The sequence below is a fragment of the Pelagicoccus sp. SDUM812003 genome (assembly GCF_031127815.1).
Classification (GTDB): domain Bacteria; phylum Verrucomicrobiota; class Verrucomicrobiia; order Opitutales; family Opitutaceae; genus Pelagicoccus.
In genome coordinates, this window is the sequence record NZ_JARXHY010000002.1 from 403,701 (window position 1) to 461,371 (window position 57,671).

The window sequence follows — 57,671 nt, forward strand, 5'->3', positions numbered from 1 at the left end:
AAGGGACGCGAGGAGCGGATCGGATCTGGAAACAGCCCGTTGGCTCCGAGCTGGATCGATTTGACCGATGGAGCGTACTCGTAGCCCAACCACTCCCAGTACTCCTCCAAAACGATTGAGCTGTGGGCGGAAACCGCGAACACCCCATCGAATCGGCTGAGCATCTTCATGTAGCTCGGATGACGCTGCACGCTGTGCGGCCAGGTGAATTCCGGATGGCGCAGCGGGATAGCGTCATGAAAAATCGCATACGAACGGCAGCGTTCCGAACCTAGAAACGCCTCGATGCCAGGACGCTCGAAGTCGCTGAAAAGTTCGGCCGTGAGAAAGACGTCCTCCGGTTCGATGGAAAACTTGGAACCGTAGCTGGGAGCTTTGAAGGTCTGCTTGCGATCGCTCCACACCACCTCCACCAGACGGTCCCCTAAGGCGTTCTTCAACTCCTCCTTCAAACAGTTCGAAACGCGAAGCACTCCCGAATAATGCGACTGCTTGCAGGTCTTGGTTACGTCGAATAGGATTTTCCCGGTCATGTCGTATGGTGTATTGCTGATTGCCTTGATTCGAAACGTGCGACATTTGCCGGAAGTCTCAAGCGGCCGCTTCGAAAAATCACTCAATATTCAGGACCCGCGACAGCTCTTGCAGCAAGCGAGCGGAATTGCGCTTCGCTACGAACTCGCGCTCGACCCAGTCGCGAGCCGATCGCGCCAGTCTATCCCTTAGGGTCCGGTCCACCTGAAGTCGCCGGCACGCCGCTACCCAGCCTTCCGGTTCCGTCACGGGACGGAGCAAACCCGTTCTCTCGTTAGCGATCGCCTCCACCACCCCGGATACGGGCGAAGCGATGACGATCGCCCCTGACGCCATGGCCTCGGGAATCACGTTGGGCAAGCCGTCCCGATCTCCGCTGGCGGCTACCACGCCTGTATGAAACAACAGGTCAGCCCACTCCAACTGACGCATCACCTCCGCCTCGCCAACGCGACCCATCAGAAACACCCGCCCACCGAGTCCCGATTGCTCGATCCAGCCGCGAAGCGAATCCTCCAGCGGACCGTCCCCGATGATGCGCGCCTCGAAGTCGACTCCCGCATCGAGCAAGGCGCGATAGATCGCCACCTGATAGGGAAAGCCCTTTTTCTCCACCAGACGCGCCACGCAGACGATTCGCAACTGAGGCCAGCTAAGGCGCGGCTTTTCGAATGCCGGCAATCGATTCAGGCCTCTTCGTATCAGACGAGCTTTCGCCGGGTCGCATAGCCTGCGTATCCGCTTCCTCGCTACATCGGTGGAGGTGTGCACAAGCGCCGCTCTGGCCAGTTTTTCCTCCAACAGCCAGTCGCCTCCGTGTTCAAAAACGTCATACGCATGCGCACCCGTGGAAAACGGCAGCCCCGTCAGCTCCGCCAGCAGCATCCCGTACGCAGCTGGCCCTCCCGACCAGACGCAGTGGACGCAATCGTAGTTCCGTTTCGACATCGTCCTCGCATCGACCAAAGCCGCGCCGAAGCCGAGCAGGTTCTCGAAGAGATTGAGCAAGGACGCGGGCTGGCAGGCGTTCAATCGCGTCATCAACCGAACCAGCTCTCGCGGCTTCCGAATCCCCCACCAGGGGAGCCATATGAAAAGCGTAAGCAGCGACCACTTGGAGAAGAGACGCACAGGATGCCCCTCGAAGTCGGCTGAGCCCTTGTGCAGCGAGAGGATATCCAACTCCGCGCCAATCTCCAGCAGGGCCCTGACCTCCCGCTGCAGGAAGGTCTCGGAGAACACGGGAAAGCTTGTCGTTACATAGAGGATACGCATCGGGTCCGGACGAAACGGATCAAACTACGCCACCATCACTCGCCGACAACTTTTAAAACCGGGCGTTCCTGGGCGCCAGTTCCTTCGCGAGCCAACTCCACCAAGAGGCGCACCGTATCCCGCGGATCGTCCATGAAGCGCATTTTTGAAAAACGCTTCTTGAGGTCCCTGAACTTGTCAGGAGAGCGATACCAATCTCCAAGCAGCTTCTCCAGATCCTGCGTTTTGGCGATCATCTCCGCGGCGTCGTCCTGCAGAAAGTACTTCACCGTCAGCTTCTCCTGCGGCATCACGCCGCCAAATCCGTTGAACACGATGGGGCATTCGAAATGCAGAGCCTCCGCGCAGGTGGTGGTGCCGCCGCGCGTGATGACGAAATCAGCCGCCTGCATATAGAGATGGATTTCATTGGTGTAGCCAGTGATGTTGCAGCGAAAGTCGGGATTCTCATGACTCCAGCGCGTCACCTGAAGAAATACCTTCTGATTGCGACCGCAGACCACTACCGCCTGGTATTGGTCGGCATGACGCTTCAAAACCTCCAGGATGGCGATGTGATTGTTCGCTCCCGCCCCACCGGTGGTGAGAAATACGATCTTGCGATCCGAACGCAGTCCCAGACGCTCGGTGATAAACCGGTGGCGTTCGATGGGCGAAAGCGTCTCCCGATACACGCGCGGCATCAGAAACTGTCCCCTCACTTCGATGCGTGACGGGTCGAGCTTCAGCGCCTTCACCGCGAAATCGCGGGCTGTCGCGGTGCGAGAGATGTAGAGATCGACCGTAGGCTCCACCCAATTGCGACTGTATCCATACCCGCCGGAAAACTCCGAGCAATAGGTGGCGCAGCGCACGTGTTTCCCTAGAATCCTTCGGGCTTCCTGAAAGTAGCCGCGATTGAGGCAATCGTGCACGCTGAACACCAGGTGCGGGCGGTAGCTTTCGATCACCTCGGTATAGTAGCGACGACCGAGCGTGACACGCGTCTTGTTCAAAAAGCTCATCCCCTCCACCAGCAGGTAGTAGGGATGGTGCAGCCAAGGAGCGTGCCGCTGGATGAAATTATAGAAATGGACCCCGAATCGGGCCACGCGGGAGGAGTCCTCCAGCATGCTCTCCACGCGCACATCGACTTCCCATCCGTAGAGCTCGCGCACCCAGCGCCGAAAAGCCGTCGCCCGAGCATCGTGCCCCCCACCGGTGCTTGATGTTAAAACGAGTATTCTGATTCCCGACACGACTAGCTTCTCTCTACGTTATAATACCGGAGGTTGGATGCGCGTTTCACTGATGACGAGACGAATTTTCCAAAAAGTGAAGCGAACGCGCACTGAAATAGGCTGCCCGCTCGAACCAAACCTGACCTGTTCCCTTTCAAGGCTTTCAGCAGCTTTCGGGCCGCCAGATCCGCGGGCGGCGCGGTGTCGACATGTTTCTCCATCGCTTTCCAAACCGTATCCACAAAGCCCCCACCACCAAGGCGATCCACGTGATCGTTGAAACGTGTATTCAGATCTCCAAGACGGAGCTCGAGCACTCGAGCCACTTCGGGGTCGAGCTCGTTGAATAGGGAGTCCGTGAAGCCTGCCAATCCCGCCTTCGCAGCGTTGTAGCCGCTCATGAATGGGATTGGATACTCCACCGCCAGAGAAGTCACATTCACCAGAGCGCCCGGATTCTCGCGAGACCATCCCTCCAGAGCCAAATGACAAAGCTTCATGGGAGCCAGCAGCATCAGTTTCACCTGCGCCTCCCAATGACAAAACGCCACGGTCTCGAAAGCGCCCAACGCGCCCGATCCCGCGTTGTTGACCACGATCGACAGCCCTCGTCCAGACAAGTCCGCCGCCCTCCAATCTCGCTCCAGCGACTCCGGCGAGGACGCATCCATCTTCACAGGAACCACGCCCTCCGGCCAGTCAACGCCATCGGGATCGCGCGACGTGCCAAAAACCTGGATACCTTCCCTCGCAAAGGCCTTTGCGATCTCTCGACCGACGCCTCGACTGGCGCCCGTGACCAATGCCTTCTGTCCCGCTAGTATCATCCGCCGTGCATCAGCTCGCCAGCAGCTCCCTAGCATGGGTCTGGGCGGACTTGGCTTGCCGATCGCCCAACATGCGAGCGAGCTCCTGCACCCGTTCCTCGCTATCGTTCTTCAGCTGGCTTATCCTCACCGCGGCCCGCTTGCCGCTCTGATCCTTTTCCACCAAGTAGTGCTGCCTGCCCAAGGCGGCGACCTGCGGCAGGTGCGTGATGCAAATCACCTGATGGTTGTCGCCAATGCCCTTGAGCTTCTGCCCCACGATGCGCCCGATCTCTCCTCCTACGTTGGCGTCGACTTCGTCGAAAACCAGCACCGGCACGCTGTCCACGTCTGCTAGAATCGTCTTCAGCGCCAGCATCACCCGGGCGAGCTCGCCACTGGAGGCGACCTGCGTCAAGGCTTTGAGCGGTTCGCCAACGTTGGGCGAAAACAGCAGATCCGGCAGGCTGTCACCGTAGCTTTTCAAGCCGTTTTGCTCCAGCATCTGGATACCGCAACGCCCTTTCTTAAATCCCAGCTCCAGCAGCATCTTCTCCGCCTTTTTCGCCAAGGCCTGACCGGACTTCAGTCTCTTCTGCGTCAGCCGGCTTGCCAGCCCCTTGAGCTCCGATTCGAGCTTGTCCGCCTCCGCGTGCAAGCGCTGCAACGAGCCCTCGATATCGCCCTGCGACTCCAGACGCCGCGCCATCTCATCGCGAGCCGCCAGCACGCTCGCAACGGAACGGCCGTACTTGCGGCGAGCGTCCTGCCAGTCGTTCATGCGTTGCAGCACCTCCGAGGCGTATTCAGGTTCGAATGACAAGGAGGCGCCGACCTGCTCGTAGTCCGAGCCCAGCTCCTGCGTCTCGATCACCAGGCTGTTCAAGCGTTCCGCCAATTCCGAAAGGCTCGGGTCCAGCTCCGCCGCCTGCTCCGCAGCTCGCACCAACGAGGAAAGCTGGTTCAAGACGCCCTCGTCCCCGCTCAAGCCGTTCCCCAGCTCGCTCGCCAGCTCAAGCAGTTCCTGGGCGCTGGAAACGCGATTGAAATCCTGCTCCAGCTGCTCCATCGACTCTTCCGAAAGCTCCAGCCGATCGATCTGCTCGATCTGAGCGCGAATGAAATCGATCTGATCCGGGGCGAGTTGCGATTCGCCCCGCAACGATTCGATTTCCTCCAGGGCGCCGCGCCATTGGAGGTGCTTCTCCCGGTAGGCCTCCGCCTCCGCTTCCAAACCGCCATAGAGATCGATCAGCTCCAACTGACACTCGCTCTTGAGCAGACGCTGCGGCTCGCCCGGACCGTGAAAGTCGATCCAACGCTCGCCGAGCTCCTGCAGATTGGAAAGCGTGGCCAAACTGCCATTTATGGAAATGCGCGAAGGCTTGGAAACATGAAGCGAACGCTTCAGTACCAGCATGCCCTCCTCGCAAAGCGGCAGATCCATGGCCCTGAGCATTTCGTCGATGGGACCGCTGTCTTCGAACCAAAGTGCCGCCTCTACCTCGCATTGCTCGCTGCCGGATCGAATGGCCGACTTGTCCGTTCGAGCCCCGGAAAGCAGGCTCAAGGCCCCTAAAAAGACGCTCTTGCCAGCGCCCGTTTCACCGGTGACCACCGTAAACCCCGACTCGAATTCGATCGAAGCGGACTCGAGCAAAGCCAAATTGGAAATCTTCAGGTACTGCAACATCGCGGACAGGATAAAGGGAACCCTAGGAAATTGACCGTCCTACCCCTGAAAATCACGCCCGAAATTAAGCGAAATTTGTTCTTGCCCCGAAAATGGAGATTACACATGTTCCAGCCCTTCAAATTTCCGACGCCTAGCATCGGAAACGACCGGGGGATTAGCTCAGTTGGTTAGAGCGCTACCTTGACATGGTAGAGGTCCCGAGTTCGAGTCTCGGATCTCCCACCATTCCAAACCGAAGGACAAACCGCCTTCGGTATTTTTTTGCGCTTGGACGACTGGTCAGACCAGGGACGCGAACATACCGAGAGTTAGCCCTTCCCACTTCGTCCACGAACGTCGAGACGAAGATGGACTCCTGCAGATTTCGCTTCGACACTGGCGAACCAACGCAAAAAGGCGCCAGATTCCGCTTCTGTTGATAGCCTAGCAATCCGCGCATCACCTCCAAGCGCGTCCTGAAGCGACAGTATCCTTCGGGTCTCGGGTGGTTGTTCTGGAGAACCTCTAAAGCTTAGGTATTTTGGCAAACAGCGCCACCGCCTGACTGCGAGAGTGCACTTGAAGCTTTTCGTAGATGCGGCGAATGTGCGTATTCACCGTTTGATACGTGATACCGAGATTATCGGCGATCTCCTTGTACAGAAACCCCTGCGCCAACAACATCAGCACCTCGTTCTCTCGCTTGGTGAGCTCGTCCGCCGGATTTCGTTCGGACTGGGGACGACGCAGCGACTGAACAACTTTTCTCGCAATATTCGTCGTCATGGGCGATCCGCCCGCATGCACTTCAGCGATAGAATCGAGAATGGCCTCAGGGGGCGTATCCTTTAGCAGGTAGCCCGTAGCCCCGACGGCAAGAGCATCGAAAATGTGGTCAGAGTCTTCATAGACCGTCAACATGACAAACTGGGTATCGGGAATCTTCTGCTTGAGCTCCTTAACGCAATCTATCCCACTTTGCCCCGGCATATTGATGTCTACCAGAGCAACATCCGGAGGAATCTTTGGCAGCCGAGCCATGGCGCTCTCCGCATCGGAGTAGCTTCCTACACAGGCGAATCCATCGGAACTCTCGATCCAGTTAGCGAGTATTTCGCGAAGCTCGCTATCATCGTCTACGACGGCAACGGTGATCACAGTAGGCTCGCGGTTAGAAGTAGGGGCTGGGGTCATTTGCTTGTTTACTCGAATCTGTGGCGGCACGAAGTGACTGACGGATCAAGAAACACGATACTGTCCACATTTTACCATTTGGCAAGATAGCTTCCTCGTCTAGCCGACGCTGGAAACTCCTAATCCGAGCATCGCGTGGGAGCGATGCTCGGCTTACGATTTTTACTAATGAACTAAGAATGTTTTAAGCTGCTAACGCTAAACATTTCGGGACTTCGAGCAGCGACCGCCATCCGATGTCCTGAGGGAGAAACAATAGGGAAAAACAACCGTCTCGCCTATCGCGAAAACTTGTGACCTCGAAAGCGTGTTTTCGAAGGGGCCGATTAAGTCTCCGAACCATCGATGGTCCAAGCCTGATCGGCACCATTGCGGAGACGGATTTGCTGATCCGCCGCTCAGGTACCGAGTTTTCGCGATGCTTCGGCCTACATTTAGTCTGGCGACTAAAGGTGTACGTTCGAACCATAATGGACCCTAAAGCATTACCTTGCGTCACCCTTCCATCCTGACGCGGCGCTACACGAATCATCTCATGTATCGCCCGATCGGATACTAGAAAAACAAACTAGGACCTCACATGAAACCCTGTTGGAAAATCAACACCCTTTCCCTTCTCGCTGCCCTCTTCGCCGCCGCGCCACTCAGCGCCTCCATACCCAGCGACGCCGAGCCGTCCGTCATCGTGGACACCTCCGTCGAACCGGTCGCTTCTGGCAAGTTTGAACCCACCTGGGAATCGCTCGCTCAATACGAAGTGCCCGAATGGTTTCGCGACGCCAAGTTCGGCATATGGGCCCATTGGGGACCGCAATGCGAGCCGGAGCGCGGCGACTGGTACGCCCGAAACATGTATTGCCAAGACCACTGGCAATACGATGAACACCTCGAGCAATACGGACACCCCTCCACTTTCGGCTTCAAGGATATCATCAACGAGTGGAAGGCCGAAAACTGGGACCCGGACAAGCTCATGGAGCTCTACCAGCGGGTGGGCGCCAAATACTTCTTCGCCCTCGCGAACCATCACGACAATCTCGACCTCTGGAACTCCAAGTACCAGCCCTGGAACTCCGTCAACATGGGCCCGAAGAAGGACCTCATCGCGGGTTGGGCCACCGCCGCTCGCGAACATGGCATGAAATTCGGCGTCAGCGTGCACGCCGCTCACGCTTGGGGATGGTATGAGACCGCTCAAGGAGCCGACCAAACCGGTCCGCTCGCCGGCGTGCCCTACGACGGCGATCTCACCAAGGAGGACGGCAAGGGAACCTGGTGGGAGGGCTATGACCCTCAGGACCTCTACGAGCAGCGCCATGAACCCGCCCCCGGTTTCGAAGAGCCCACCAGCATTTGGGGACGCTGGGAATGGGGCAACGGCCTCACCCCGCCCGACCAGGACTTCTGCGACCGATTCTACAACCGAACCGTCGACCTGATAGACAGCTATCATCCGGACCTCATCTACTTCGACGACACCGCACTCCCGCTCTGGCCCGTCAGCGACGCCGGTCTCAAGCTAGCCGCTCACTTCTACAATCGCAGAAACCAATGGCGCGGCGACGATGGAGTCCTCTTTGGCAAAGTCCTCGATCCGGACCAGCGCCAATGCATGGTGTGGGACATCGAGCGTGGCCGCAGCCACAAGATCGAGCCCGAGCCCTGGCAGAGCGGCACTTGCCTAGGCGACTGGCACTACAACAAAGGCGTGTACGAAAACAACGGATACAAGTCTGCCCGAACAATCGTGCATACTTTGGTCGATGTGGTGAGCAAAAACGGCAACCTGCTCCTGAGCGTTCCGCTGCGCGGCGACGGCGCCCCCGACGACGCCGAGATCGCCATCCTCGAAGGCATTGCCGCTTGGATGCAGATAAACCAAGAAGCGATTCACGGAACGCGTCCCTGGAAGGTCATGGGCGAAGGCCCCCAGATGGAGGCAACCGAAGCCGACGACCGCCCGAAGTTCAACGAGGACAAAGTGAAGCCCTTCACCGCCGAGGATGTGCGATTCACCACCAAAGGCGACACCCTGTACGCCACTCTCATGTCCGTGCCCAGCGTAGACATAAGCATCGAGTCGCTTGGGACCGCCGCGGGGCTCTACGATGGCGAGATCGGCCACGTCACCCTCCTCGGCAGCGATGAAGAACTCGCCTGGTCGCAGACCAGCAGAGCCCTCGTAATCGAAGCGCCAAAGAAGGTTCCCAGCGATATCGCAATCGTATTCAAAATATCACCACGCGACTAGCTTTTCGTGGATTGTTTGCCCTCTAATGAGCAACTCCCCTTTCGGATACACTCCGGCATCGCTTCCCCATACTCGTCTCAAGCTCTCCCTTGAAACGGCATGAAAACACATTTCCAGTCTATCCGTCCCCTCGCTCTCAGCCTCACCCTCGCCGCTTCCGCCCTGACGCAGGCAAAAGAGATCTCCCTGGCCTCGCCTGATGGTCGATTGCTCGTCGTCGTGAGCGACACCGACGGCTTGAAATACCGCGTCGAGATGGACGGCCAGCCGCTGCTCGCCGAGTCCCAGCTCGGTCTCGCATTCGCCGACGGCCTCACCATCGGCTCGACCTCCCAAATCACCGGCACCCGCCGCCAAAGCCACAACGGCTTCTGGGAAAACCGCTACGGAGCAAGCCGTGTCGTTCCGGACAACTGGTGCGAACTGAAGCTCGAATTTACCGAAACCAACGACAGCACAGACCGTCCCTTCGGCCTCACCGTCCGCGCCTACGACAACGGTGTAGCCTTCCGCTACGACCTACCGGAGAGCTTCTCCGACAGCGAGTTCATCCTCAACCAGGAGCTCACCGAGTTCCGTTTCCCCGCCGACTACCGCTGCTGGGCCGGTGGCGAACATTCGTCCGCCGAGAACCAGTATCCAGAGACCACTCTGAGCGCCATCCCCACCCAAAACAACAAGGGCGGCCCCTACCATGGCGTATTGCCGCTGCTGGTCGAGACACCCTCTGCCTACGTCGCCATCGCCGAGTCCGACCTTCTCGACTGGGCCGGCATGCTGATTTCCGGCACCGGCGAAACCGCTGCCAAAGTCACGCTCGCCCAACGCCACGACGGCCGCGGGGCCGTCGTCGGCCCAGGCCCGATGCAAAGCCCCTGGCGCGCACTCCTCGTCGCCCGCAACGCCTCCGAGCTGCTGACCAACGATCTCGTCGCCACGCTTGCCACCCCCTCACGCGTCGACGACGAGTCCTGGAACAAGCCCGGCGTCTCAGCCTGGGACACTTGGTGGACCGGCGTGAATCCCACCCAGCCGGAAAACACCGGCGTCTACTCCCGCGGCGACAACCGCTCGCACAAGGAGTACATCGATTTCGCCGCCGAGATGGGTTTCCGCTACCAGCTCATGGACTGGTTTTGGTACGAGCACATGACCATCTGGGACAAGGGACTGAACTCGGAGCCAAACGCCGCTTCCGGCGACTTCACCCAGGAGCTCCCTCATATCGACGTACCCGAGCTCGTCTCCTACGCCAGCGAGCGCGACGTCGACCTCTGGATCTGGGCCCACTCGCTCGACATCAAAACCTTCGGCATGGAACGCGCCCTCGAACACTTCGCCGACCTCGGCGTTGTCGGCATCAAGGTGGACTTCTTCGGCAGCGATTCACAGGAAACCGTGCAGTGGATCGTGGAGCTGCTCGAGCGCTCCGCCCGCCACCACCTGATGGTCGACCTCCAAGGCGTTTACAAGCCAACCGGACTCGCCCGCACCTATCCCAACTATCTCACCCAGGAAGGCGTATTGGGGAATGAATACAACAAGCTCGGCGGCAACCAATGCGATCCGCTCCACACCATCACCCTACCTTTCACCCGCGGCCTGCTTGGCCCGATGGACTTCACGCCCGGCGGCTTCCTCAATCGCACCCCGCCCGAGTTCGAAATCACCCACCCCGCTCAGGTCATGGGCTCCCGAGCTCGTCAACTGGCCATGACAGTCATCTACCTAAGCCCATTTCAGGTCCTCTGCGACAGCCCCGCCAACTACCGGGATCAACCAGGCGTCGACTTCTTTCGCGACTTGCCCACCGTCTGGGACGAGACCGTCATCCTCTCCGCCGAAGTCGCCGGACACGTCGTCATCGCCCGCCGCTCCGGCAGCCAGTGGCGTCTCGCCGCCATGAACGGCGAAGAGCCAATGACCCTCAAGGTGCCCTTGACCTTCCTAGGCGAAGGCGAGTGGTCGCTCAAAGCCTTCGCCGACAAGCCCGAATCGGGAGAGCAGCCTGAATCGATTTCGGAATCCACCCGAACCGTTGAAGCGATCGACACACTGACCCTCTCCCTGTCACCAGCCGGTGGATACGCCTCCATCCTAACCCAACCGTAACGAATATGCCCACCGATTTCTCAGATTAACTCAGATAAGAAACACACACTGGATCTGCGCCTATTTGCGATATCTGTGGGCCAAACTCCTCTGCATCCCCCCTCCTTAACCTTTCAAGACACCGACAATCATGAGAATCCCAATACGCACCCTCGCAGCCGCTCTCTGCGCCAGCGCAGCCCTCGCGCATGCTGACGTAATACCGGCTTCCCTCTTCCGCGACCATGCCGTGCTGCAGCAAGGCATGCCCATCCCCGTCTGGGGCGCCGCAGACGATGGCGAAAAGGTCTCCGTCACCCTCGACGGAAAAACCGTTTCGACCGTTGCCAAAGACGGCAAGTGGAGCGTCAAACTCGACCCGATGACTGCCGGTGGTCCCTACACCCTCACCATCAAGGGCAACAACGAGATCACGCTTTCCGACATCCTCATCGGCGAAGTCTGGGTCTGCAGCGGCCAATCCAACATGGAACGCCAGCTGGGCCTACGCGATTGGCAGCAGCCAATCAAGAACTGGGAAGCCGAGGCCGCTTCCGCCAATTTTCCTCAAATCCGCCACTTCGGCACCGCCCAAACCCTCGCCCTCGAACCACAGGAATTCGTCGATGGCGAGTGGCTCGTCTGCTCGCCCGAAACCGCCCCTCAGTTCACCGCGGTCGGCTTCTTCTTCGGTCGCGCCTTGCATCAAGCCCGCGGCGTACCCATAGGGCTGATACACAGTTCCTGGGGTGGCACGCCTGCCGAAGCTTGGACCAGCCCCGATGGCATTAAGCGCCTTCCTCAGCTCGCCGACACGATCAAACGCCTCGAGTGGATCCAAAAGGATCCCGAAGCCGCCCGGGCGGAATACCATCGCGACCTCGAGCGCTGGTTCGCGGAAAACGACTCCGGCACCGCCGCCAAGCCCGCTTGGAATGGCGAGTCGCTCGACACGGAAACATGGTCAACCATGAACCTGCCCGTCATGTGGGAAAACGCCGGCCTGCCCAACTACAATGGCATCGTCTGGTTCCGCCGCGAAATCGACGTCCCTGCCGCATGGACCGACCAAGAGGTCGACCTTCACCTCGGCGCCATCGACGACGTCGACACCACCTGGGTCAACGGTCGCTTTGTCGGCGGAGACACCACTTGGAACAAGTCGCGCGTCTACCGCATACCCGCAGATACACTGAAAGCCGGTCGCAACTCCATTGCCGTTCGCGTGCTCGACACCGGAGGAGGCGGCGGCATCTGGGGCGGCGATGCCATGCAGCTCGTTCGTTCCGACGATCCCTCCCAGGCGATCGCCCTCGACGGCGAGTGGCGCTACCGCACCTCAGAGCTTTCGCAGAACGCCCCTTATCCTCCCACCGATCCTTCGATGGGTTCCGGCACCCCGACCGTGCTTCACAACGGTATGATCGCTCCCCTGCAGCCCTACGCCATTCGCGGCACCATCTGGTACCAAGGCGAAGCCAACGCCCCCCAATCCGACTTCTATCGCGAGCTCTTTCCCAACATGGTGGAAGACTGGCGCCGCGGTTGGGACCAAGGCGACTTCCCCTTCCTCTACGTACAGATCGCTCCCTTCAAGGAGATGCCGCCGGAAATCCGCGAAGCTCAGCGCCTCTCGCTGGATCGCATCCCCAATTCCGCCATGGCCGTCACCCTCGACGTCGGCGACGCCGACGACATCCATCCGACCGACAAGCGTCCGGTCGGCGAACGCCTCGCCCTCGCTGCCCGCGCCCTCGCCTATGGAGAAAAACTGGAATACTCCGGACCGCTCTACCAGTCGTTCAAAGCCAAAGGCAAACGCGCCGTGCTTCGCTTCAGTCACCTCGGAGGCGGACTCGTAGCCAAGAACGGCCCGCTGATCGGCTTCACCATCGCCGGACCCGACAACGTCTTCCACCCGGCCCAAGCTAAGATCGTAGGCAAGACCGTTGTAGTCACCTCAGACGAAGTCTCCGCTCCCACCGCTGTCCGCTACGCCTGGGCCAACGTCCCCGAAGGAAACCTCTACAACGAAGCCGGCCTCCCCGCCTCCCCCTTCGCCACCGACTCGGAATAGCGCGACGTAGGTTACAAGCAACCCAAGCTATACAGAAATGAAACTGAGCGCTCTCGCCATTCTCATTGGAACCCTCCTCCTCGCCATCGCGTCGAGCGGCAACGCCCAGACGCTCTACGTCGGTGCTAACTATCACCCTCACGACGACAAGCGCAGAGATAAGATCCGGAGCGACATCCAGCTCATGAAGGACGCTGGCTTCACCATCGTCCGCATGGGCCACCTCGCCTGGGACAGCTACGAACCGGCGGACGGCCAGTTCGACTTCGAATGGTTTGATTTCGTCATGAACGAAATGGCAAAAGCCGAGATTAAAGTCATCCTCGACATTCCCATCCGCCCCGCGCCCATTTGGCTTCACCACAAACACCCTTCCATCAGCCTCGTGGACCAGAACGGGAATACGAAGTACCCAAACCACCGATACATGGAGGACGCCGGAGATCCGGCATTTCAGAAGTACGCCCTGCGCTTCACGGACGCGCTCACCAAACGCTATGGCGTGCACCCCGCTCTGCTCGCCTTCGGGATCGACAACGAATCAGGCGACGGCCCGATCTCCTACTCAGAAGGAGTCAGACAAAGATTCATCGCATGGACGAAAAACAAGTACCCCGATCTCGATGCCTTGAACGAAGCCTGGGCCACGCAACGCTGGTCTCAACGGATCAACGACTACCAAGCGATCGGGCTTCCGGTAGAGGTCCAGCCCAACGACGTGCCCGAGAAGATGCTCGATTTCCGGCGTTTCATTTCCGACGAGATCAACCAGTTGCTCATCGACGTCATGGATATCGCCCATGCCAACGCGCCTCAGGCCCTGGCTACCACCAATGCCTGGTACTACAGCCCGCTAAAGTATATCGACTACTCGGAAATCGCCTATTCCGGCAAGATGACGCGCCACGGCAACGGCTTCTATGCCGGCAACTCGCTGATCCAAAACGGCGGCATCCTCCACGCCGCATTTGGCATCGCTCGTATCCAGTTCGAGAGTACAAACCCGTTCTGGTGCGTCGAGTTCACCACGCACAGCGCCGTGCCGAACGCCATCCGAAAGTCCGCCTACACCTCCCTCATGCTCGGCAACCAGATGGTCTGCGGTTGGACCTGGCAAAGCCTCTGGGGCGGCCGAGAGCAATACCTCGAGGGCATGCTCGACTGGGATGGCGTCCCGAATCGCAAGTACTACGAATACAAACAGATCGCCGCCGAGTTCAAAAAGATCGAAAAGTACCTCCCCTACCAGCCAAAGGCCGAGATCGGCCTCGCCTTCTCCTTTCCCAGCCAAATCGCCAGCGCCCACTACTCGGAGCGTCACGACGGTCAACTATACGCCTGCTTCGAAACGCTCTTTAAGCGAAATATCGACTCGCGAGTCCTCGATATCAACAAGAGCCAGCTCGATTACAAACTGTTGATGGTTCCCGGAGTCGCCGTCATGGACGAGGCCACCGCCTCGAAGATCCGCGACTACGTCCAAGCGGGCGGCACCGTCGTCATGACCAGCGACTCCGCTTTCGTGAACGAACACGGTCAAGTCTTCGCCACGACTCGCCCAGGCATGCTGAGCGACGTATTCGGAATTCGGATCGGAAACCACGAAGAGACCGAGCTGCTCAACGAGATCTCTCCTGAGAACAAGTCAGGCAAGCAAATCGAGCTGCGCTACAAGAATGCCGCCTTCAACGCAAATACGCCACGCTTCGACGTCATCGATCTGCGAGGAGCTAAGGTACTCGCGTCCATCACCAGCCTCCACCATGACTACCCGATCATCACCTCCCACAGCTACGGCAAAGGCAGAGCCATCTACGTCGGCACTGCTGCCAACGGAGCGCTGTTGGAACCGCTTTTGGACGATCTCATATCCGAGCTTGGAATCAAAAGAGGTCCCAAGGTTCCGGAGGGCGTCTTGGCCCGCCGAGTGGACGAGCAGCACACCCTCTACCTAAACATCAGCAACGAAGCAAAAAAGATCCAAACCGGAGCCAAGGCCAAAAGCCTCCTCTTCGACAAAACCTACACCAGCAGCTTCACCCTCGAGCCAAACGAGCCGGAGTTCATCGAAACCTACTAGACACGATTCGGCACGGCCCCTGATAGCGGGTCATTCGAACAACCACCAACTAGGACCGCGAGGTACGCGAAGCAACGTCACCTAAACGTTGCGACCTTCGCGTTCTTTGCGGTTTCAATCCAATCATCCATTTCATGAATACAAAACGATCCGTTCCCTTCTTCACTCGAATCGCCCTCGCAAGCGCGGCCCTATCCCTCGCCTCGCTGGCCCAAGCAGGCGACTCTTGCCACACTTCCTGCGAAGCCGTAACCTTCCGAGCTCCCCAGAGCTGGACCTCCACCGAGCCGATGGTCTTCCCCATCCCCGATGCCACACACCCGATCGTGTCCGTCAAGGATCCGACGATCGTGCGCCACGACGACCGCTGGCACCTGATCGCCACCACCGCCGATACCAGCGGAGCCTGGGGCATGGCCTACTTCAGCTTCGAGACCTGGGCCGAGGCGGCCAACGCCAAGCCCTACTACTTCGATCAGAATCCTCACTTCGGCGGCTACAACTGCGCCCCCATGGCCTTCTATTTCGAGCCGCAAAAGAAGTGGTACCTGATCTTCCAATCGCCGCAGCCGCGCTACTCCACCACCGACGACATCACCAATCCCGATAGCTGGACCGCCCCGCAGGACTTCTTCGAGGGCACGCCTAAGAGCGTCGTCGAAGGCTGGCTCGATTACTGGATCATCTGCGACGACACCCACGCGTATATGTTTTTCCCCGACGACCACGGCCGCTTCTACCGCAGCCGCACCACAATCGAAAACTTCCCCAACGGCTTCGATGATCCCGTCGTCATCCTGCAGGAAGACAATCCCGGCGACCTCTTCGAAGGCAGCAGCGTCTACCGTCTCAAAGGAATGGATACCTACCTCTGCCTCGTCGAATGCGTCGCCCCAGGAAACCTCCGCTATTTCCGGGCCTTCACCGCCAACTCGCTTGACGGAGACTGGACGCCCATGCCAGACACCGACAACTGGGATAAGTCCTTCGCCGGCCCGACCAACGTCGTCACGGCCAGCGGAGATCCACTCTGGACCTCCCACATCAGCCACGGCGAAATGCTGCGCGAAGGCTACGACCAAAATCTGGTCCTCGATCCGCAGAACATGATCTTCCTCTACCAAGGCATGGACCGTCACTCGCAGGAAAAGGAGTATTCACAACTTCCCTACCGGCTCGCCCTCATCCGCGCCAACAAGCCGCTGCAAACCAATCAGGAAAGCTGCTGCCCGCGCGACTAGTTTGGCGTACGCTAACTTCCTTTCTTAATTGAAGTAGGAATGAAAAACGTCCCCGGAAGTGGCGTTCCAATCTTTTGATTGTCGAAAGGGTGGAGCGGGACCTCCGGGCACGCTCTTTATTCGGTAGAGTCCAGAGATGACACCTCTCTCGCTTGTCCCCCTCCCGAAAGGTGGAGGCCAAGCTGCCCAACGACCATACCCTCGAATTCGGTCTGCCTTGTGCGATTTGCGCCGCAAGTCAATCCACAGCAGGTAGCGAAAAGTAGAAGGTGGCTCCGCGATCGAGCCCTCCCTCCGCCCAGACGCGCCCCCCATGTCGACTGATGATCCGGTGTACATTCGCTAAGCCGATCCCCGTCCCTTCAAACTCGTCGGCCTGATGCAGGCGTTGAAACACGCCGAAAAGCTTGTCGACATACTCCATATCAAAGCCGACACCGTTATCGCGGACAAAGACTACTTTCTCTCCACTGTTCTCGTAGCCGCCGATTTCGATCTTCGCCACCTCACGCGACCGAGTAAACTTGATGGCATTTCCAACAAGGTTCTCCAAAACGGCCTGCATCAACGTACTATCCGCGGATACCTCCGGCAGATCGAGGATTTTCCATTCGACCGTTCGCCCCGAGGTCTCCTGTTCAAACGCCCGAACAATGCTCTCGATCTTGGCTTTCAAATCAATCCGCCTTTTGGACAGCGCCTGCCGCCCCGTACGGGAAAAAGCAAGCAGATCATCGATCAACAAGCCCATGCGCTTCGCCGAATCCCGAATGGTCACCATATAGTGGATACTTTTCTCATCCAAGCTGCCTGCGTTTCGCTCCTGGAGCATTTCCATGAACCCATCAATATGACGCAGCGGTGCTCTCAAGTCATGCGAGACGGAATAGGAAAAGCCCTCCAGATCTTTGTTGGCCGACTCCAGAGCAACCGCGCGTTCCTGTAAATCCCGGTTGAGCCTTTTGATCTGTTCTTCAGCGCGTTTACGACCCGTGATGTCTTCTCCAGAACTGAGCCGGCCACTAACATTTCCGGCATCATCCCGAAGCAACACATTCTGCCAAGCGATCAACCGCTCGTCACCCTGCCGCGTCACGATCTTGCTCTCGAAATACTCGGACTGCTCAACTTCGCCGACCATCTGACCGCAAAAGTGATCGACGACCTCCGAACGAACGCTCTCGGGAACAAAGGTCTCAAACCAATCTTCGCCAATGACTCCCTCTGCGGTCACCCCTAGAACGTCACAGCCTTTCTGATTAATAAGCGTGACCTTTCGGTCGGCATCAATAGCGACCATGATAACGCCCGCAATATCCAAGTACTGCTGCGACTTGTTCCGTTCAAGCTCCAGCGATGTTAGCATCACCTGCAGCTCTTCCGTCTGCCCTTGCAGTTTCCGATTGGCGATCTGATTCGCTTTATAACTTCGGTAGATTATATAAGACAAACCGAGGACCAGCAAAACGACAACGATCAGAAAATACTGAATATGCTTTTGTATAGCAATCGTCGCCCCCTGTTCTTCGAGCACCCGACTTTGTTGAACAATCGAATCCTTCTGCCGCTCGATGACTTCTTTTTGCTCCAATAAAACAGCCTTCCGATTCTCAATCTCTCCTTGTTGACGCTCCAGATCGTTCCGGCTCTGCTCCAACAACTCCCCTTGACGGACCAATGTCTCCTGCTGCGTCCTTACGCTATTCGACAAACGCTCAAGCTCCCGCTGCTCCTCCTCGATCTGCGTTCGCTGCTCAAAGATTTCACGGTTCTGTCGACTGATCTGCAACTGCTTTTTCTCGATTTCCTCATGAGCCGCGGCGACCTGAGCATTGAGGGAATCCAAATCTCGCTGCAGCGCCTCGACTTCCCCTTCTTTGATACGCAGCGACTCGTTGAGCGTATCCAGATTTTCCTGCAACGCCTTCACTTCATCTTCCTTTTTGCGCAAGCTGTCCTGCGACTCTCGATAGAGTTCAGCCACATCGATTTCCGTTCCCCCAAGCAGCACCATATCCGGCAAGACCTTCAACCCCTGATTGATGATATTCGCCTTGTTGATTTCAAACTTCACCGTCTGATCCTCGTCCTCGATCAAATTGATCATCACGGACCTCTGATCATCGAACCCGTCGCTAACCAGCAACTTGCCCTTGTCTTGAATACGATCAAACACAGGCGCGGTTAAATCCTTCAATCCGCGAGTGATGAAAATCAAATGAACGTCATCGGGAACAACAACCGATTCAGAGAGAGTGACCTCGATCGGCCTGCCTTTCAGCTCCCTCGACGCGGCCATCGCTTTCATTTCACGATTGATGCCCGAGTCATCGCTAATCACCAAAAAGTTGAATTTCGATATCCGATCTTCGCCTGGCCACTCAATGTTTTTGGCAAAACTCAATACATAAGCGACCGTGACGACCTCACGCTCCAACTGAGCCGCATACAGTTCTAGGGAGAAAAGAAGGAAACAAAATGTAACGACGAAAGTACGGACAAACCGGGAGCGAACTGAGAGAGGAGATGGCATGCTGGTTTACATAAAACGATCGCATATTGCATTGCTGCGCGACGGGAAGCGCCCCCAAGACGAACTACGAAGAAAAGAGCCACAACGAATCCTCATCCTAAAACTCATATTTGAATCCGACTCCATATTCCGCCCCGTTGGCCAGCGTCGATCCATAATGGGCCGTCATCGGAACAACAGGGCTGTTATTCAATAGGTTTCTCGCGTAGAGCTGCAACTCAAGATCCTTGCCAAACGCTTCACGAAAAGTGATTGCCGCATCGACAAAGTGCTCTGCTCCATAACGCCCGAAAACCGGAACGCCTCCCGTGCTGTTGGGTACCTGCACAGCCCATGCGTCATCCCAGCCGCGATAGTGCAAATTGATCGCGCAGTACTCTACCGGAAAAAATTCGAGACCCACATTCCACATATGCAGTGGCACGCCCGTCAAACGTCGATCTGGTATCGCGATGCTGTTGCCGTCCTCCACGATATGGTAGGCCCTCCCTTGCCCTGTCACCCCAGTAAGACTATCGAACTTGCTCAAGGCGTAGCTGTAGTTTCCATACAAGCTCCATCGTTCTGCAAACTCCCAAGTCCAATCGAACTCAATCCCTTTGCTGTGCAATTCGCCAAAGTTGTCCTCCCGCGTCCACAATTCATGTCCGTCCAAAAGCTGTCCCGTATTATACAAAGGACCGATCGATATATAATTATCCAATCTTTGATAGAAGAACCCGAGGTTCGCCTGCACCGTGTCTTCGGTGTAGGAAAACTGCAGATCATGCGACTGGGTCAGCTGCGGTTCTTCCGGACCGAGCACAATGATCCCAGAATCTTGGACAATGTAATTATCCCGAGCGCTTTGGCTCCGATTTAGGGTAGTCCCCACGATCCCCGTATTGTACGCGTACTTGATCGACCACTGCTTCGATGCCTTATGAATAACAGCGGCTCGGCCCAGAAAATAGTCACCTTTCTGGCGCAAGTCATCGTGCTGAAAACGCCCACCCACGATGAACCTCCAATCGTCAATTCCTCGATACGTGAAATCGCCAAACACGCCATAGTTCCGCTCATCACCACTGATCGATGCGGGAACAATCAACCCGCTGGAACCCGCCGTAAGCTGCCGCCCATCGAAATCGCGGTCCGTCAATTGAAGCCCCGCTTTCAAAACGTAATCTTCCGGATGATACGTCAAAATAGAGCTCAGCCCCAACTCGTCGTAAATCTGCGTCCACGCAATACTGATCGACCCATCAGTCTGCCTACGCCAAAACGCTTCGTCGATCTCGTTGATATGAATCGTCGTCTCCCAAGTCAGGTCCACGGCAAGCTCCGGTGAATAACCCAGCTCGATAAAGTCGAATCCATAATCTCGATACTCGTTTTCAATCGTCGGCCCTACATTGCGATAGTACCCCTTGTGCTCGAACAGCCGGGCGTTCAGCGAAAAGTCGCGCCAATGCCCCTTCGCTTGCACTTCATACGTCGGTCGATGCTGATCGTGCCGTACCCTGTAGCGCTCCTGAACGACCACCTGATCGTCGGTGTAGACGTTGTAGACCGGCAGACTGTTCCCGTCCGATTCAGTGTAGGTGGCGGAGATCATCAAGTCGCCCTCGTCAAACTGAGTGCCGTAGAGAAGATTCGTAACGCGCCGTTTCATATCGAACTCATAGTCCAGATTAATCCTTACGATCTGCTCCCCTTTCTCCGCCAATTCAGCGCCATCATAGGTGATGATATTAATAATCCCCGAAGCGGCATCCCCACCCCACAAGGTCGATCCCGGCGCTCGGATGATTTCGATTTGCTTCACTTGGTAGAGAAGCGGCAACAGATGCGTATTGCCGATCCCCTCACCCGCCTGGCTATTGATATTGTGCCCATCGACGAGCAGCAGAACATTGTTAACCGGGTCTTGAGTGTAGCCTCGAATTGCTATCAGGGAAAAGTTCCGGTCCCATTGGTTAAAGAAGCCTGGGACGCGATCCAGCACATCGCGCAAAGTTTTCAGCCCCTGAGCTTTGATACTAGCAGCCGTTATTACACTCATAACGGCCGGAGCCTCCTCGAGCGACGTAAAGTCGCGGCTGGCGGTGTACACCTTGAGTTGCCCCAGCTGAGCCAACGAGAGTTCGTATGGATCCACCTCTTCAGCGCTTCCCTCAAGCGGAAGGCTCGCCACTACGACGAACCTGATGATTGAACGTAGGAAACAAGTACCATTCATTCGATTACCCCTCGCCTTTATTTGTCTTTCATTGGGTTAAGCTAACCTATCAAGCAATGCATCCTCGCCTCGGGTTCACAGCTGTTGATTTCAATTGCATCTAGAGAACTCATCGCGTCCGCCAGCTATCAGAGAGGATATGCGCCCCACCACCATAGGCAACCAAGGTAGCCTTAATTTTCCTAGATCGGCTCTAGAACCACGCCCTCGCAAAAGCGGTCGCGAATTCTCGCGATAGGCAGCCAAGCTCACATTCAGGTACTCTACGTAGTGCATCACGTCCCCTACTCCCCTGCGGGACGTTTCGGCACCCCAAACTTCCACGTCTCCCACACCGCCTCGCTCACCCCCTTTTCAACATGCATTCTTTTACCCATATTCGAGCGGCGATCAGTCTGCTCCTAATCGCATTCGCCGCTTGTGCTTACGCAGACAATAGAAGCCTGCTCCTCGAACCGTCGTTCTCCCATATCAGTTTATCTCCCGACGGTCTCCACATCGCGGCGGTCGAGAAGACCCTCGGTGGCAAACAATTCCAATCCATCGTTGGTTCCTCAGCGGGAGAGACGAGCAACGGTGGCGGACAGAAAATCATCATCCTCAACAACGAGACACACGCGACCGACATCTTCCCTGTCAGCAATGGGAAAAGTGGAGACGCGAACATTCTCGATCTCAAGTGGATCTCCCATGACCGCCTCGCCATAGTCGCGGAGGCAGACAATGGCATCAATCGTCTCCACACCTTCAAGCTCGGCGACAAGTCCCCCACCCGACGCGCCAAGAACGGTAGGCGGAATATTCTTTCCACCATTGCCGGAACCACGCGATTCCTTGTATTGGAAAACCCATACGACGAAAATGAAAACAAGTGGACCGTCCTGGAATACGACGCGGCCACGGAGGACGCGCCCAAGACGATCTACCAGGCGGAGGCTAAGTACTTCGAATGCTTCACCGATGCCAATGGCGCGATTCGCCTCGTCAAGAAAGACGACCCGGATGGCGGGTACCTCGCCTACTACAGCATCAATCCCGAGACCGGCAAGGAAACCAAACTCAAAAACCTCTACCACTGGATCAAAGTGCTCGGCATCGAAGGAACTACGGGCAAAGCCATCGTATCCGGAATTATCAATACAAAGTTCCCTTCCATCTACGTCTACGACCTCGAACAGGACAAAACCCTCCAAGTCCTCGCCGACCAAGACCAATACTCGATCGATCGCTACGGCGAGACGCGCTTCGATCCCTACACCGGCAAGGTCGTCGGACTTTTCCTCGACACCGTCGCTCGCGTTTCCTTTTGGACCGACAACGAAATAGCGAAGGTCCAGGCAACACTGGACGAAAAGCTTCCCGGCTCCGTGAATCGCATCCAATCATGGGATGCGAAGAGAGAGAAGTTTCTCGTTTTCCGCTACATACCAAGCCTCCCGACGCAAGTCCTCTACGCTGATTTGAAAGCGGACAAAATCGACCTCGCCTTCGTCAACGGAGGACGCGTAAAGCCCGAAGACCTAGGTCCGACCCGGCTTGTGGAGATCCCCAACCGAGACGGCAACAAACTCTCCGCCATCCTCACCGTTCCCTCCGCAAAGACCTCCGACAAAAAGCCGCTCCTGATTTGGCTTCGCTCGGGAATCTGGTCCGACTTGGATCGGGCGGAATGGAACCCTGAAGCGAACTACTTTGCCTCCGAGGGCTTCGTTGTATTAAGAATCAACTACAGCGGCAGCGAGGGAATGCTCGGCCCGCTAAAGGTCGATACCAATACCAGGGCAGGCGTCGCCAAGCTCTTCGAAGACATCGAAGACTCCGCGCAAGCGCTCATCGACACCGGCCTCGTCGATCCTAAAAAAGTCTGCATCGGCGGCGAAGGTCCCGGAGCCTGGGCCGCAGCCTACGCCCCCATCGCTACTCCCGGCTTCTACAAAGCCGCCATCTGCCTTGGAGGCGTCTACGATCTCAAGGAATACAGAAAAAACGAAGCATCCCGCGGCGGCGTGAACCTCGGCTTCGCAAACGAGGGCAGCCCCCTCTCCGATTCCGAGCTCGCCGTGTTCTCGCCCACCCTCAGCGCTTCGGACTACGACCTCACGATCTTTCTCGGCTACGGAAAATACAGCGACAGCGCCCACAAAAGCCAGGCGACCGATTTCCAAAAGGCGGCCAAAAAAGCCGGCGCCACCGTGAAGCTTCATTCAGACGACTGGTGGGGCGCCTTCGCCTCCGGCCACAAACGCATCGAAGCATTTTCGCGAGGCGCGATCGCCCTCCGCCAAGCAGTCAAGTGACCCCAATCCCCCCTCCAACATGAGTAAGGAGCACCCTGATATCAAAAGAGGGGAAGCCTAGACTCCGCGCAGACGGGATTGACCCCTGTAGCTATTTTTCGCGATAGGCCTCATGCTGACTTTCGGCTACTGTACCGGCCGCAGCCAACCGCTGCGTGCCGCTTCGGCGTGGCCACATCACAACCCCAGTCATTCACTCCAGATCTCCCCTACAACCATCCCAAATGAGGATTCTTTCTTTTAGCCCCCTTCCCCCTCGACTTGCCTTCGGTCTGCTCGCTTTATCAGCCTTGGCCTCAGCTAGCGTTTCCCAAGCTGCTTCGCAACGCGAACGTTCCTTCGATGCAGACTGGCAATTCCTGCGCAGCGACGCGCTCGGCGCTGAAGCGCCGGACTTCGACGACTCCGCCTGGCGAACCATCGACGTCCCCCACGACTGGAGCATCGAGGACCTCCCTCAGCTGAGCGAATCAACCGTCGGTCCCTTCGACCCAAGCCTCAGCGAAGGCGGCGCCTACACTGGCCACGTCCTCGGCGGCATCGGCTGGTACCGCAAGGGCTTCGTCCTCAACGAAGCAGACAGCGGGAAGCTTGTCTCCATCCGCTTCGACGGGGTCTACATGAACGCCGATGTCTGGATAAACGGATACCACCTCGGCAGCCACCCGTACGGCTACACTAGCTTCGAGTTCGATCTGACGCCCCACCTCAAGCCCGCAGGCCAGCAAAACGTCATCGCCGTGCGCGTTCGCAACGAAGGCGAAAACAGCCGCTGGTACTCCGGCTCTGGTATCTATCGTCATTGCTGGCTTGTCGTCAGAAATCCAATACACGTCCCCACCTGGGGCGCGTTTGTGACGACGCCCGAAGTTTCGACAAAGCAGGCCACGGTCAACATCGCGACCGAAGTACGCAACGACACCGACGCGGCCGCCTCCATCCAAGTCCGCGCCCGCATCCACGACGCCCAAGGCAAAGTCGTCAAAACAACCTCCCGCCGCCTAAAACTTCCCGCCAAGGAATTCACGTCTGTCGAGCAGACGCTTTCCCTCCACACGCCCAAGCTCTGGACCCCCGAATCACCCACGCTCTACACTGCCGAGATCGAGATCGCCGCCACCGACGGCAGCCTCCTCGACCAAACCACGTCCACCTTCGGCATCCGCTCCATCGAGGTGGATGCGGAGAACGGCTTCCGCCTCAACGGTCAGCCCATCCTGCTCAAGGGCTGCAACGTTCACCACGACAACGGTCCGCTGGGCGCCGCCGCCATCGACCGAGCGGAAGAACGTCGCGTCGAACTCCTCAAGGCCAACGGCTTCAACGCCATCCGCTGCAGCCACAACCCGCCTTCCCCCGCCTTCCTCGACGCCTGCGACCGACTCGGCATGCTCGTTATCGATGAGGCCTTCGACTGCTGGAACGTCGGCAAGAAGGACCAGGACTATCATCTCTCCTTCAAGGGCTGGGCCCAGCGCGACATCGCCTCCATGGTCCGCCGCGACCGCAATCACCCGTCCGTCGTCATCTGGTCCATTGGCAACGAGATCCCCGAGCAGTTCCGTGACGAGGCAACCGCCCAGATGCTGCGCGAAGCCACCCTCTCCCACGACAGCACCCGCCCCATCACCCTTGCGGTATGCTCCGATTGGGGCGAGGTCATCAAAAACTGGGACACGCTCTCCGACGTCGCCTTCAAGCACCTCGATATCGGCGGATACAACTACCTTCCCGAAAAATACGAGTCCGACCACGCCCGCCATCCGGATCGAGTCATCCTGGGCACCGAGTCGTATCCAAGATTCCTCTACGACTATTGGTCTCTCGTGGAAAAGCATCCTTATGTCATCGGCGACTTCGTCTGGACCGCCATGGACTACTTTGGCGAATCCGGCATCGGCCACACCTGGCCGGAAGGTGAACCCTGGGAATTCCTCCAGCCGTGGCCTTGGTACAACGCTTGGTGCGGCGACCTCGACGTTTGTGGTTTCAAGAAACCCCAGTCCTACTACCGCGACGTCGTCTGGGGCCGAAGCCAGATCGAGATGGCCGTGCATGCGCCACTCGAAGAAGGCGTCGGCGAACAGGTCAGCGGCTGGGGCTGGCCCAACGAATCCCGCAGCTGGAATTGGTCAGGGCAGGAGGGCAAACCGATGGACGTGACCGTGTATTCACGCTGCGAGCACGTACGCCTCGAGCTCAACGGCAAGCTGATCGATGAAAAACCGGTCTCCGGCGAAACGAAACTCACCGTCCACTTCGAAGTCCCCTACCAACCCGGCGAGCTGCGCGCCATCGGCCTCATCGAGGGCAAGCCTGTCGCCGACACCGTCCTTCGCACCACCGGCGCTCCCGCCGCCATCCGCCTCGTGCCCGACCGCGCGGCCATCCGCGCCGATCGCAACGACCTCTCCTACGTCACCGTCGAGATCGTCGACGCCAACGGCAATCGCGTCCCCGACGCGTTTCTGCCGGTACACTTCACCGTCACCGGCGCCGGCGAGCTCGCCGCCACCGGCAGCGCCGCGCCCGACGACGCCACCAGCTTCCACATTCCCGTCCGCAAAACCTACCAAGGCCGCTGTCTCGTCATCCTCCGTCCGCAGGGCGCCCTCGGACAAATCACCCTCTCTGCCTCAGCCGACGGTCTAGAGACCGCCACTACTGTCATTGAAACCCAATGACACCGATCTTCATCATGGATAGATATTCCCAAACTAAATCGAATCGTATTTTCAAAGCGCTCACACTCGCGCTTGGCCTAGCCGCCGCTCCCTTGGCTAGCCACGCTGCGAACCCTTTTCTCCCGGGCTATGAGTATATTCCCGACGGCGAACCGCGCGTCTTCGGCGACCGTCTCTACCTCTACGGCTCGCACGACAAGGCGGGCTCCGAGCGCTTTTGCGACACCATCCTCAAGGTCTGGTCTGCGCCGCTCGACAACCTCAACGAATGGACCGACCACGGCATCGCCCTCAGCACTCGCGATGTCGACGGGCACAAGGATGACATCCCGTATTCAGATAATGAATTCTACGCCCCCGACCTCGTCGAAAAGGACGGCAAGTACTACCTCTTCGCCCAAATCGTCGGCTCTCCTTGTTCGGTAGCGGTGAGCGATTCGCCAGCGGGACCCTTCGAGGTTATTTCCCAAATCAAGGCGCCTCCCGGCTCGCCCAACGATTTCGGCGGCTGGTCCCAATACTTCGATCCGGGCGTCCTGATCGATGACGATGGCAAGGTCTATCTCTACTTCGGCTACGGCAAGTCCTGCATGGTGCAGCTCAACCCGGACAACATGACGGAGGTCCTCCCGGGAACCTACCAGGAGTTCGTGATCCCCGAAGGGTCGCCCTACGATTACCAGGAAGGGCCTTCCCCCCGAAAGATCAACGGGACTTACTACCTGGTCTACGCGAGAGGAGGCGACCTCGCCTACGCCACCAGTGATACTCCAACCGGTCCGTTCGCCTATCGCGGCGTCATCGTTAGCCAGCGCGTCGATGCCCACGGTGGCAACATCCACGGCGGCCTCGCCAAGCTAAACGGCCAGTGGCACATCTTCTACCACCGCATGACCAACAACACGGTCTACTCCCGCCGCGCCTGTACGGAACGCGTATCCATCGAAGCAGACGGATCCATCAAGCTGGTCGAGCAAACCTCACTCGGTTTCGAAGAAAGCCTCGATCCTTATAAGCGCACCCAAGCCGACATCGCCTGCGTCTTCCGAGGCGGCAGCTACGTCACCGAATGGGACAAAGCCACCCGCCCCATCCTCGGTAACAAAAACGGCTGCGTCGTCGGCTACAAGTACTTCGACTTCGGCACGCCGCTGCCCAGCCAGCAGACCACTTTCACCATCCAGTATCGCGACGGCTCAGCTCCCGGAAGCATCGAACTCTGGATCGGCGACCCAGCTGCCGATGGCGAGAAAATCGCTTCCGTATCCGTCGATGCCCGACAACTCGAAGAAAGCCTCTGGCGGGAAACAACCATCCCCGTACCCAACATTTCAGGACGCCATGCCATTTATCTGAAATTCGCCTCCGATACACAGGGCAAATCGGTCGCGGATCTGCGTTCTTTCATTTTCACACGCGATACGCGATAATCGTCGAGCTCGCCCTCTCCTCGAGTCACCGCAATAGCCATGATCAACCCCCAATCAAACAAATTCGGAAGGAAGATGCGTCGGAGTCGCTCGCTACGATCATCCATCGCGACGCTCCTTATAGGCGTCGGGTGTTTTACCAGCTCTGTATCAGCCGCCACCACGCCTCCCGCTCCCTACGAGATCGGTACCTGGCGCGGGTTTCGCGACAGCGCCGTTTCCTACACCTTCGACGACAATTCCCCGAAGCAGTTCTCGGTGGCCCAGCCCATGTTCGACGAGCGAGGCCTTTCGGCGACCTTCTTCTGCATCGTGGGCAATCTCTCCGATTCCCAATGGTCAGTGATCGAAAACGCCTCGGAGAGCGGACACGAGATCGCCAGCCACTCCATGACCCATCCCAACCTTGCGGATCTTGACGAAGAAACGGTGGATTTCGAACTGGGAGATGCGAAGGCCCTCATCGAGCAGCACACGGGACAAAAATGCGTCAGCCACGCCTATCCCTACTGTGCAGTCCCCAATGAATCGATCACCTCGAAATACTATCAATTCGCCCGCAGCTGCAACGGCTCACTCGTCCCTAGCTCTCCCTCGAATTTCATGCGAATCGGGGCCCTAGGTCCCGACGACGGCATGATTTCCGGGGCCGACAATGCGGCCGATTCCGGCAGCTGGCTGGTCTGGCTGCTCCATGGCATCGACGACGATCCCGCCTGCTGCCCCATCAGCTCCCAGGAGCTGGAAGCAAGCTTGGACCACGTGACAGCCGATCCCAGCAAATGGTGGGTCGAAACCTTCGGCAATGTTTCCCGCTATATCCAAGAAAGGGATACATCTACGCTATCAGTCGTCTCGGAGGAAGCGAACAGCATCACGCTGCAGCTGACTCATGAGCTGGACAACGAAGTCTTCAACTATCCCCTTTCCCTGCGTCGCCCGTTGCCGAGCGGGTGGGCCGACGCCTCGGTTACGCAAAACGGCTCCGAGGTACCCAGCGAAATCGTCGACGGCAAACTCATGTTCGACGTCGTGCCCAACGGCGGCGACATCCTCATCACCAAAGAAAGAGATCCTGCCAAACTCACCCACATCGACGCCGATGATCCAAAGATCGAATACGTCGGCCGCTTCGACAAAACCGATCCCGCCGCGCCGGGGTTCGACTGGTCGTATAGCACGATTCGGGCGAAGTTCGAGGGCGCCTACTGCGCCGTCAAGCTGGACGGCCCGAATAAGTATTTCGACGTCTTCATCGATAGTTCGAAAGTTGATCCCATCCTCAGCGCTTCCGGCGGGCTCGAGACCTTCGTATTGGCCAAGAACTTGAGCGACGCCGATCACACCATCGTCATACGCCGCAGGGCAGAAGCGAACGCGGGAAAAAACGTCTTTCACGGCTTCGTCCTCGACGAAAACAAGACCATGGTCGAGCCGGATCCCGCCCCCAGCCGCAAGATCGCGTTCATTGGGGATTCATACACCTGCGGCTACGGCGTCGAAGCCGCCTTCGACTCGGACTTCGACTACGCCACCGAAAACGCGGGCCTCACATACGCGGCTCAATTGGCCACCCACTACCAAGCGGACAGCATGTTCACCTCCTGGTCCGGCAAGGGCATGGCGCGAAACTATGGCGATACGAATCAAACCTCCCCCGATCCGCTGCCCTCCGTCTACGCACGAACCTGCGGTTCTGTAGAGAATGACAACTACGGTTTCGCTTGGCAGCCAGACGTGGTGGTCATCGCTCTGGGAATAAACGATTTTTCCACCACGCCCCATCCCTCGCAAGAACAGTATGCAGGCGGATATGGCGACTTCATCGAAACCCTACGCAGCCACTACCCCGACGCCCACATCATCTGCACCTACCTGTCCAGCATGGATGCCGTCGCCGCCGACTACATTGCAGCCGCGGTGGAGGCCTCGGGCGACAGCAAAGTACATTTTGCCGACGTGCGCTACAACCTCGAGGCGCCAGCCGACTTCGGCACCCACTACCATCCAAACATCGTCGGTCAGACCAAAATCGCCGACGCCTTCATCCCCGTTTTCGACAGCATCATGGGAACGACCTGGGGAGGCATGACCAATCCCGGCGCTACTCCGAACGTCGAATCCATAAGCGTCCACGATTCCTATCTCACTCTGCGGGTCAACGGCCGGACTTGCCCCAACTATCAGGTCGAAACCTCGACAAACCTCACAGACTGGGAACCAGTATACACCGCCCAATCGCCAATCATGCCCTTCACCTGGACAGATACCGTCCAAGCCGACTTACCCCAAATCTTCTACCGCGTGAAAGCCGGACCCCAACTCGACGAATAGACAAAAGATTTTAACCGCAGAGGACGCCGAGATCGCAGAGATTTAGGTATAAATGGACTCGTCTAAAAAGCAGTGGAAACGTAACACTAAAACTCCAACTACCCTCTCCGATCCGTCATCAGACGCTTGCAAGAGCGGTCATCAGAGCCGCTTAGTACTCAAAACACTCGCGTCCATGTTTCTTCGCTTCGCTCATCAAGTGTCGTCACTTCGTTCCTCGGTACGCGTTTAAACAAATTTCCCATCATCATGAAAAGACTCCGCGATCTCAGCGTTCTCTGCGGTTCATAAAACGACTAGCATATTAACATAATGAATACGAAAACTGCTACCCTACTTACCCTGCTCTGCTGTTCGTTCGCCACCACTCAGGCCGAAGAGCTAGACCTACCTGAAATCGCCGACGGCCCCTTCGAACCGACCTGGGAGTCCCTCTCCCAATACCAGGACGCCCCCGAGTGGTACCAAGACGCCAAGTTCGGCATCTGGGCCCACTGGGGACCGCAATGCGAGCCCGAGCACGGCGACTGGTACGCGCGCGGCATGTACGAGGAGGACGGCGGGCACTACAAGTATCACGTCGAAAAATACGGCCATCCCTACGTGTTCGGCTTCAAGGACGTCATCAACGAATGGAAGGCGGAGCGCTTCGATCCGGACGCCCTAGTGAAGTTCTACAAGGACAACGGGGCCAAGATCTTCATGGCCCTGGCCAACCACCACGACAACCTCGACCTCTACGACTCCAAATACCAGCCGTGGAACTCCGTAGCCGTCGGCCCGAAGAAAGACCTTATCGGCGGATGGTCGAAGGCCGCCAGAAAACACGGCCTGCGCTTCGCCGTCAGCGTCCACGCCTCGCATACCTGGATGTGGTACGAGCCTGCCCAAACTCCCGACAAGTCAGGTCCCTACGCCGGCGTCCCCTACGACGTCACGCTCACCAAAGCCGACGGCAAGGGCAAATGGTGGGAAGGCCTCGATCCTCAAGACCTCTACGCCCAAGACCACACCCCAGGCAGCTACCAGTGGGAGTGGGACGCATCCCAAGGCAGCAGCGTGCCTGACGCCGCCTACATGGAGAAATTCTTCAAGCGCACCAAGCAGCTCTGGGACGACTACCAGCCAGACCAGATCTACTTCGACGACACCGTGCTTCCCTTCCACGGAGCCACCGACGAAATCGGTCTCAAGCTCGCCGCTCACTTCTACAACACCCGCCTCGACGAGAATGGCCGCACACAGACCGTCATGAACGGCAAGAAGCTCTCCGAAGACCAGCGAACGGCCCTCGTCTACGACATCGAGCGCGGCAAAGCCCACGACATTCTGCCCCAAACCTGGCAGACCGACACCTGCATCGGCTCCTGGCACTACGACCGGGGCATCTACGAGCGCAACGACTACAAGTCCGCCGCCTCCGTCGTGCGCATGCTGACCGACATCGTCAGCAAAAACGGCATCCTCATGCTCAGCGTGCCCCTTCGCGGCGATGGCCAACCCGACGAGCTCGAAATCGAAATCGTCAAAGAGATCGGCGCTTGGCTCAAGGTGAACGGCGAAGCCATCTACGCCACCCGTCCCTGGAAGATCTACGGCGAAGGCCCCTCCACTCAGTTCTCGGAAAAAGGTCATTTCGACGGCCAAAAGGACGTTTCCGACAAACCCTTCACCGCCGAGGACATCCGCTTCACCCGCTCCAAGGACGGCAAGACGCTCTACGCCATCGTCCTGGAAATTCCCGAAGACGGCAAAGTCACCGTCAAGTCGCTCGCCTCCGGCTCGGAGCAGTATCCCGGCAAGATCCGCAGCGTCCGCCTCGTCGGCGGCGGCAAGCTGAAATTCACCCGCGACGCCGACGGCCTGCACGTGTCATTGCCCGACAACTACGGCGGCAAGATCGCTCTCGCCCTGAAGATCCGGTAGCTGAAGCTCCATTGCCTCGACTAACCGCAGAGAACGCTGAGGACGCAGAGTTCAAAACCTGAATTTCCTCCGCGATCTCCGCGCCCTCTGCGGTTTATCAATCGCCTATTTTAAACCGTCACATTTCCCACATCCTTTTCTCTCCCCACTAAGAAACTTCGGAACGATAGCATGCTCAAATCGCAAAGGTATTGAATCGACCCTGTTTGATCCTTTGGCTCGACCCATGCAGTATCAGAGACTAGCAGGAACCGCCTGAATTAGTGCTTATAAGCACCCAACTTATTCAAAGCTTGCATTAGGTGCTTAAAAGCACCTTGATAAATCTTGCGAAAAAAGAAATGTTCGAACGTCCCCGAAAAGCTTCGGAAGGGATCCGCCTTCAAATAATAGACGCTCTCAAGGATCCACGCCGAAGGTTTCTTGATTTGAATTCGTCTTCTCGACGATTTCTCGATCTCTGGGGGATCACAGCAGATGGCTTTTTCGCAGACCTTGCCAGTGGTCTCTCTGTAGATCGCTTGTTTCTAAAACCAAAGACGTTTCCAAACCAAGCCCAACGCTACCAATGCGTTCTCTGCTATCCAGAGGAAGCTGACTCTCCAAAGCTAGATGTTCATGTGACGCTTTCCCCCAGAGGTGCGCCACTGACAGTGAAAGTGGCCATACACGAGAGCAATACGGCACAGACCTTGCCGAGGATCTACCCCTACACGACCGACGATGAAGACCGAGAAGAAAAATGAAACCAGTTCCGAGGAGCTTGCTTGTTTTGAATGCGAAACAGGGCGGCTCCGCACAGTTTATGAAGATTACCAAACATCTCTGCCCTCAGGTGCCGAGGTGACGGTGCCCAACGTTCCTATGCTCCGTTGCAATTGCTGCGGAGACACCGTGATCGACGATGACGGCAACCAAAAGATCGACGCTTGGCTCAACAAGGTAACGAATGCGATCACGCCCAATGAAGTAAAAACCTTTCTCACCAAGTACGGCCTGACACAACGCGAAGCCTCAAGTATCACGGGCCTCGGAGAGAAGAACATTTCCCGCTGGCTATCGGGGCACTCTCGCCCATCCGATTCGGTGAGCAATTTTCTGAGACTCTTGATTGCGGACGAACCTGCCTTCGAGCGACTGAGGCAGAAGCGCTTTGACGATGGCGAACCGGCAACGCCCTATCCCACGATTGAGAGACAGCCAAACGCCGAGGAGAAAAAGGTGCTGCAGCAGGTCGACTTCCCAAAGCTCGCTGAACTCGGCGTCGTGAATCCGACTAGAAGCCCTCAAGAGCGCCGGACCGAAGTTTGCCGCTGGGCAAAGTGTGGAGACCTGCTTGAATTTGGCCAACGAATGGCCGAGCGAATGGAGCCGATGGCCGCCTTTAAGGACACGAAGCAGAAGGCCAATCCGATCAGCGGCGGACTGTGGGCTTGGCTAGGCGAATTGGCTGCTGATCGGGTGGAAACGGGAAACTATGATCGCGAGAAGCTTAGCGAAACGATAAAGCGACTACGCAATCTGACGACACAACCGCTGCCAACGGCCGTTCGGAACGTTCAGTCCGAACTGGCGAAAGCAGGTGTAGCGCTCGTTTTCATTCCCATCATGAAGGAGTCGGCATTCCGCGGCTGCACTCGCTTGGTAACCCGTGACAAGGCGGTGATCATCCATGGATTGAAATACCGAACCCTATCTCAGTTCTGGATCATCCTCTTTCATGAGATTGCCCATCTGATGATGCATATTGACGAGCCTGGACAAGTTTTCCCCGACTACGACGAGCCTTCATCCGACCCCAAGGAAATGCAGGCGGACGAATGGGCATTCGAAAAACTCGCACCGCGAGTCAAGGAGTTGGAGTGGATCGCGAAAAGGCCGAGCCCGACCGTATGGGACCTTAAGGAATACGCCGATAGGCTTTCTGTACACCCAGCAATTGCCGCGGAAATCTTGAATCGTAGAGCGAACAAAGAAATTCTCCCCTTCGCCTATCTAAGGAAGGAGAAGCTTTTCCCGCATTTGTCGAATGATGAAGCAAAAGCCTTGATGGGGACTTCGCAATTTTAGCTTGGCCCTCGATCGAGGGCCTTAAGAGTGGGGTCAAACGTCGGAAGTAAAATTCGCTCGACGTCGTTTAGGGGTAGTCGACGACTTCGACGTTAGCTGGACCTTCTTTTGTCCAAGAAAAGCAAATACAGTATTGTCGGCTGACGCGTATCGAATGCTGTCCTCCGCGGTCTCCGCTGAGACCTTCGAGGTGGTTGGCCGGAGGCACGGGAGTAGAATATATATCCTGTCCCTTTACAATTTCCCAGTAGGCCAAACTCGTCATAAACCGATTCCGAGCAAAGCGACGTGAGGAACGGGAGTGACCAAACAAGTACGCAAAGTCAGGAAAGTTCGCTCAACCTTGATCCCGGCGTCTTCGGCGTCCTTAGCGGTTAAGAAAAAGCCGGCATTTTCAAGACTCCCGAAGATATCAAACGCGCGAACAGCAGGCGAAAGAAAGGGGTCGGACTGTGCTTATTGACCTAGGTGTTTCATTGAAGGTGGGATAAGACCCATTCAAAAAACCACCGAAACCGCTGACGATCTCCGCGAACGCAGCACAAAGTCGTCGTCCAATACGGGAGGACGCTCTCCGAATTATGCCAGCGAGGCCGACCTCGCGAGTTTTCGGGACAAGCAATACCCTTCACCTGTTTCCAAGCCTCAGCCAAGCTTAACACAACCCATGTTATTCCCCCCTCTCCTTAAACAACTCGCTGGAGTTCCTACTTCAGAGGACGACCTCGCCCCACCCGACCAATACAAGGCCCGCTGGAGCGGGACCCCCCAACCATGAAACTCCTCCCAACCGCCCTGCTCCTTCTCATCCCGGCTGCCATCTGGGCCCAAGGGTCGTCGGCCCCCACCCCTGACTGGGAAAACCCGTCGGTCGTGGGAATCAACAAGCAGGCGTACCACGCCACGCTCACGCTTCCCTCCGAGCAACCCACCCGCCACGATATCGTTTCCCTCGACGGGAAATGGAAATTCCACTGGGCGAAGGATCCCGCCTCCCGCCCCACGGATTTCTACCAAACCGATTTCGACGTATCCGCTTGGGCTGACATCGTCGTCCCGGGGAACTGGCAGATGCAGGGCTACGGAAAGCCGATCTACACCAATATCGCGTATCCATTCGCCAAGGACTTGCCGCGGGTCACCTCCGAACCGCCTGCTGACTTTTTCAGCCACCAAAACCGCAATCCCGTCGGCTCCTACGTCACGACCTTCGCCGTAGCGCCCGAGATGGCGGGCAAGCGGCTCTTCCTCCACTTCGGTGGCGTCAAGTCCGCCATGTACCTGTGGGTGAACGGCGAAAAAGTCGGCTACAGCCAAAACTCCATGTCGCCCGCAGAATTCGACATAACAGATTTCGTGCAGGCCGGGCAAAACCGCCTCGCGGTCGAAGTCTACCGCTGGTCGGACGGCAGTTATCTCGAGGATCAGGACATGTGGCGCCTCAGCGGCATCTTCCGCTCGGTGCAACTTTGGGTCCGTCCCGAAACTCATATTCAGGACTACACGCTCACCGCCTCCCCGTCCGACGATTTCCAAACCGCCGACTTCACGGCCCAATTCGATCTTCGCAACCTCTCGGCACAGACATCAGACAATCTATCCGTGTCAGTGCAGCTCACCGGCAAGGACGCCGCTGGGCGCCCCATCGAGAAGCAGCTTCAGTCCGAAGTTTCCCCCTTGGCCGCTGACTCCACCAGCACCATCACGCTAACGACAGAACTAGAAACCCCACGCCTCTGGTCGGCGGAAAAGCCCTACCTCTACGACGTCGCGATCACGCTAAGCCAGGGAGGAGTCCCGCTGGAATCGTTCCGCTATCATGTCGGCGTACGCCGTATAGAAATCGCGGGAGAAGTGTTCCTCATCAACGGCCAACCCGTTAAGCTCAAGGGCGTCAACCGGCACGAGCACCACCCCCGCACAGGACGCTTCGTCGACGCCGCCACCATGGAAAAGGACATCCAGCTGATCAAGCGGGCAAACATCAACTTCCTGCGCACCGCCCACTACCCGAACGCTCCGCTGCTCTACGAGCTCTGCGACCGCTACGGAATCTACGTCATGAGCGATGCCAACCAGGAAAGCCACGCTTACGGCATCGGCAACAAGGAGCTCGGCGACAGCCCCGACTGGACAGCCGCTCATGTGGACCGGGCCGTTTCGCTGGTGCAGCGAGACAAAAACCACCCGTGCGTCATCCTCTGGTCGCTAGGGAACGAAGGCGGACGCGGACGCAATTTCCAGGCCATGGCCGACGCCGTCCGCTCCCTGGACAAGTCGCGCCCGATCTTTTGCGATTCGGACGACTCCGTATCCGCCATCCATGACGATAGCTACATCTCGCCCGAACGCCTCAAAGAAGTCGCAGAAGAAACCACAGACCGGCCTGTATCCATGCGTGAATACGCACACGCCATGGGCAATTCGGTCGGAAACCTCCGCGAATACTGGGACGTCATCGAAGCGGACGACAGCATCGTCGGCGCTGCCATTTGGGATTGGGTCGACCAAGGCATCGCGAAGAAGATCGACGGCTCCGCCCTCGCATACGGAGCGAACCCTTCCGCCCTGCAGTTGCAGGACGACGAGTTCTGGGCCTACGGCGGAGACTTCGGAGACAGCCCCAACGACGGCGCCTTCTGCATCAACGGCCTGATCGCCGCGGACCGCACCCCGCACCCCCACTACTACGAGGTCCAAAAGGTGTATCAGTACATCGACTACGAGTTAACGGACAACAACCGCGTCCGCCTCACCAACAAATACGATTTCACCGAACTCGACGAATTCGACTACCGGTACGAATGGCTGCTCGATGGACGCGTAGTCGAAGCCGGCCCACTCCGCCTCTCCGGTCAAAACGAGCTAACGATCCCTTCCGCCCCTGCGGCCAACGGAGAGCTTTGCCTAAACGTCTACGCCAGTCTCCGCACTCTGACGCTCTGGGCCGAAAAAGGCTACGCCGTGGCCAAGGAGCAGTTCGTGATTGAAAAAACGGATACGCAACCGCTCGCCGCTACCGGCGACAGCGTGGAACTGCAGGAAGCGCCTGACTCCTGGAAGGTCACCGCCGGCGCCAGCGCTTTCGAAATCGACAAGGCCACCGGTGCCTTGGTCAGCTGGAAGGTCGACGGTCAGGAGCTTCTCAACGGCGTCCTGGAACCCTACTTCTGGAAGCCGGCCAACGACAACCAGCTGCGAAACGGCTACCAGGAACGCCTTGGTCCTTGGAAAACCGCCGCTCAAGATCGAGTCGTCCACAGCATCTCCGCCACCCGAAGAGACGGTCTCGCCATCATCGAGGCAAACATGTCCCTGCCGGTCGGCGCCTCCTACCGCTTGACCTATACGATCAACGGAGACGGGAAGATCCAGGTCGAAGCCGCGTATCAGCCGAACAATGACGCAATTCCCTTGATCCCCAAGTTCGGCATGCGACTGCGTCTGCCACCGGAAATGAACCAAGTGCAATGGTACGGCCGAGGCCCCTTCGAAAACTACCCGGATCGGAAGTCAGCCGCTTTCCTCGGATGCTACGCCTTGGATCTGGACCAATTCGTCACCGACTACGTCGCCCCTCAGGATAACGCGAACCGCTGCGATGTCCGCTGGTTTTCTTTGAGTGGAGGCGGACAGCCCACCATCAAGATCACCGGCCTGCAGCCGCTCAATATCCGCGTCTGGCCCTACGGCGAAGAGGACCTAGAAGGCAAACGGCATCCCCATGAAGTCCCCACCGGCAAGTTCGTCAACGTGAACATCGACCTCAACATCCACGGAGTCGGCGGCAACGATTCCTGGGGCGCCCGCACCCTGGATCAATACACCAACGACGGCAACCACCCCTATCGCTACAGCTTCATTCTCGAGCAGCGCAAGTAACCTTCATGAAGAACCAGCAGACCCATACCCCGACCGTCAGAATAGCCGGAATGCGACCACGTTCGCGTCCTAATCGAATAGAGGTAGGGTCCGACCGCCGGGCGGACCGCATTGCAAGATCCCCCCTCAACGGCACGCCCGGCGGTCGAACCCTATCTGGTTTCACTTTTAGTCGCTCACTCTGTAGAAGTATATTGGCAACGCTCTCAACCGCGCTTTTCGCATGCAGCGGCGCCACGCTCGCCCAGGAAAACGCCGGACAAGACATGCCGGAAGAAGCCCGGGCCAACTTCGCCCGACCCATCGTGCTCGAAGCCGACGACGTCCGCCTCTTCCCCGAACCACCCGCCAACTACCGCGACCTTCCGGAAAGCGGACTACGCGGAACGCTCGAGCGCATCACCTATCATTCCGGCGTCACCGGCACCGACCGCTCCGCCAACGTGTATCTGCCGCCCAACTATTCACCCGACCAAAAGTATCCCGTCCTCTACCTCCTGCACGGCATCGGGGGCAACGAGTATGAATGGATCGGATACGTCAAGGGCCACGCCATTCTCGACAATCTCATCGCCGACGACAAGGCCGTCCCCATGATCGCAGTCTTCCCCAACGGTCGGGCCATGCCCAATGACGAGCCGCCCGAAAATCCCTTCAACCCGGAAGCGGTAGCCGCCTTCGCAGCCTTTGAAGGCGACCTGCTCGACTACCTCGTGCCCGCCATCGACGCTCGGTACTCGACGATCGCCGACGCCGATCACCGCGCCCTCGCCGGGCTCTCCATGGGAGGTGGACAGACCTTCAACATCGGGCTCAGCCACCTCGACACCTTCAGCTGGATCGCCCCCTTCTCCGCCGCGCCCAACACCCAGCCGCTCGAAGAGCTCGTAGACAATCCGGAGAGTGTATCCAAAAACCTGAACCTGCTCTATATCTCCTGCGGCAATCGGGACGGGCTCATCAACAATTCCCAGCAAGCCCACCGCTTCCTGAGGGACCACGGCATTCCCCACATCTGGAATGTCGACGACCACGGTCACGACGGCGAAACCTGGGGCAGCAACTTATACCACTTCGCCCAGCGGACATTCTAAGCACAGTAGATTCGAGACCATTTTCGCTAGGTAAGTCGCTGAGGTAGGGCGGGACCGCCGGGCACGCCGCTCACGTAACCCAACTACAAACACGCCTGCGCAAACGAAGTCACGGCCGGGCGTGTCGTAGATCGCATCTACCTATTTTTCGGGACAAACCGACCCTCGTTTTCCTCTGACAAAGGCGCCGGCTCGCGCGAGTATGTCTGGCTCGCAGTGATAACCCCTATTCGATATCAACAAGTGAAGCGCGCAGCTTATCCGGTTTTTAAATCAGCTATCGTGGCGTCCACCGCCATCATTCTCAGTCAATTCAGCTTCGGCGAAGACAAGGCGCTCCGCTACGACGAACCCGGCCAGTTCGAGCCGCTGACCGAGGGCTTGCCGATCGGCAATGGCCGGATCGGCGCCTTGATCTTGGGCGATCCGAGTTCGGAGCGGGTGGTGCTGAACGAGGACACCCTCTGGGCCGGAGGCCCCTACGATCCGAGCAATCCGGATGCCTTGGCCGCCCTGCCCGAAATCCGAAAGCTGATTTTCGAAAACCGGCATGCGGAAGCGCAGGAGCTCGTGCAACGCTCGTTCATGGCCAAGCCGCTTCGCCAGATGAGCTACCAGGCGATGTGCGACCTGCTCCTCGATTTTCCCGGTCACGAACGCTATGACGCCTACAGCCGCAGCCTGGACTTGAACGATGCGATCGCCTCCGTGTCGTACGAGGTAGACGGCGTTCGCTTCACCCGCGAGCAGTTCGCTAGCTATCCGGACAATGTCATAGTTCTGCGCTTTGCCGCGAACCAGCCCGGTATGATCGACCTCACCCTCCGTTTGGCGTCACCGCACGAAGGCGCCCAAGTGAGCATCACGCCGGACAGCTTGCAGATCGCAGGCAAGAATCGTTCCAGCGAGGGGATCGAGGGGGCCCTGCGCTGGCAGACGGATCTGTCGGTCGTCACCGAGGGCGGCTGGACTCTGACGGGCGACGAGTTTCTGAAAATACGCGGAGCCGACGCAGTTACACTTCTCATTGCGGCGAGCACCAGCTTCGTCAACTGGCAGGACGTGAGCGGCGACCCACGGGCGAAAAACCGGGAGACGCTCGAAGCAGCCGCCCAATACCCCTACCTGGAGCTCCGAGAGAGACATGTTGCCGACTACAAATCCCTCTTTGACCGCGTGGAACTGACCCTTGACTCCTCGCAGCCCGAGATTGGCCGACGCACGACCGATGAACGCATCGCCTCCTTCTCGCAGGATCACGATCCCCACATGGCGTCATTGTATTTCAACTACGCCCGTTATTTGCTTATCTCGTGTTCACGCCCCGGAGGGCAACCGGCGAATCTGCAGGGACTTTGGAACGACAAGCTCTTCGCTCCATGGGGAAGCAAATACACGATCAACATCAACACGGAGATGAACTACTGGCCGGCGGAGGTCACGCAGCTCAGCGAATGCGTCGAGCCGCTGGCTGCGATGGTTCACGACCTGTCGGAATCCGGCCAGTGCTTCGCGAAAAATTTCTACGACGCGCCCGGCTGGATGGTCCATCACAACACCGATCTGTGGCGGGCGGGCGGCCCGATTGACGGCGCCTACTGGGGTATGTGGCAAACCGGCGGCGCCTGGCTAAGCCTGAGCCTGTGGGAACGGTATCAGTTTACTGGCGACAAGCAACAGCTCGCGGAAGACTATCCTGTTCTGAAAGGAGCGGCGGAGTTCTTCCTCGCGTCATTGGTGAAGGATCCGCGTACCGGATATATGGTTACAACACCGTCGAACTCGCCGGAACACGAGCACCATCAAGGCGTTTCGATAGCGGCGGGCCCGACCATGGACAACGCGATCCTGCGCGACCTGTTCGACGCTGTCGCTCAAGCCAGCAGCATTCTCGATCGCGACGCGGCGTTTCGGGCGGAGGTCAAATTGATGTCGCAGCAGCTTCCTCCCTTCAAGATCGGATCCGCCGGGCAGCTGCAGGAATGGCAGTTCGACTGGGATCTCTCGACTCCAGACCGCTACCACCGACACATTTCCCAGCTCTACGCGCTGCATCCCAGCGCCCAGATTTCGCCGGTCACGACCCCACAGCTAGCACAGGCGGCTCGCAAGTCGCTTGAACTGCGCGGCGACGCGGGAACGGGCTGGAGCCTCGCATGGAAAGTGAACTTCTGGGCGCGGCTACTGGAAGGCGATCGCGCTCATGATCTGCTGACGCAGCTGATCAGCCCCGGCCGCTGCTACACCAACCTGTTCGACGCCCACCCGCCGTTTCAGATCGACGGCAATTTCGGCGGAGCCAGCGGTGTCATTGAAATGTTGTTACAAAGCCAGCTTCGCGATGAAAACGGCGTCACCATCGCGCATCTTCTGCCCGCATTGCCCAGCGCTTGGCCGAGCGGCTCGGTTCGCGGATTCCGGACCCGAGGCGGATTCGAGGTATCCATGGAGTGGAGCGCCGGGCAGCTCGTTTCCACGGAGATTCGGTCGAGCCGTGGAGGTCCCATCACTGTTCGACTCGGGCAGGAGCAACGAACCTTCGAGACAAAGAAAGGCGACGTTATCGAGCTAGGAAGCGATCTCGCGTCGGCCAAAATCAAACCGTCGTCGGTATTCTAATGCCCGGATACCTTCGATCTGATGACTACCCCTCTACAACATAATGAATACGCTTAAACTCCTCCGAATCGGCACCCTTTCCCTCTTGGCCGCCCACGTAGCTATGGCAGACCCAGTACCCGAGGACCAGCCACTGCCGGTTCCGACCTACGGTATCAATCTCGGCAATACACTGGAGCCTCCCTGTGGCGAAGGCTGTTGGGGGCCTGCGGCCACTCAGGCCGTTATCGACAGCATCGCAGCCCAAGGCTTCAACGCCATCCGCATCCCCTGCGCCTGGGACAGCAACGCCGACCAGACCACCTTCGAGATCGATCCTACCTACATGGCCCGGGTCAAGCAGGTGGTGGACTGGAGCCTCGACGCGGGCATGTACGTCTTGATCAATTGCCACTGGGACGGCGGCTGGATGGAGAACAACCTCGAGGCGGAGGTTAACCCGCTCATCGACGAGAAGATGGACGCCTACTGGACGCAGATCGCCACCACCTTTGCCGACTACGACAACCGCCTGCTCTTCGCCGGAGGAAACGAGCCCCACATCGAAACTCCAGACATAATGGAGACCCTACTGGCGTACTATCAGACCTTCGTCGACGCTGTGCGGAGAGTTGGCGGAAACAACACCAACCGCTGGCTGGTCATGCCAAGCGTTTCGCCACCTTCCTGGATGGACCACCTCCCCACGGACCCGACCCCCAATCGCATCATGGTCGAATACCACAGCTACATGCCGTCCCTTTTCACCATCATCCACGACGATCCGGAATGGGGCCGATCCATCTACTACTGGGGCGAGGCCTACTTCAACGACGCCGACCCAACCCGCAACGCCACCTTCTACGCCGAAGACGCCATCGACTGGGAGCTGCAGGCTCTGGCCGACCAGTACGTCGACAAAGGCATTCCGGTCCTTATCGGCGAATTCGGAGCCTACCTGACCAAGACCCTTTCCGGGACGGAAGCCGAATACAACCGGGCCTCCACGCTCTATTGGAACAACTACCTCGCCGAAGGGGCCCGCGCCCGAGGGATCAGCCCCTTCCTCTGGACCATCCAAAGCGACATTTTCGATTGGAGCACCGGCGCCGTCCTAGATCCCGAAATGGTCGACATGGTGACCGGCGGAATCGCGCCCCCGCCGCCAAACGGAGCTCCCTTCGCAGTGACTGGCCTGACCGCGACCAACACCGGAGAAAGCCAGATCGACCTCGCATGGAACGCGGTCGACGGAGCCACTAGCTACAACCTCCACCGAGGCGCGGGATCCGGACTCCCGGCTGCCGCCGAGCCCTTCGCTACCGGCGTCACCGACACCACCTACACCGATACTGGCCTCAACGACGGCACGACCTACTACTATCAGGTAGTCGCCGTGAACGACGCCGGCCCCTCCGGCTTCACCACCGAAGCCCATGCCACCACCCCCGGCACCAAGCCCGACCCAACCCAATTCCACTTCGAAGCCGACACCCAACGCTGGAAGGCAGACGGAGGACAAATCTCGAATGTCGCAATCTCCGCCGAGCGGAGCTTCGCGGGCAACCGCTCCCTAGCCGTAAATTTCGACGGCACCTCGGGCGGCACTTCCTCCATCTCTCTCGATCGAGCGGTCGTACCCGGCGGAGAGACCGTTACCTTTCACGTCTGGATTCCCGAAGGCAGCGCCATCACCAGCATCGAGGCTTGGCTGCAGGACAAGAAATGGAACGCGAGCCAGACCACGTTTAACAACCTGACCGCCGACTCCTGGAACACGCTCGAATTCACTGTTCCAGAAAACGCCATCGTACCCTTTGTGAACTTCGGACTGCGCTTCACCACCAGCGGCGCCTGGACCGGCACCTGCTACGTCGACTCCATCAGCTGGAGGGCCCATGAGAATCCATTCCGTCCCGTAGGCCTGGCCACCACCTCAGGCTCTACCAAGGTCACCCTTGACTGGGACGAAACCGATCTGGCCACCAGCTACAAGATCCAGCGCTCGACCACCGAAGCGACCGGCTATGAAACCATCGCGTCCGCCGATACCACCACCTTTACGGACAACGCCCTCGATCCAAACACCACCTACTACTACGTGGTCGTCGCAGTGAACGAATTCGGAGAAAGCGTGGCCTCCACCATCGTATCCGCCATTCCCTCACAAACCATCGAGGAATGGCGTATGGAAAATTTCGGTACGACCGAGAACACCGGCGAAGCCGCCGACGGCGCCGATCCCGACGGCGACCGAGCGACCAATTGGCAGGAGTACATCAGCGGCACCGATCCGAAGGATCCAAAAAGCGTCCTCGTCATCGAACGTCTCACCTTCGACGAAAACGACATCGTCGTTCGCTTTCCCACCGTCGAAGGCAAAACCTACCGTCTCGAAAAATCCTATACACTGCTCGCCGACTCGTGGAGCATCGTGCAGGACAACATCGCAGGCACCGGCAACACAATAGAGATCACCGATTCCGGCGCCGATAGCCGCTTCTATCGGCTCGCCGTCACACCATAGGCATTCAGAGCATCAATGTTTCAATCACCTCTACTTTCGACCGGCTCCAAAATCAACCGATTCGACCAGATGTCCAAAGCGAAGCGAAACGCCGATTCCAGAGGTGAAGATTCCGCACTCAGCAGCGTCAATGCCTCTCTCGTGAAAAAGCTCCAGCACCAGTCGCACCCTTTCCTCAGATACAGCTAATACGTATCCATAGCTTGGAAACGAGATTAGCCATTTCATCCAATTCGCTGCAGTCGGTCGCGGCAGGGTTTCCAGATCGACAATCACACCGACGCTCGAACAGGCGCAGAGCATGGCTAAGGTGCCGACAACTCCTCCATTGGAGATATCCTTTGCGGCGCGACAGAGCTGACGCTCCGCCAGCTGAGGCAGAAGCTCGAGATTGCGCCGCAATCGCTCGGGAGCCGTCGTGGTGCTGGCATTCCAGAACGGCTTGTCACGTCGGTAGGCTCCATTCAAATCGATTGCTATGACGAGGCGATCACCCGGCCGGGCGTCGAAGCTGGTAAGCAAATGTTTCCCCGCCCGTCCCAATACCGAAGCGCCGAGATAAGCAGGAGCATCCGTCGAAATTCGAGTCGTGTGACCGCCCACGATCGGGACCCCGTACGCCTCTGATGCCGCACGCATACCTTGCCAGATGGCGTCGCATGCCGGACCCTCAGACGCCCAGAGCGTATTCGTGATCGCTATGGGCCGTCCACCCATGGCCGCTACGTCGCTGAGATTCACCATCACCGCCGAATAGCCGGCGAACCATGGATCTTCGGCCACGAACGATTCGAGCATGCCCTCCGAGGCGAAAAGCAAATAACCACCGCTCGCGGTATCCTCTATCGCCGCGCAGTCGTCGCCTAGGCGAGAGCTCCCGCAAACGCTTTCCGCTTGAGTATAAGCGTTATGAATACAGGCCTTTTCCAATACAGACGCATGCCGAGCAAGCCTTGTGGCAAGCTCGCATAAGTCGATGGGCGCCGTGGGCATCTGTGTCATGCGACACTCGCGGCTGGCTGATAGTAGTCGAGATCCGCCCGCATCTTTACATGGGGCAGACCAAAGAGTTCTATCTCTTCCAACGGCTGCCAATGCAAGCGTTCGAAGAAACGGGCGTTTTGCTTCTGAACAGTCGCCAAAAACTCATGACATCCGATCGCATTGGCAGTGGATACCGCCTTGTAGATCAGCCCTGCCCCGATCGCTCCAAGTCCTGCGTTGCACGGCTGCTGATTGCGAACCACCGCTGCCGTACTGAATCGGCGAATACGACGATACTCGGGAGCGACTCCGAGTCGACTTCCATACCAGACGCCGGGCTGGCGCTCGTCGATTCGAACCACACCCATGACGTCATCCTCCATTCCGGCGATGATCGGCTTGCAGACGATTGGGATCATGTTCTCGTCAATCGCATCGCGATCGTCGTCCTGAAACACGCCCTGTTCATGGCAGAAGATACGGCGGCGCAAAGCGTGAAAACCGGCGAGGTCTTCCCTGCTCTGGGCAAGCTTGAATACAAAGTCCTGAGGCTGAAATGCTCTGAATCGTTCGATTAGCATGGATGGCGATCTGGGTTCGGATTCTTCAAGCAGTTTCAGCGCCGATTGCCTCGGCTTTCATTCGTTGCAGAGCAGGCCAAGGTTCCACCCCATTTCTTCGCTTCACAATCGCCTGAGCGATGTGCGTAGCGTCCTCCGCGATCCCAGCGAATCGGGACGATCCCCACGTGTGTAGCCACGGCAAGCCTAGGAAAAATAGCCCCGGCGCCTCTGTGACGCCACGCTTGTGCTCAGGCAATCCGCGCCGATCGAAAATGTCGATTTCGATAAAGGAAAAGTCGGGCTTGAAGCCGAGACACCAAATCACGCAGGAAATATCGGCGGTTTCGAAATCGAGCTCGGTTTCCTCTGGCGACGGCGGGGTCCAACAGGGAACATAGGGTGGCTCCTCGGGAGCATCGATTCCCTTGGCCGCGATGTAGTCGTCGATGCGCTGACAAATGCCCAAGTAGGAGCGATCCGCTTTGTCCAGCTTCTCCTTCACGTCAGGGCGCGAGCGGAATCCCTTCTCCGTGACCTCCTCGAGGTAGCCGTAGAGCTTCATGCCATCGAGGGCGAAACGGCGCAGGTCGATCTCGCGCCCGCCGTCTCGTCCTGTGAGGTAGTGGTTGGTTCCGCCACGGGCCTTTTCCGGATCGGGATGTTCGTCGTAGCAGGTCTCGTAATAGCCCATCTCCTCGAGCCAAGCGACCGCATCCTTGCCACGATACTTGCGCGGCGAGCGCGGAGCGTTTCCCAGATAGAGATGAACCTGACGACCGGCGAGCTGCAGGTCCTCCGCTATCTGACAACCGGACTGGCCATTGCCCACGATCGCCACCGCTCCTTGGGGAATTTGCTCGGGATTGCGGTACTCGGTGGCGAAAATCTGCTGGATGCGGGACGGGATCCGATCGAATCCCTCAGGGCGCATAGGGATGTGGAAGGATCCGATGGCGCTGACCACGTTCTGGCAAATCCAAGTCCCGATGCTTGTCTCCACTTCGTAGCCAAGGTCCGACTCACGGACCGAGAGAACCGTCACGCCTTCATGGATTGGAGCCGTCACCTTCTGCGCGAAGCGTTCGACATAGTCGACGATTTCGTCCTTGAGCATGAAGCCGTCCGGGTCGTCGCCATCGTAGGGATGCTCCGGCAAGCGGCATTGAAAATTGGGCGTGACCAGACAAAAGCTGTCCCAACGCTCCTCTCGCCAGCTATGGGCGACCCGGTTCTTTTCGAAAATAACCTGATCGGTCACGCCGTATTTGCTGAGTTGATACGATACGCTGAGCCCAGCTTGGCCTCCGCCGATGATTACGACTTCGACGCGTTTGTATTCGTTTTTCATTGGTATCTATATGTTGGTGATCTTTAGAAGCGCGTCGCGTTCGAGAGCCGAGCTCCAGCGTTCGATATTTGCGAGCGATGTAGTGGCTCCGCTACACGCGAAACCATACTTAGCCTCCACTCGAGCGGAGGCCTCGTTGAGAGCGATCTTCGCTTTGGATACGAATTCTTCGACAGTGAGAGTCTCGTCGCGCCTAAAGTACTCGCGAACGACGGACGAGGGAGAGTAGCAGTCGCGCACGGATCCATCCGGCAGCTTCACGGAAAAGGGTGTTTCTGGCATGGTGCTGGATCTCGTTTTTAGGCCGCCGAGCAGCCGCTGGACTGAGGGTTCTCGAAGCTAGAAAGCGAAGAGCAGGCGCCGCATTTGGCGCAGCCGGCTTTTTGCTTGTCGGAGGTCATGCTCGCCTGCGCCAGCATTTCGCCGATCGGAGATAGGACCGAGCGCATGAACTCCGAACTTGGAGCCGATCGATTCTCGAGCTGGGTCCCGGTGACCGGCACGAAGGGCACCACGAAGGGATAGACGCCGATCTCGATCAGTTGCCGCGATGCGTCGATAAGTCCTTCTCGGGAGTCGCCCAGTCCCGCGAGCAGATAGGTGCTGACCTGACCGCGACCAAACACTGCTACCGCCGCTCGAAAGGCTTTCAAATAAAACTCGACTGGCACCTCCGCCTTTCCAGGCATGATCTCAGCCCGCACGTTCTCGTCCCAAGCTTCCAAGTGCATGCCCAGCGTATCCACTCCAGCGTCCTTGAGACGATGAAACCAAGCGAAGTCGTCGGGCGGCTCGCACTGCGCTTGAATGGGTAACCCAGTCGCGTCCTTGATAGCCTGGGCAGTTTCGGCTAAAACCGCCGCACCCCGATCGCTGGTGACCGGCGTGCCGGTAGTCATGACGACTTGCTTAATCCCATCGAAGCGTTGAGCAGCGGCTGCCACTTCCGCTAGCTGGGCAGGGCTTTTGCGCGGTATGGTGCGGCCCGCCTTGAGCGATTCGCCAATGGCGCAAAACTGGCACTTGGTACGCTTGTCTCCGTAGCGTATGCAGGTTTGCAATACAGTGGTGGCCAGCACGTCCTTCGAGTGCAGGGTCGCGATCTTCCAGTACGGCACGCCTTCGTCGGTGGTGAAGCTGTAGAATTTTGGCTGAGGCGGGTAGCTGACGAAGGCAATTCGCTCGCCTTGATGCAGGAGCTCGACGCGGCCATCGGACAGCGTTCTGCCGACAGCGAAAGGCGACGAAGCGGCGGCATGGGTATGGACTGGCACCATGATGGTGGTCCCCAGCACAGTCATCGCCTTGTGGTCAGTCGGTCCCGCACCGCCGACTCGCGACGAAGCGCCTTCGTCCGTCGTCAAACGAACGCCGTGGGACTGCAATTCCGACAACAGGAAACTCTTCTGCTCGAAGATTCCTTCGCTATACGGGCTGGTATTCGGATACGCTTTCATTGTTTTCGATGGGTTCGATGTCGCGTTCGTTCAAGGAAGTGATCGCGGGTTGCGGCGCCTTGTTGACTGAGAGCGAAAACAGGTCCGGACGGGAGTAATGGCCCACCGAATCAAGCATGCGCTTGCGCTTGGTGATCTGCTCGAAATCGAGATCGGCAATGGCGATGCCCTCTCCTTCGGTGATCGGTTCGCAAAGATGCGAACCGTCCGGTCCGATGATAGCCGAATAGCAGCCACCGCTGAGGGCCTTCTGCATCTTCGGATCGTCCGTGAGGGCGGCGCGCTGTTCGTCGCTCAGCCAGCCTGTCGAGTTGACCACGAAACAGCCCGCCTCCAGAGCGTGGTGCCGGATGGTTACCTCGATCTGGTCGGCGAAGATCTGCCCCACCATCGACCCGGGAAACTGCGAGCAATGGATCTGCTCACCATCGGCCATCAACGTGTAGCGAGCCAGCGGATTGTAGTGCTCCCAGCAAGCCAATGCGCCGATCTTTCCAACGGCGGTATCCACAACCTTGAGACCGGATCCGTCGCCGCGACCCCAGATCATGCGCTCGTGGAAGGTGGGGGTGATCTTGCGGCGCTTCAATTTGATCGCGCCGTCGGTGTCGAAGATCAGTTGCGTATTATAAAGCGACCCTCCGTCGCGTTCGTTGACTCCCACACAGAGAACCATGTCAAAATCGATGGCGACGCGCGACAGGGTTTCCGTCGTTGGCCCCGGAATCAAGACCGCTTCCTCGTAGAGCGAAAGGTGCGCCCGTCCTGTGGATACAGGCGGCTCTACGAATGAGAAGTAAGGATAATAGGGCACAAAGGTCTCGGGAAAGACAGCGAGCCGCGCGCCTTCCTTCGCCGCGTCGGACACGGCGTCGCACATGCGGCTGACGGTTGCGGCCCCGCTTTTCAGGTCGGGCGCTAGTTGGATGGCGGCGGCTCGGATCATATCGTGTATTCGTTTGAGAGTTACACTGTCCAGGAATCCATGATCACCGCGTTCGCCTTCTTGTGCAGCAGAATGCAGTCGAGCACGTCGAGCGGATTGATCGGGATGATGCCGGGAATGAACGCCTTTTCGGTCTGGCCGTAGAGAGCTTGGGTCGAGAAGCGGCAGGCGTAGACTTTGCCGCCCTCTTCCATGAACTTGCTCAAACGTTCGTTGACGAAAAGATGCCCCGGAAACGCTTCGTCACCCAAGGTCGGAAAGCCACGCTGGAAGCCCATGGTGACCCCGGGGCCGTAGAGGAGGATGGACGTCTCGTAGCCCTTACGCAGAAGACGGGTCGCGGAAAGCGTATTGACGATGCTGATCGAGCCTTCGAAGGCGACAGTGTGAAAGGTCACCAAGGCCTTCTCGCCTGACTCCGCTTTGACGTCCTCGAAAACTTTCTCTTCGTAGTCGACGAGGAAGTCCCCGTCCTTGTGCATCGGTTTATCTACTTTTGGCATGATGTGATGGATTAGTATTGAGTTTCTATTTCAGGATCTCGACCGCCATCGGGCGTCTTGACGTTTCGGATTTCAGCACCGGTGGCGCCATCAGATAGCGTTCGATCAAAGATGAGCGGGGTTATGCGCGCACATCGTTGCGCACGATTCCTGCTGTCACTTTTGAAGCATGAACACGCCAATCACCATGGCCGAGGTCGCCCGAGAGATCGGCGTCTCCACTTCCACTGTATCGCGAGCCCTGCGCAACGATCCGCGCATCAGCGTCGAAAGGCGCGAACGCATCAAAGACGTGGCCCAAGCCCTTGGCTACCGCCCAAATCCGCTGGTAAGCGCCTTGATGAGCAGCCGGAAATCCCATTTCGACAAAGCCGCAACGAACACCATCGCCCTCGTCACCGACTACGGAGGCTCCACGCACTGGCGGGTCAAAGACGTTTGTCGATGGGAGTTCGAAGGCATAACGAAACGCTCAGAGGAGTTGGGCTATCGAATCGAGGAATTCGCCCTCCCAGAATACAAAGGCGATGCCGAAAAGCTGTCGGAAGTGATCTTCAACCGTGGCATCCGCGGCGTCATTCTTGGTTTCACCCGGGAGCGCCAGAAGAAGAACATGATAGAGACCGAACGTTTCGCGGTGGCCGGCTTGAGCGCCTATTTCAGAAAGGCAGATGTCGACCGAACGAATTTCCACGGTCTGTACAACGTGCGCCTCGCTCTGGAGGAAATGCGCAAGCTCGGCTACCGAAGAACGGGGCTGGTGGTACCAGAATTCAACAACCGCATTTCCGGCGGCCAATGGACTGCCGGCGCCTTGGACTGGCAGCGCGCCCTGCCGATATCCGACCGTTGCGCCCCCTTCGCCCCGACCGTCGAGGATTCCGAAGCAGCGTTCCGCCGTTGGATGGAACAAGAGCAGCCAGACTCTCTGCTCGTCTACAAACTCCCCGTATCCACCTGGCTTTCGAAGCTCGGACTGAGAGCGCCTATCGATATCGGCATCGCCTACCTTTTTCGCACGCAGGAAGAAATGGATTCCGCAGCGGGGATCGATGGAAACCTGCAGCAAGTGGGAGCTGCGGCCGTGGATCTCGTTGTGGGCAGTATGAATACCAACCAAGCAGGCCTTCCCTCCACCCCGAAGGAAGTGTTGATAAAAGGAACCTGGCGACACGGCAAAACTCTGAAACCCAAAGTCTAGGAAGGTTTGTACCCGTCTGGGACGTGACAGCGCTATCCCTAGTTTTAGCGATAGACAGGCAGCGAGTAAACTTTTATTCTATTGTTCACACCCCAGCGCTGCTCGTTCACTTTAGATTGCTCGCATCCTACCTGTTTCCAATTTTCGGATACAGGAATAACCGAGCGCGGCGTTCCGCCTGGCGGCTAATCAAATCCTATTCTTCAAGGTCCTCCCGCCATTTAGCGAACGAGGCGAATTCAGATCCTCGCCAAGAGAGCTCCAATCGCCTCGAGCAAGGGCTGGCCTATCGACGCCCCTCCTACTCAAATGAAAAAGATAACTTCACTCACAAAAACCGCAGGCGTCGCCTTGGCTCTGGCAGTTAGCGCCAACACCGCCCACGCCCAAAAGTTCGAAGGACTCGCTCCCACGCCCCCGATGGGCTGGAATAGCTGGAACACCTTCGAGGTCGATATCAACGAAGATCTCTTCAAGGAGATGGTGGACCTGATCGTAGACTCGGGCATGAAAGACGCTGGCTACGAGTATGTGGTTGTCGACGACGGATGGGAGGCGATGGAGCGCGACGCGCACGGAAACCTGGTTCCCGATCCTGAAAAGTTTCCCAGCGGCATGAAGGCCCTCGCGGACTACGTTCACTCGAAAGGCTTGAAGTTCGGCATCCACAACTGCGCCGGAACCAAGACCTGCAACGGGCTGCCCGGCGGTCGCGGTCACGAGTTTCAAGACGCACGACTCTACGCGAGCTGGGGGGTCGATTATTTGAAGTACGATTGGTGCTCCCATGGCACCGCAGACGCCAAGGAAACGTATTCAACAATGCGCGACGCCCTGTATGCCGCAGGAAGACCGGTCGTCTACAGCCTATGCGAATGGGGCAACAACGAACCTTGGAAATGGGCCGAAGACGTGGGTCACCTCTGGAGAACCACGGGCGACGTCACCGATTGCTACACCTGCCAAGGCGAATACGATCTGGGATGGAAATTCATCATGGATCTGCAAGTCGGTCTGGAAAAGTACGCCGGACCGGACCACTGGAACGATCCGGACATGCTGGAAGTCGGAAACCCTGGCCTCACCTTCACTGAATCACGCTCACACTTCTCGATCTGGTGCATGCTCGCCGCTCCCCTGATGGCAGGCAACGATCTGCGGGTAATGTCTCCGGAAATACTCGATATCCTCACGAATCGCGAAGCGATCGCGGTCGACCAGGATCCGCTCGGGAAACAGGGCTATCTTTTCATGGATCACCCGACCAAGAACATCTGGGTCAAGGAACTCTCGGATGGCGACTACGCGATTTGCTTTTTGAATACAGGCGACAAGCCCTACACCCAGCGTGTCAACTGGAAACATTACGCCTTCCTCGATTTGGAAACTGGCTACGACGTCTACGACATCTGGGCCGACGAGGTCATCGGAGCGACCGACGAAAATTACGAGTGGGAGATCGCCCCACGCGACGTTCGCTTCCTTCGACTCCGCAAGCGTTAGCAAGCCACGGCCTCAACGCATTCAGATGACAACAAACGCCCTCCTTCGTCCAAAGTGAGGGCGTTTTCATTTCGGAAGGTCCAACCTAAAATCCTACCCTACAAACAAGACGCCAACGGCGCCAAACGAGCAACGGGGCCGATTTGACATTCCTTCATTACCAACGATTGTTTCAATGGCTCCGTTGGTTAATTTTCATCGGACACTTTCGCTGGATTCGTTTCTTCCGCCTCCCCCATTTGCACTGCCCCATGAGCTTTCCGCGTGTAGAAAAAATCTGTCCTGTACGTCAAAGCCTATTGGCAATCGGATCGGCCCTGGCCTGCCTCCTCTTCTCTCAAACGGCATGGGCTATCGATCCGGCAAGGGAAATCCACCAGTACAATTGCCAGACCTGGACTCGCCAAAATGGCTTGCCCGCCAACGGCATCAACGCCGTCACCCAGACCATCGACGGCTATCTGTGGCTCGGCACCCAAAGCGGACTGGTACGATTCGACGGGGTACGATTCGCGTCGATCGACCTGCCCGACGAGGCCCGGTTTCCGAGCCGACTCGTTTCCAGCCTAGACAGCTCTCGGACCGGTGGCCTCTGGTTTGGACTTACCGATGGAGGGTTCGGCTATCGCGACGCGAAAGGCGAGTTTTTCAGGCCGGACAGTTCCATCTGGCCTAATCCGCACCTCGATGTAGCCTCAATATGTGAATTGAACGACGGATCACTCTGGGTGGGCACGTCTTATGGCCTTATCAAACATGCTAGAGAGAATCCCGGCGCCGATATTTTCGACAATCAATTGCACAATGTACGATGGGTTCGCGAAGATGCCCAGAAACGCATCTGGCTAATGACGGTCAACGAGGGGCTGCACTACTGGCAGGACGGCGAGTTGAACCCATTTCCAGACACTTGGCTAACTGAGCACCTGCATAGTGCGGCTGTAGTGGATCATCAAGGACGGGTTTGGGTCGGTGGCACACAAGGGCTACGTTGCTACGATGCCGGTTTTCAACGACTGGAAATTCCCCCGTTCACGCACGATCTGCGATTCCTATTCGTGGATCGAAACGGTGTGCTTTGGATCGGCACCACGACCCAGGGCTTGGCATGCTACAAGAATGGCGTATTCAGTTTTCTCAGACAGGACGACGGGCTAGCGAACAATTTCGTCACCAGCATCTTCGAGGATCGCGAAGGCAGCCTTTGGGTCGGCACCCGCGAAGGCCTGAACCAACTCTCCGATGTCAAATTCCCTATCTACTCCGAGGCCCAAGGGGTGCTCGGCGGATTGTGCCACGGCGTCAGCGCCGCAGCAAACGGAGGGCTTTGGATCAGCACCAGTCGTGGGCTCACCCATTTTGATGGTCGCAATGCTACGAACTACACCGAAGCGGATGGGCTGTTCAACAACTACACAAAACGAACTTTCGAGGCTAGAAACGGCGATGTGTACTTGATCAACGGCAGGCAAGGCATCGACATCCTATCGGAAGGCGTGGTAGTCGCGAATCTTCAAAGCGACAGCTGGCCGACAGCCTTTGCGGAGGACAGTCAGGGCGTAATCGTGTCAGTGGCTGGCACATTGAGAAGGGTCAGCCGCGAGGGGTTCGCTCCCTACGAAATCGACGGCCAAGCTCCCCTGCAAATTCCGTGGATACGCGATCTGCTGACCAGCCGAGACGGCGCCCTCTGGGTCGCGTCCGTCGATGGAATCCTACGCATCAAAGACGGAACCGTAAGGAAATGGACCACTGAAGACGGCTTGGTAAACCACGATGCGTATTCACTATGTGAGGACAACCAGGGTATTATTTGGGCGGGGCTCAGGACTGGCATCGGGCGCATCAAGGACGACCGAATAAAAATCATAAGCCGAAGCGACGGTTTGCTCGATGATACCGTCTATGCCATTGTGCCGGACGATCTTGGCAGTCTCTGGTTCAACTCCAGCCAGGGAATCTTTCGGGTCAGCCTGAAGCAGTTGAATGATTTCGCCGACGGAAAACGCGGGCAGGTGACGTCGGAGGCCTTCAATGCGCAGAACATGATCAAGACCATCGACACGGCTGAAGTGGAGTTCATGGGCTGCAAGACCGCCGATGGCAGGATCTGGTTTCCTACCCCGCTAGGCGCCGTGGCCATCGACCCAGCGAACATTCCAGTCAACCAAGTCGCGCCGCCGGTTCATATCGAACGCGTTCGAGCCAACTCACGGGAGCTCGCGGTCCGCGAAGCTCAAAAGGTGCCGCCGGGCCCGGGCGAGTTAGAGTTCCATTTCACCGCCCCCAGTTTCGTCGCACCGGAAAAAACACGCTTCCGTTACCAGCTGGAGGGTTACGACCCGGACTGGGTGGAAACCGAAAATCGGCGCCAAGCGTTCTATACCAACCTCAAGCCAGGTCGCTATAACTTTCGCGTCACCGCCGCGAACGCTGACGGCGTCTGGAACTCCCAGGCCACGGTTCTTGGAGTCGTATTGCAACCACACTTCTATCAAGCCACTTGGTTCTTTATTCTGAGCAGTTGTGTAGGGCTGGGCGGACTCGTAGGGGCCTATCGTTGGCGGGTTAGCGTACTGCATCGCCGGGAGCAGGAACTGCAAGAGAACAGGATATTGCTTGAAAACGAAGTCCGGCATCGAACGGCCGAGCTCGAAAGCGCCAACCGCGAACTGGAAGCCTTCAGTTATTCCGTCTCACACGACCTTAGGGCTCCATTGCGACATGTCGATGGCTATGTCGACCTTTTGGTTTCTCGATGCCGCGATGGACTGAGCGAGAAGTGTCAACACTATTTGGATACAATAGCCAGCTCCGTAAACAGGATGGGTATCCTGATCGACGATCTGCTTCATTTCTCCCGCACTGGGCGCATCGAAATAAAGCTAAGAAACCTTGATATGAACAAGGCTCTGCAGCTCGCGCTCGACGAGCTCGCAGAGAGCTGCGAGGGCCGCTCCATCAAATGGGTCATAGGAACGCTCCCTCCCGTCGAAGGAGATCTTTCTTTGATCCGTCAGGTCTGGGTGAATCTTTTGGGCAACGCCATAAAGTACACTAGAAATAAACAGAATGCCCGGATAGAAGTGAGTTCCAGAATGGAGGATGGCAAAATCGTATTCACAGTTTCTGACAATGGAGCGGGCTTCGACATGCGCTACGCGGATCGACTATTCGGAGTGTTTCAGCGCATGCACTCCGAGGACGAGTTCGAAGGAACCGGCATCGGGTTGGCATTGGTTCACCGCATCGTCACCCGCCACGGCGGCCGGGTCTGGGCGGAATCGGAAGTAGGCAAAGGCGCGACTTTCCATTTCACGCTACCTCGAGCCCGATAAACAAGGCCCTCGCACCTCTAGAGGTGTACGGAAACGCCCTATCAGCCGCACCCAGCTACATTCGCAGTTCTGCGTTTGCTTGTCACGCCTCCGGCTGTTTCGGCATGGGCGCAAAAAGCGCTACGGCTTGGCTACGGGAATGAACGTGAAGCTTTTCATAAATCCGCCGAACATGCGTATTCACGGTTTGATAGCTTATGCCTAAGTCTGCCGCAATCTCCTTGTAGAGATGTCCTTGAGCAAGAAGCCGAAGCACTTCGGTCTCACGTTTCGAAAGGTCATCGGATGGGTTCCTAACGGGTGCAGTGCGATTGAGAGACTCGACCACCTTCCGAGCAATGCTACTGGTCATTGGCGAGCCGCCCGCGTACACCTCGCACACCGCTGACAACAGAGCTTTCCGATCGGTGGACTTTAGCAAGTATCCAGTCGCTCCCGATGACAGCGCATCGAATACATATTCGGAGTCCTCGTAGGCTGTTAACATGACAAACTGAGTCTGCGGCAGGCGCTCCTTCAGCCTTTTGACAAATTCGATTCCACTCAAGCCGGGCAGGTTAATGTCTACCAACGCGACGTCCGGAACGATCCTATCGATGCGAGACATGGCGCTTTCCGCGTCCGCGTAGCTTCCCACACAGGCAAATCCTGGAGCCTCATCAATCCATTCAGTTAGCAGCTCGAGAAGCTTCTTGTCGTCATCGATCACGGCAACGGTGACGATCGAGTTTTTCGATGAAAGAATGTTGTCGTTGGTCATGCTCGAATGGAGTGCGACGTTGAGACAAAGCGTGCGCCAAGCCGGCGAACCCTCAGCTGACATTTGCCCGGCGCGCTTTTGCCCCAAAGCGACGCCAACATAGATTGACTCTAAGGGCACGGCAAGCGCCCGAAGACGAGTTTTCGTGGATTCGCAACTGCTAAACCGAAATTTTACCACTCGGAAAGGCAGGCCGCAAGCGTCGACCTCAATGCGCCTTCCGCAGGCCCATTCCACGATAAACCTCTTGGCCTTGCAAATCGACGAATAGAGTGAAAAATTGCGATCGCGTAGGTCGTTTGCGCCCATGGACTTCTCCGAATCTTCCTCGTAACCCCTGACATCCCCAGCCCTATCGTTTCATGAACCAACTTGGAAAAATACTATTGGTCGAGGACGACTCTAGAGATGTCGAGCTCACCTTGATGGCCCTTGAGAAATACAAGCTCTCAAACAAGATCGTGGTGACTCGAGACGGAGTGGAAGCCTTGGACTACCTATACAAAAGGGGAAAGTTCGAAAACACATCAAACGATCTTCCTGTGGTGATCCTTCTTGATCTGAAGATGCCCAGAATGAACGGAATAGAGGTCATCCGAACTTTGAAATCAGACGAGCGAATGAGGATCATCCCCATCGTCGTGCTCACTTCTTCGCAAGAGGATTTGGACCTCAAAGAATGCTATAGACTTGGAGTGAACGCGTATGTCGTAAAGCCCGTCCGCTTCAGTGAATTTGTTGAAGCTGTAGAAAACATAGGCGTGTTCTGGGCATTGCTAAACGAGCTACCGAAAGTCGACTCCTGAAGGAAACGCCATGATCCAAGATCAAATCAAAATCCTCCACCTGGAGGACGATCATAGAGACGCGGATCTGATTGAAGCGCGCTTGGAGACGGCGGACATCGACCTCCGCATTCAGCATGTGCAAAAACGCCAGGACTACGAGGGAGCCTTGAAGGCGGGGCACTACGATCTTATCCTAGCCGACTACAAACTTCCCGCCTACGACGGGATCTCAGCCCTGCT

At 57.7% G+C, this 57,671-nt stretch carries 37 protein-coding genes, 1 tRNA gene and 1 pseudogene (2 of these 39 cut by a window edge); 22 read left to right on the top strand and 17 right to left on the bottom strand.

What is annotated here, in order from left to right; all coding sequences use genetic code 11:
- The 5 genes from QEH54_RS03915 to recN all read right to left on the bottom strand — a co-directional run.
- Positions 1-533: the 5' end (the start) of a glycosyltransferase gene (locus tag QEH54_RS03915; RefSeq protein WP_309017318.1), read on the bottom strand. The gene continues 577 nt to the left of window position 1, outside the view; the window shows 533 of its 1,110 coding nt (coding positions 1-533); its start codon is at positions 531-533; its stop codon lies beyond the left edge, outside the window.
- 79 nt (positions 534-612) lie between these two features.
- A complete protein-coding gene (locus QEH54_RS03920; RefSeq protein ID WP_309017319.1) occupies positions 613-1,809 on the bottom strand; it encodes a glycosyltransferase in 1,197 nt (398 codons plus the stop codon).
- A gap of 35 nt (positions 1,810-1,844) precedes the next feature.
- Positions 1,845-3,047 (bottom strand): glycosyltransferase, encoded by a 1,203-nt coding sequence (locus QEH54_RS03925; RefSeq protein ID WP_309017320.1) that lies wholly within the window; start codon positions 3,045-3,047, stop codon positions 1,845-1,847.
- A gap of 2 nt (positions 3,048-3,049) precedes the next feature.
- On the bottom strand, positions 3,050-3,856 hold the full coding sequence (locus QEH54_RS03930) for an SDR family oxidoreductase (RefSeq protein WP_309017321.1): 807 nt from the start codon (positions 3,854-3,856) through the stop codon (positions 3,050-3,052).
- Between the two features lie 10 nt (positions 3,857-3,866).
- Complete coding sequence (gene recN / locus QEH54_RS03935) at positions 3,867-5,528, bottom strand: DNA repair protein RecN (RefSeq protein WP_309017322.1); 1,662 nt, start codon at positions 5,526-5,528, stop codon at positions 3,867-3,869.
- Between the two features lie 151 nt (positions 5,529-5,679).
- On the opposite strand from recN, the gene QEH54_RS03940 reads away from it, so the two are divergent.
- Positions 5,680-5,756 (top strand) — tRNA-Val (locus QEH54_RS03940).
- Between the two features lie 279 nt (positions 5,757-6,035).
- Here the strand turns inward: QEH54_RS03940 and QEH54_RS03945 are convergent.
- Entirely contained in the window at positions 6,036-6,668 is a 633-nt protein-coding gene (locus QEH54_RS03945; protein WP_309017323.1) for a response regulator transcription factor, read from the bottom strand.
- 616 nt (positions 6,669-7,284) lie between these two features.
- On the opposite strand from QEH54_RS03945, the gene QEH54_RS03950 reads away from it, so the two are divergent.
- The 5 genes from QEH54_RS03950 (at position 7,285) to QEH54_RS03970 (ending at position 16,444) form a co-directional block, all read left to right on the top strand.
- A complete protein-coding gene (locus QEH54_RS03950) occupies positions 7,285-8,955 on the top strand; it encodes an alpha-L-fucosidase (protein WP_309017324.1) in 1,671 nt (556 codons plus the stop codon).
- A gap of 99 nt (positions 8,956-9,054) precedes the next feature.
- On the top strand, positions 9,055-11,067 hold the full coding sequence (locus QEH54_RS03955; RefSeq protein ID WP_309017325.1) for a glycoside hydrolase family 97 protein: 2,013 nt from the start codon (positions 9,055-9,057) through the stop codon (positions 11,065-11,067).
- Between the two features lie 130 nt (positions 11,068-11,197).
- Positions 11,198-13,123, top strand: coding sequence for a sialate O-acetylesterase (locus QEH54_RS03960; RefSeq protein WP_309017326.1), 1,926 nt, complete (start codon positions 11,198-11,200; stop codon positions 13,121-13,123).
- Between the two features lie 37 nt (positions 13,124-13,160).
- Positions 13,161-15,203: a beta-galactosidase gene (locus QEH54_RS03965; RefSeq protein WP_309017327.1), complete on the top strand. Its 2,043-nt coding sequence runs from the start codon at positions 13,161-13,163 to the stop codon at positions 15,201-15,203.
- Positions 15,204-15,337: 134 nt separating this feature from the next.
- Positions 15,338-16,444, top strand: a complete 1,107-nt coding sequence (locus QEH54_RS03970; protein WP_309017328.1) for a non-reducing end alpha-L-arabinofuranosidase family hydrolase — start codon at positions 15,338-15,340, stop codon at positions 16,442-16,444.
- Between the two features lie 238 nt (positions 16,445-16,682).
- Here QEH54_RS03970 and QEH54_RS03975 read toward each other — a convergent pair whose 3' ends face one another.
- Positions 16,683-18,977, bottom strand: coding sequence for a YfiR/HmsC family protein (locus tag QEH54_RS03975; protein ID WP_309017329.1), 2,295 nt, complete (start codon positions 18,975-18,977; stop codon positions 16,683-16,685).
- 97 nt (positions 18,978-19,074) lie between these two features.
- On the bottom strand, positions 19,075-21,153 hold the full coding sequence (locus tag QEH54_RS03980; protein ID WP_309017330.1) for a TonB-dependent receptor: 2,079 nt from the start codon (positions 21,151-21,153) through the stop codon (positions 19,075-19,077).
- Between the two features lie 404 nt (positions 21,154-21,557).
- Between QEH54_RS03980 and QEH54_RS03985 the strand changes: the two genes are divergently transcribed.
- The 7 genes from QEH54_RS03985 to QEH54_RS04015 all read left to right on the top strand — a co-directional run bounded on the left by QEH54_RS03985 (position 21,558) and on the right by QEH54_RS04015 (position 33,939).
- Positions 21,558-23,495: a prolyl oligopeptidase family serine peptidase gene (locus QEH54_RS03985; protein ID WP_309017331.1), complete on the top strand. Its 1,938-nt coding sequence runs from the start codon at positions 21,558-21,560 to the stop codon at positions 23,493-23,495.
- A gap of 224 nt (positions 23,496-23,719) precedes the next feature.
- Positions 23,720-26,179 (top strand): glycoside hydrolase family 2 TIM barrel-domain containing protein, encoded by a 2,460-nt coding sequence (locus QEH54_RS03990; protein ID WP_309017332.1) that lies wholly within the window; start codon positions 23,720-23,722, stop codon positions 26,177-26,179.
- A 14-nt stretch (positions 26,180-26,193) separates the two neighbouring features.
- On the top strand, positions 26,194-27,609 hold the full coding sequence (locus QEH54_RS03995) for a family 43 glycosylhydrolase (protein ID WP_309017333.1): 1,416 nt from the start codon (positions 26,194-26,196) through the stop codon (positions 27,607-27,609).
- Between the two features lie 39 nt (positions 27,610-27,648).
- Positions 27,649-29,943, top strand: coding sequence for a polysaccharide deacetylase family protein (locus QEH54_RS04000; RefSeq protein WP_309017334.1), 2,295 nt, complete (start codon positions 27,649-27,651; stop codon positions 29,941-29,943).
- Positions 29,944-30,255: 312 nt separating this feature from the next.
- Positions 30,256-31,869, top strand: a complete 1,614-nt coding sequence (locus QEH54_RS04005) for an alpha-L-fucosidase (protein ID WP_309017335.1) — start codon at positions 30,256-30,258, stop codon at positions 31,867-31,869.
- A 302-nt stretch (positions 31,870-32,171) separates the two neighbouring features.
- A complete protein-coding gene (locus QEH54_RS04010) occupies positions 32,172-32,615 on the top strand; it encodes a hypothetical protein (RefSeq protein WP_309017336.1) in 444 nt (147 codons plus the stop codon).
- The gene (locus tag QEH54_RS04015; protein ID WP_309017337.1) at positions 32,593-33,939 is read left to right on the top strand and encodes a type II TA system antitoxin MqsA family protein; all 1,347 of its coding nucleotides are present in this window, start codon (positions 32,593-32,595) and stop codon (positions 33,937-33,939) included. The genes QEH54_RS04010 and QEH54_RS04015 overlap by 23 nt, the downstream gene beginning before the upstream one ends.
- A 67-nt stretch (positions 33,940-34,006) precedes the next feature.
- Here QEH54_RS04015 and QEH54_RS22905 read toward each other — a convergent pair.
- Positions 34,007-34,168 (bottom strand): annotated as a pseudogene (locus QEH54_RS22905) (type II toxin-antitoxin system RelE/ParE family toxin); the annotation flags it as partial.
- Between the two features lie 545 nt (positions 34,169-34,713).
- Here QEH54_RS22905 and QEH54_RS04020 point away from each other — a divergent pair.
- From QEH54_RS04020 to QEH54_RS04035, 4 genes are all read left to right on the top strand, one after another.
- Entirely contained in the window at positions 34,714-37,821 is a 3,108-nt protein-coding gene (locus tag QEH54_RS04020; RefSeq protein ID WP_309017338.1) for a glycoside hydrolase family 2 TIM barrel-domain containing protein, read from the top strand.
- 194 nt (positions 37,822-38,015) lie between these two features.
- Positions 38,016-38,915, top strand: a complete 900-nt coding sequence (locus tag QEH54_RS04025) for an alpha/beta hydrolase-fold protein (protein ID WP_309017339.1) — start codon at positions 38,016-38,018, stop codon at positions 38,913-38,915.
- 243 nt (positions 38,916-39,158) lie between these two features.
- Positions 39,159-41,534, top strand: coding sequence for a glycoside hydrolase family 95 protein (locus QEH54_RS04030; protein WP_309017340.1), 2,376 nt, complete (start codon positions 39,159-39,161; stop codon positions 41,532-41,534).
- Positions 41,535-41,577: 43 nt separating this feature from the next.
- Complete coding sequence (locus QEH54_RS04035; protein ID WP_309017341.1) at positions 41,578-44,040, top strand: cellulase family glycosylhydrolase; 2,463 nt, start codon at positions 41,578-41,580, stop codon at positions 44,038-44,040.
- 30 nt (positions 44,041-44,070) lie between these two features.
- On the opposite strand, the gene QEH54_RS04040 is transcribed toward QEH54_RS04035, so the two are convergent.
- From QEH54_RS04040 to QEH54_RS04070, 7 genes are read right to left on the bottom strand one after another with little or no spacing between them, the layout of a single operon-like run.
- The gene (locus tag QEH54_RS04040; protein WP_309017342.1) at positions 44,071-45,042 is read right to left on the bottom strand and encodes a sll0787 family AIR synthase-like protein; all 972 of its coding nucleotides are present in this window, start codon (positions 45,040-45,042) and stop codon (positions 44,071-44,073) included.
- Positions 45,039-45,605 (bottom strand): MSMEG_0567/Sll0786 family nitrogen starvation N-acetyltransferase, encoded by a 567-nt coding sequence (locus QEH54_RS04045; protein WP_309017343.1) that lies wholly within the window; start codon positions 45,603-45,605, stop codon positions 45,039-45,041. The genes QEH54_RS04040 and QEH54_RS04045 overlap by 4 nt, the downstream gene beginning before the upstream one ends.
- Positions 45,606-45,630: 25 nt before the next feature.
- Positions 45,631-46,935, bottom strand: a complete 1,305-nt coding sequence (locus QEH54_RS04050) for an MSMEG_0569 family flavin-dependent oxidoreductase (protein WP_309017344.1) — start codon at positions 46,933-46,935, stop codon at positions 45,631-45,633.
- Between the two features lie 6 nt (positions 46,936-46,941).
- Positions 46,942-47,217, bottom strand: coding sequence for an MSMEG_0570 family nitrogen starvation response protein (locus tag QEH54_RS04055; RefSeq protein ID WP_309017345.1), 276 nt, complete (start codon positions 47,215-47,217; stop codon positions 46,942-46,944).
- A gap of 17 nt (positions 47,218-47,234) precedes the next feature.
- Entirely contained in the window at positions 47,235-48,392 is a 1,158-nt protein-coding gene (locus QEH54_RS04060) for an MSMEG_0568 family radical SAM protein (protein WP_309017346.1), read from the bottom strand.
- A complete protein-coding gene (locus QEH54_RS04065; protein ID WP_309017347.1) occupies positions 48,361-49,338 on the bottom strand; it encodes a Nit6803 family nitrilase in 978 nt (325 codons plus the stop codon). Before QEH54_RS04065 ends, QEH54_RS04060 begins: the two co-directional genes overlap by 32 nt.
- Before the next feature lie 20 nt (positions 49,339-49,358).
- Positions 49,359-49,841 (bottom strand): MSMEG_0572/Sll0783 family nitrogen starvation response protein, encoded by a 483-nt coding sequence (locus tag QEH54_RS04070; RefSeq protein WP_309017348.1) that lies wholly within the window; start codon positions 49,839-49,841, stop codon positions 49,359-49,361.
- Positions 49,842-50,010: 169 nt separating this feature from the next.
- On the opposite strand from QEH54_RS04070, the gene QEH54_RS04075 reads away from it, so the two are divergent.
- The 3 genes from QEH54_RS04075 (at position 50,011) to QEH54_RS04085 (ending at position 55,883) form a co-directional block, all read left to right on the top strand.
- Positions 50,011-51,042, top strand: coding sequence for a LacI family DNA-binding transcriptional regulator (locus tag QEH54_RS04075; RefSeq protein WP_309017349.1), 1,032 nt, complete (start codon positions 50,011-50,013; stop codon positions 51,040-51,042).
- Positions 51,043-51,351: 309 nt separating this feature from the next.
- Positions 51,352-52,545, top strand: coding sequence for a glycoside hydrolase family 27 protein (locus QEH54_RS04080; RefSeq protein ID WP_309017350.1), 1,194 nt, complete (start codon positions 51,352-51,354; stop codon positions 52,543-52,545).
- A gap of 251 nt (positions 52,546-52,796) precedes the next feature.
- Positions 52,797-55,883 (top strand): two-component regulator propeller domain-containing protein, encoded by a 3,087-nt coding sequence (locus tag QEH54_RS04085; RefSeq protein WP_309017351.1) that lies wholly within the window; start codon positions 52,797-52,799, stop codon positions 55,881-55,883.
- Between the two features lie 82 nt (positions 55,884-55,965).
- Here the strand turns inward: QEH54_RS04085 and QEH54_RS04090 are convergent, their stop codons facing one another.
- A complete protein-coding gene (locus QEH54_RS04090; RefSeq protein ID WP_309017352.1) occupies positions 55,966-56,952 on the bottom strand; it encodes a response regulator transcription factor in 987 nt (328 codons plus the stop codon).
- Between the two features lie 53 nt (positions 56,953-57,005).
- On the opposite strand from QEH54_RS04090, the gene QEH54_RS04095 reads away from it, so the two are divergent.
- Positions 57,006-57,449: a response regulator gene (locus QEH54_RS04095; protein ID WP_309017353.1), complete on the top strand. Its 444-nt coding sequence runs from the start codon at positions 57,006-57,008 to the stop codon at positions 57,447-57,449.
- Between the two features lie 10 nt (positions 57,450-57,459).
- A protein-coding gene (locus QEH54_RS04100; RefSeq protein ID WP_309017354.1) for a response regulator crosses the window boundary here: on the top strand, positions 57,460-57,671 show its 5' portion. 1,867 nt of this gene lie beyond the right edge of the window; only the first 212 of its 2,079 coding nucleotides appear in the window; the start codon lies at positions 57,460-57,462; the stop codon falls past the right edge of the window.

What these genes read in the sequence shown, in the direction of transcription:
- QEH54_RS03920 (WP_309017319.1), bottom strand. Translation starts at nt 1,809, where the DNA reads ATGCGTATCCTCTATGTAACGACAAGCTTTCCCGTGTTCTCCGAGACC.
- QEH54_RS03930 (WP_309017321.1), bottom strand. Translation starts at nt 3,856, where the DNA reads ATGATACTAGCGGGACAGAAGGCATTGGTCACGGGCGCCAGTCGAGGC.
- recN (WP_309017322.1), bottom strand. Translation starts at nt 5,528, where the DNA reads ATGTTGCAGTACCTGAAGATTTCCAATTTGGCTTTGCTCGAGTCCGCT.
- QEH54_RS03950 (WP_309017324.1), top strand. Translation starts at nt 7,285, where the DNA reads ATGAAACCCTGTTGGAAAATCAACACCCTTTCCCTTCTCGCTGCCCTC.
- QEH54_RS03955 (WP_309017325.1), top strand. Translation starts at nt 9,055, where the DNA reads ATGAAAACACATTTCCAGTCTATCCGTCCCCTCGCTCTCAGCCTCACC.
- QEH54_RS03960 (WP_309017326.1), top strand. Translation starts at nt 11,198, where the DNA reads ATGAGAATCCCAATACGCACCCTCGCAGCCGCTCTCTGCGCCAGCGCA.
- QEH54_RS03965 (WP_309017327.1), top strand. Translation starts at nt 13,161, where the DNA reads ATGAAACTGAGCGCTCTCGCCATTCTCATTGGAACCCTCCTCCTCGCC.
- QEH54_RS03970 (WP_309017328.1), top strand. Translation starts at nt 15,338, where the DNA reads ATGAATACAAAACGATCCGTTCCCTTCTTCACTCGAATCGCCCTCGCA.
- QEH54_RS03975 (WP_309017329.1), bottom strand. Translation starts at nt 18,977, where the DNA reads ATGCCATCTCCTCTCTCAGTTCGCTCCCGGTTTGTCCGTACTTTCGTC.
- QEH54_RS03985 (WP_309017331.1), top strand. Translation starts at nt 21,558, where the DNA reads ATGCATTCTTTTACCCATATTCGAGCGGCGATCAGTCTGCTCCTAATC.
- QEH54_RS03990 (WP_309017332.1), top strand. Translation starts at nt 23,720, where the DNA reads ATGAGGATTCTTTCTTTTAGCCCCCTTCCCCCTCGACTTGCCTTCGGT.
- QEH54_RS03995 (WP_309017333.1), top strand. Translation starts at nt 26,194, where the DNA reads ATGGATAGATATTCCCAAACTAAATCGAATCGTATTTTCAAAGCGCTC.
- QEH54_RS04000 (WP_309017334.1), top strand. Translation starts at nt 27,649, where the DNA reads ATGATCAACCCCCAATCAAACAAATTCGGAAGGAAGATGCGTCGGAGT.
- QEH54_RS04005 (WP_309017335.1), top strand. Translation starts at nt 30,256, where the DNA reads ATGAATACGAAAACTGCTACCCTACTTACCCTGCTCTGCTGTTCGTTC.
- QEH54_RS04015 (WP_309017337.1), top strand. Translation starts at nt 32,593, where the DNA reads ATGAAGACCGAGAAGAAAAATGAAACCAGTTCCGAGGAGCTTGCTTGT.
- QEH54_RS04020 (WP_309017338.1), top strand. Translation starts at nt 34,714, where the DNA reads ATGAAACTCCTCCCAACCGCCCTGCTCCTTCTCATCCCGGCTGCCATC.
- QEH54_RS04035 (WP_309017341.1), top strand. Translation starts at nt 41,578, where the DNA reads ATGAATACGCTTAAACTCCTCCGAATCGGCACCCTTTCCCTCTTGGCC.
- QEH54_RS04040 (WP_309017342.1), bottom strand. Translation starts at nt 45,042, where the DNA reads ATGACACAGATGCCCACGGCGCCCATCGACTTATGCGAGCTTGCCACA.
- QEH54_RS04045 (WP_309017343.1), bottom strand. Translation starts at nt 45,605, where the DNA reads ATGCTAATCGAACGATTCAGAGCATTTCAGCCTCAGGACTTTGTATTC.
- QEH54_RS04050 (WP_309017344.1), bottom strand. Translation starts at nt 46,935, where the DNA reads ATGAAAAACGAATACAAACGCGTCGAAGTCGTAATCATCGGCGGAGGC.
- QEH54_RS04055 (WP_309017345.1), bottom strand. Translation starts at nt 47,217, where the DNA reads ATGCCAGAAACACCCTTTTCCGTGAAGCTGCCGGATGGATCCGTGCGC.
- QEH54_RS04060 (WP_309017346.1), bottom strand. Translation starts at nt 48,392, where the DNA reads ATGAAAGCGTATCCGAATACCAGCCCGTATAGCGAAGGAATCTTCGAG.
- QEH54_RS04065 (WP_309017347.1), bottom strand. Translation starts at nt 49,338, where the DNA reads ATGATCCGAGCCGCCGCCATCCAACTAGCGCCCGACCTGAAAAGCGGG.
- QEH54_RS04070 (WP_309017348.1), bottom strand. Translation starts at nt 49,841, where the DNA reads ATGCCAAAAGTAGATAAACCGATGCACAAGGACGGGGACTTCCTCGTC.
- QEH54_RS04075 (WP_309017349.1), top strand. Translation starts at nt 50,011, where the DNA reads ATGAACACGCCAATCACCATGGCCGAGGTCGCCCGAGAGATCGGCGTC.
- QEH54_RS04080 (WP_309017350.1), top strand. Translation starts at nt 51,352, where the DNA reads ATGAAAAAGATAACTTCACTCACAAAAACCGCAGGCGTCGCCTTGGCT.
- QEH54_RS04085 (WP_309017351.1), top strand. Translation starts at nt 52,797, where the DNA reads ATGAGCTTTCCGCGTGTAGAAAAAATCTGTCCTGTACGTCAAAGCCTA.
- QEH54_RS04090 (WP_309017352.1), bottom strand. Translation starts at nt 56,952, where the DNA reads ATGGGCGCAAACGACCTACGCGATCGCAATTTTTCACTCTATTCGTCG.
- QEH54_RS04095 (WP_309017353.1), top strand. Translation starts at nt 57,006, where the DNA reads ATGAACCAACTTGGAAAAATACTATTGGTCGAGGACGACTCTAGAGAT.